The organism is Terribium retamae (genome assembly GCF_022347545.1).
In the GTDB taxonomy this organism is placed as follows: domain Bacteria; phylum Pseudomonadota; class Alphaproteobacteria; order Rhizobiales; family Rhizobiaceae; genus Mesorhizobium; species Mesorhizobium retamae.
The window spans coordinates 1-56,176 of the sequence record NZ_JAKREW010000012.1; the positions used below are offsets into that span (position 1 = coordinate 1).

General features: G+C 62.7%; 56 protein-coding genes (1 of these 56 cut by a window edge). 31 read left to right on the plus strand and 25 right to left on the minus strand.

The features are described from left to right. On the plus strand, positions 1-90 hold a 90-nt coding region (locus tag L4923_RS13965; RefSeq protein ID WP_239366253.1), incomplete at its 5' end, for a 2-oxo acid dehydrogenase subunit E2. Positions 91-290: 200 nt separating this feature from the next. After that, a complete protein-coding gene (locus L4923_RS13970) occupies positions 291-629 on the plus strand; it encodes a hypothetical protein (protein ID WP_239366016.1) in 339 nt (112 codons plus the stop codon). Between the two features lie 18 nt (positions 630-647). On the opposite strand, the gene L4923_RS13975 is transcribed toward L4923_RS13970, so the two are convergent. Together L4923_RS13975 and L4923_RS13980 are read right to left on the minus strand one after the other, a co-directional pair. Further along, positions 648-1,322 (minus strand): HAD family hydrolase, encoded by a 675-nt coding sequence (locus tag L4923_RS13975; protein ID WP_239366017.1) that lies wholly within the window; start codon positions 1,320-1,322, stop codon positions 648-650. A 70-nt stretch (positions 1,323-1,392) separates the two neighbouring features. Next, positions 1,393-2,034, minus strand: a complete 642-nt coding sequence (locus L4923_RS13980) for a hypothetical protein (RefSeq protein ID WP_239366018.1) — start codon at positions 2,032-2,034, stop codon at positions 1,393-1,395. 186 nt (positions 2,035-2,220) lie between these two features. Here L4923_RS13980 and L4923_RS13985 point away from each other — a divergent pair, with 186 nt between their 5' ends. The 5 genes from L4923_RS13985 (at position 2,221) to ptsP (ending at position 7,159) form a co-directional block, all read left to right on the plus strand. After that, the gene (locus L4923_RS13985) at positions 2,221-2,658 is read left to right on the plus strand and encodes a transcriptional regulator GutM (protein WP_239366019.1); all 438 of its coding nucleotides are present in this window, start codon (positions 2,221-2,223) and stop codon (positions 2,656-2,658) included. Positions 2,659-2,812: 154 nt separating this feature from the next. Next, positions 2,813-3,574, plus strand: a complete 762-nt coding sequence (srlA, locus tag L4923_RS13990) for a PTS glucitol/sorbitol transporter subunit IIC (RefSeq protein WP_239366021.1) — start codon at positions 2,813-2,815, stop codon at positions 3,572-3,574. A gap of 15 nt (positions 3,575-3,589) precedes the next feature. After that, on the plus strand, positions 3,590-4,597 hold the full coding sequence (gene srlE, locus L4923_RS13995; RefSeq protein ID WP_239366022.1) for a PTS glucitol/sorbitol transporter subunit IIB: 1,008 nt from the start codon (positions 3,590-3,592) through the stop codon (positions 4,595-4,597). A 25-nt stretch (positions 4,598-4,622) separates the two neighbouring features. Then, complete coding sequence (locus tag L4923_RS14000) at positions 4,623-5,003, plus strand: PTS glucitol/sorbitol transporter subunit IIA (protein ID WP_239366023.1); 381 nt, start codon at positions 4,623-4,625, stop codon at positions 5,001-5,003. A 179-nt stretch (positions 5,004-5,182) separates the two neighbouring features. After that, positions 5,183-7,159 carry a phosphoenolpyruvate--protein phosphotransferase gene (gene ptsP, locus L4923_RS14005; protein ID WP_239366024.1) on the plus strand — a complete coding sequence of 659 codons (1,977 nt, stop codon included), beginning with the start codon at positions 5,183-5,185 and terminating at the stop codon, positions 7,157-7,159. A gap of 148 nt (positions 7,160-7,307) precedes the next feature. On the opposite strand, the gene L4923_RS14010 is transcribed toward ptsP, so the two are convergent. Continuing rightward, on the minus strand, positions 7,308-8,105 hold the full coding sequence (locus tag L4923_RS14010) for a hypothetical protein (RefSeq protein WP_239366025.1): 798 nt from the start codon (positions 8,103-8,105) through the stop codon (positions 7,308-7,310). A 172-nt stretch (positions 8,106-8,277) separates the two neighbouring features. Between L4923_RS14010 and L4923_RS14015 the strand changes: the two genes are divergently transcribed. Continuing rightward, positions 8,278-9,276: a sugar-binding transcriptional regulator gene (locus L4923_RS14015; protein WP_239366256.1), complete on the plus strand. Its 999-nt coding sequence runs from the start codon at positions 8,278-8,280 to the stop codon at positions 9,274-9,276. 36 nt (positions 9,277-9,312) lie between these two features. On the opposite strand, the gene L4923_RS14020 is transcribed toward L4923_RS14015, so the two are convergent. After that, positions 9,313-10,308, minus strand: a complete 996-nt coding sequence (locus tag L4923_RS14020) for an AraC family transcriptional regulator (RefSeq protein WP_239366026.1) — start codon at positions 10,306-10,308, stop codon at positions 9,313-9,315. A gap of 102 nt (positions 10,309-10,410) precedes the next feature. On the opposite strand from L4923_RS14020, the gene L4923_RS14025 reads away from it, so the two are divergent. Then, positions 10,411-11,622: an MFS transporter gene (locus L4923_RS14025; protein ID WP_239366027.1), complete on the plus strand. Its 1,212-nt coding sequence runs from the start codon at positions 10,411-10,413 to the stop codon at positions 11,620-11,622. A gap of 81 nt (positions 11,623-11,703) precedes the next feature. Here the strand turns inward: L4923_RS14025 and L4923_RS31090 are convergent, their stop codons facing one another. The 4 genes from L4923_RS31090 to L4923_RS14045 all read right to left on the minus strand — a co-directional run bounded on the left by L4923_RS31090 (position 11,704) and on the right by L4923_RS14045 (position 14,853). Further along, on the minus strand, positions 11,704-12,636 hold the full coding sequence (locus L4923_RS31090; protein ID WP_239366028.1) for an energy transducer TonB family protein: 933 nt from the start codon (positions 12,634-12,636) through the stop codon (positions 11,704-11,706). Continuing rightward, positions 12,633-13,082, minus strand: coding sequence for a TonB system transport protein ExbD (gene exbD / locus L4923_RS14035; protein ID WP_239366030.1), 450 nt, complete (start codon positions 13,080-13,082; stop codon positions 12,633-12,635). The genes L4923_RS31090 and exbD overlap by 4 nt, the downstream gene beginning before the upstream one ends. A gap of 10 nt (positions 13,083-13,092) precedes the next feature. Continuing rightward, positions 13,093-14,121 carry a tonB-system energizer ExbB gene (gene exbB / locus L4923_RS14040; RefSeq protein WP_425530947.1) on the minus strand — a complete coding sequence of 343 codons (1,029 nt, stop codon included), beginning with the start codon at positions 14,119-14,121 and terminating at the stop codon, positions 13,093-13,095. Between the two features lie 240 nt (positions 14,122-14,361). Further along, positions 14,362-14,853 carry an Lrp/AsnC family transcriptional regulator gene (locus L4923_RS14045; RefSeq protein WP_425530944.1) on the minus strand — a complete coding sequence of 164 codons (492 nt, stop codon included), beginning with the start codon at positions 14,851-14,853 and terminating at the stop codon, positions 14,362-14,364. Positions 14,854-14,955: 102 nt separating this feature from the next. On the opposite strand from L4923_RS14045, the gene L4923_RS14050 reads away from it, so the two are divergent. Both L4923_RS14050 and L4923_RS14055 read left to right on the plus strand, forming a co-directional pair. After that, complete coding sequence (locus L4923_RS14050) at positions 14,956-16,167, plus strand: diaminopropionate ammonia-lyase (RefSeq protein WP_239366032.1); 1,212 nt, start codon at positions 14,956-14,958, stop codon at positions 16,165-16,167. Further along, entirely contained in the window at positions 16,164-17,321 is a 1,158-nt protein-coding gene (locus L4923_RS14055) for a M20 aminoacylase family protein (RefSeq protein WP_239366033.1), read from the plus strand. Before L4923_RS14050 ends, L4923_RS14055 begins: the two co-directional genes overlap by 4 nt. A 40-nt stretch (positions 17,322-17,361) precedes the next feature. Here L4923_RS14055 and L4923_RS14060 read toward each other — a convergent pair whose 3' ends face one another. Genes L4923_RS14060 through L4923_RS14090 form a run of 7 tightly spaced genes read right to left on the minus strand, consistent with a single transcriptional unit; the run spans position 17,362 to position 23,614 of the window. Continuing rightward, complete coding sequence (locus L4923_RS14060; protein ID WP_239366034.1) at positions 17,362-18,153, minus strand: sugar isomerase domain-containing protein; 792 nt, start codon at positions 18,151-18,153, stop codon at positions 17,362-17,364. A 20-nt stretch (positions 18,154-18,173) separates the two neighbouring features. Beyond that, positions 18,174-18,944: a GntR family transcriptional regulator gene (locus tag L4923_RS14065; protein ID WP_239366035.1), complete on the minus strand. Its 771-nt coding sequence runs from the start codon at positions 18,942-18,944 to the stop codon at positions 18,174-18,176. Continuing rightward, positions 18,941-19,813 (minus strand): ROK family protein, encoded by an 873-nt coding sequence (locus L4923_RS14070; RefSeq protein WP_239366036.1) that lies wholly within the window; start codon positions 19,811-19,813, stop codon positions 18,941-18,943. The genes L4923_RS14065 and L4923_RS14070 overlap by 4 nt, the downstream gene beginning before the upstream one ends. Beyond that, positions 19,810-20,550: a PIG-L deacetylase family protein gene (locus L4923_RS14075; protein WP_239366037.1), complete on the minus strand. Its 741-nt coding sequence runs from the start codon at positions 20,548-20,550 to the stop codon at positions 19,810-19,812. Before L4923_RS14075 ends, L4923_RS14070 begins: the two co-directional genes overlap by 4 nt. Beyond that, positions 20,547-21,371 carry a carbohydrate ABC transporter permease gene (locus tag L4923_RS14080; RefSeq protein ID WP_239366039.1) on the minus strand — a complete coding sequence of 275 codons (825 nt, stop codon included), beginning with the start codon at positions 21,369-21,371 and terminating at the stop codon, positions 20,547-20,549. Before L4923_RS14080 ends, L4923_RS14075 begins: the two co-directional genes overlap by 4 nt. Positions 21,372-21,382: 11 nt before the next feature. Further along, positions 21,383-22,303, minus strand: a complete 921-nt coding sequence (locus tag L4923_RS14085) for a carbohydrate ABC transporter permease (RefSeq protein WP_239366041.1) — start codon at positions 22,301-22,303, stop codon at positions 21,383-21,385. Between the two features lie 39 nt (positions 22,304-22,342). Beyond that, positions 22,343-23,614, minus strand: coding sequence for an extracellular solute-binding protein (locus tag L4923_RS14090; RefSeq protein ID WP_239366043.1), 1,272 nt, complete (start codon positions 23,612-23,614; stop codon positions 22,343-22,345). Between the two features lie 303 nt (positions 23,615-23,917). Here L4923_RS14090 and L4923_RS14095 point away from each other — a divergent pair, with 303 nt between their 5' ends. The 5 genes from L4923_RS14095 to L4923_RS14115 all read left to right on the plus strand — a co-directional run bounded on the left by L4923_RS14095 (position 23,918) and on the right by L4923_RS14115 (position 30,266). Beyond that, a complete protein-coding gene (locus tag L4923_RS14095; protein WP_239366045.1) occupies positions 23,918-25,201 on the plus strand; it encodes an ABC transporter substrate-binding protein in 1,284 nt (427 codons plus the stop codon). 43 nt (positions 25,202-25,244) lie between these two features. Continuing rightward, the gene (locus L4923_RS14100; RefSeq protein ID WP_239366048.1) at positions 25,245-26,135 is read left to right on the plus strand and encodes a carbohydrate ABC transporter permease; all 891 of its coding nucleotides are present in this window, start codon (positions 25,245-25,247) and stop codon (positions 26,133-26,135) included. Beyond that, entirely contained in the window at positions 26,132-27,001 is an 870-nt protein-coding gene (locus L4923_RS14105) for a carbohydrate ABC transporter permease (RefSeq protein WP_239366051.1), read from the plus strand. The genes L4923_RS14100 and L4923_RS14105 overlap by 4 nt, the downstream gene beginning before the upstream one ends. A gap of 196 nt (positions 27,002-27,197) precedes the next feature. Continuing rightward, positions 27,198-28,937, plus strand: a complete 1,740-nt coding sequence (locus L4923_RS14110) for an ABC transporter permease (protein ID WP_239366053.1) — start codon at positions 27,198-27,200, stop codon at positions 28,935-28,937. An 18-nt stretch (positions 28,938-28,955) separates the two neighbouring features. Then, positions 28,956-30,266 (plus strand): ABC transporter ATP-binding protein, encoded by a 1,311-nt coding sequence (locus tag L4923_RS14115; RefSeq protein ID WP_239366056.1) that lies wholly within the window; start codon positions 28,956-28,958, stop codon positions 30,264-30,266. A gap of 20 nt (positions 30,267-30,286) precedes the next feature. Here L4923_RS14115 and hemN read toward each other — a convergent pair whose 3' ends face one another. Beyond that, on the minus strand, positions 30,287-31,633 hold the full coding sequence (hemN, locus tag L4923_RS14120) for an oxygen-independent coproporphyrinogen III oxidase (protein WP_239366058.1): 1,347 nt from the start codon (positions 31,631-31,633) through the stop codon (positions 30,287-30,289). 164 nt (positions 31,634-31,797) lie between these two features. Here hemN and L4923_RS14125 point away from each other — a divergent pair, with 164 nt between their 5' ends. Then, positions 31,798-32,526, plus strand: coding sequence for a Crp/Fnr family transcriptional regulator (locus L4923_RS14125; protein ID WP_239366061.1), 729 nt, complete (start codon positions 31,798-31,800; stop codon positions 32,524-32,526). Positions 32,527-32,646: 120 nt separating this feature from the next. Here L4923_RS14125 and L4923_RS14130 read toward each other — a convergent pair whose 3' ends face one another. Continuing rightward, positions 32,647-33,045 carry a hemerythrin domain-containing protein gene (locus L4923_RS14130; RefSeq protein WP_239366064.1) on the minus strand — a complete coding sequence of 133 codons (399 nt, stop codon included), beginning with the start codon at positions 33,043-33,045 and terminating at the stop codon, positions 32,647-32,649. A 264-nt stretch (positions 33,046-33,309) separates the two neighbouring features. On the opposite strand from L4923_RS14130, the gene ccoN reads away from it, so the two are divergent. From ccoN to L4923_RS14200, 14 genes are all read left to right on the plus strand, one after another. Then, complete coding sequence (ccoN, locus tag L4923_RS14135; protein ID WP_239366067.1) at positions 33,310-34,920, plus strand: cytochrome-c oxidase, cbb3-type subunit I; 1,611 nt, start codon at positions 33,310-33,312, stop codon at positions 34,918-34,920. Positions 34,921-34,930: 10 nt separating this feature from the next. Further along, positions 34,931-35,662: a cytochrome-c oxidase, cbb3-type subunit II gene (ccoO, locus tag L4923_RS14140; RefSeq protein WP_239366070.1), complete on the plus strand. Its 732-nt coding sequence runs from the start codon at positions 34,931-34,933 to the stop codon at positions 35,660-35,662. Between the two features lie 12 nt (positions 35,663-35,674). Continuing rightward, the gene (locus L4923_RS14145) at positions 35,675-35,833 is read left to right on the plus strand and encodes a cbb3-type cytochrome c oxidase subunit 3 (protein WP_239366073.1); all 159 of its coding nucleotides are present in this window, start codon (positions 35,675-35,677) and stop codon (positions 35,831-35,833) included. Further along, positions 35,830-36,693 carry a cytochrome-c oxidase, cbb3-type subunit III gene (gene ccoP / locus L4923_RS14150; protein ID WP_239366076.1) on the plus strand — a complete coding sequence of 288 codons (864 nt, stop codon included), beginning with the start codon at positions 35,830-35,832 and terminating at the stop codon, positions 36,691-36,693. The genes L4923_RS14145 and ccoP overlap by 4 nt, the downstream gene beginning before the upstream one ends. A 143-nt stretch (positions 36,694-36,836) precedes the next feature. Next, positions 36,837-38,396, plus strand: coding sequence for a cytochrome c oxidase accessory protein CcoG (gene ccoG, locus L4923_RS14155; RefSeq protein ID WP_239366079.1), 1,560 nt, complete (start codon positions 36,837-36,839; stop codon positions 38,394-38,396). Next, a complete protein-coding gene (locus tag L4923_RS14160; protein ID WP_239366082.1) occupies positions 38,393-38,890 on the plus strand; it encodes a FixH family protein in 498 nt (165 codons plus the stop codon). Before ccoG ends, L4923_RS14160 begins: the two co-directional genes overlap by 4 nt. After that, positions 38,887-41,145: a cation-translocating P-type ATPase gene (locus L4923_RS14165; protein ID WP_239366085.1), complete on the plus strand. Its 2,259-nt coding sequence runs from the start codon at positions 38,887-38,889 to the stop codon at positions 41,143-41,145. The genes L4923_RS14160 and L4923_RS14165 overlap by 4 nt, the downstream gene beginning before the upstream one ends. Then, positions 41,145-41,300 carry a cbb3-type cytochrome oxidase assembly protein CcoS gene (gene ccoS, locus L4923_RS14170; protein ID WP_239366088.1) on the plus strand — a complete coding sequence of 52 codons (156 nt, stop codon included), beginning with the start codon at positions 41,145-41,147 and terminating at the stop codon, positions 41,298-41,300. Before L4923_RS14165 ends, ccoS begins: the two co-directional genes overlap by 1 nt. Before the next feature lie 194 nt (positions 41,301-41,494). Further along, positions 41,495-42,538 (plus strand): isopenicillin N synthase family dioxygenase, encoded by a 1,044-nt coding sequence (locus L4923_RS14175; protein WP_239366089.1) that lies wholly within the window; start codon positions 41,495-41,497, stop codon positions 42,536-42,538. A gap of 92 nt (positions 42,539-42,630) precedes the next feature. Further along, a complete protein-coding gene (locus L4923_RS14180; RefSeq protein ID WP_239366090.1) occupies positions 42,631-43,656 on the plus strand; it encodes an isopenicillin N synthase family dioxygenase in 1,026 nt (341 codons plus the stop codon). Positions 43,657-43,900: 244 nt separating this feature from the next. Next, on the plus strand, positions 43,901-44,935 hold the full coding sequence (locus L4923_RS14185; protein ID WP_239366091.1) for an amino acid ABC transporter substrate-binding protein: 1,035 nt from the start codon (positions 43,901-43,903) through the stop codon (positions 44,933-44,935). 21 nt (positions 44,936-44,956) lie between these two features. Then, positions 44,957-46,147, plus strand: a complete 1,191-nt coding sequence (locus tag L4923_RS14190; RefSeq protein WP_239366092.1) for an amino acid ABC transporter permease — start codon at positions 44,957-44,959, stop codon at positions 46,145-46,147. Further along, positions 46,144-47,223 carry an amino acid ABC transporter permease gene (locus L4923_RS14195; protein ID WP_239366093.1) on the plus strand — a complete coding sequence of 360 codons (1,080 nt, stop codon included), beginning with the start codon at positions 46,144-46,146 and terminating at the stop codon, positions 47,221-47,223. Before L4923_RS14190 ends, L4923_RS14195 begins: the two co-directional genes overlap by 4 nt. A gap of 193 nt (positions 47,224-47,416) precedes the next feature. Then, on the plus strand, positions 47,417-47,653 hold the full coding sequence (locus L4923_RS14200; protein ID WP_239366262.1) for an endonuclease domain-containing protein: 237 nt from the start codon (positions 47,417-47,419) through the stop codon (positions 47,651-47,653). 213 nt (positions 47,654-47,866) lie between these two features. Here the strand turns inward: L4923_RS14200 and L4923_RS14205 are convergent, their stop codons facing one another. The 8 genes from L4923_RS14205 to L4923_RS14240 form a co-directional block, all read right to left on the minus strand. Beyond that, complete coding sequence (locus tag L4923_RS14205) at positions 47,867-49,036, minus strand: trans-sulfuration enzyme family protein (protein WP_239366094.1); 1,170 nt, start codon at positions 49,034-49,036, stop codon at positions 47,867-47,869. After that, a complete protein-coding gene (locus L4923_RS14210; protein WP_425530948.1) occupies positions 49,033-50,421 on the minus strand; it encodes a pyridoxal-phosphate dependent enzyme in 1,389 nt (462 codons plus the stop codon). Before L4923_RS14210 ends, L4923_RS14205 begins: the two co-directional genes overlap by 4 nt. Before the next feature lie 301 nt (positions 50,422-50,722). After that, positions 50,723-51,478: an MBL fold metallo-hydrolase gene (locus L4923_RS14215; RefSeq protein WP_239366097.1), complete on the minus strand. Its 756-nt coding sequence runs from the start codon at positions 51,476-51,478 to the stop codon at positions 50,723-50,725. 332 nt (positions 51,479-51,810) lie between these two features. Beyond that, positions 51,811-52,602: an ATP-binding cassette domain-containing protein gene (locus L4923_RS14220; protein ID WP_239366099.1), complete on the minus strand. Its 792-nt coding sequence runs from the start codon at positions 52,600-52,602 to the stop codon at positions 51,811-51,813. Next, the gene (locus tag L4923_RS14225) at positions 52,595-53,485 is read right to left on the minus strand and encodes an ABC transporter ATP-binding protein (RefSeq protein ID WP_239366101.1); all 891 of its coding nucleotides are present in this window, start codon (positions 53,483-53,485) and stop codon (positions 52,595-52,597) included. Before L4923_RS14225 ends, L4923_RS14220 begins: the two co-directional genes overlap by 8 nt. Beyond that, a complete protein-coding gene (locus L4923_RS14230; protein ID WP_239366103.1) occupies positions 53,482-54,333 on the minus strand; it encodes an ABC transporter permease in 852 nt (283 codons plus the stop codon). Before L4923_RS14230 ends, L4923_RS14225 begins: the two co-directional genes overlap by 4 nt. Beyond that, the gene (locus L4923_RS14235; RefSeq protein ID WP_239366265.1) at positions 54,326-55,333 is read right to left on the minus strand and encodes an ABC transporter permease; all 1,008 of its coding nucleotides are present in this window, start codon (positions 55,331-55,333) and stop codon (positions 54,326-54,328) included. Before L4923_RS14235 ends, L4923_RS14230 begins: the two co-directional genes overlap by 8 nt. 50 nt (positions 55,334-55,383) lie before the next feature. Further along, positions 55,384-56,176 carry the 3' portion of an ABC transporter substrate-binding protein gene (locus L4923_RS14240; RefSeq protein WP_239366105.1) on the minus strand. The gene runs 743 nt beyond the window's last position, so 793 of the gene's 1,536 nt are visible here — the last part of the coding sequence; the start codon falls outside the window, past its right edge — the gene reads right to left on this strand; the stop codon is at positions 55,384-55,386.

Sequence of the window (56,176 nt, forward strand, 5' to 3'; positions counted from 1 at the left end):
GACCATCGTGCCGTCGACGGTGCGCTCGGAGCCGAACTGCTCGGCGCCTTCAAGCGCATCATCGAAAACCCGATGACTCTCTTGGTATAGTTCCTCCCGACGGGGGGTACCGTCTCTCTTCCAGCATGATCCCGAAAAGTCGCAGCCTTTCGGACAAAGATCATGCGTCAAAGAGGGGAGAGGCGGCGAAAGGCATGGGCTGGTGTCCATAGACGTCGACCTGGACGGTTCTGCATGGCGAACCGACGGGAATCGCGCTAGCTGGCACGAAGCCGCTGCCAGGATATGCCGTGACCAATTCACCCGAAATCTCGCTCGTTCCTCCGCAGATCGTCGCCGACAATGCAGCGAAAGGCCTGCGCCTGCGCGAAAAATTCGGGCGCGGCGGCACCGAGATCGGCGTCGGTCGTGCGCGTGAGCTGGTCGAGCGCCGGGCGCTGCAGCCTTCGACCATCCGACGCATGGTGAGCTTCTTCGCCCGTCATGAGGTGGACAAGCGCGCCAGGAACTTCGGCAATGAGGAAAATCCCTCCGCCGGCTATGTCGCGTGGCTGCTGTGGGGCGGCGATGAAGGCCGGGCCTGGGCCATCGACCTGAAGGCGATTATCGGCAACGCGCCTGATATCTAGCCGGCCCGATCACCGGCCCTAGAGCCGGAAACCAAGTCCGTTCAGCCTGTCGGAGACCTCCGTCCAGGTCGCGCAGGTGGCATGCGCGCCCTGCGCTTTCAGCCGCTCGCCGTGGCCTGCATAGGTATGGCCGCCCCCTGTGTAGCCGATCGCCGTCATGCCGGCGGCAACCGCTCCCTCGACGCCGAAGGGCGAGTCCTCGATGACGACGCAATTCGCCGGGTCCGCCCCCATCTTCTCGGCTGCATGGAGGAAGATATCCGGTGCCGGTTTGCCGCGCTTCACCATCGAGGATGAGAAGATCGCCTCACCGAAATGCGGCGCCAGGCCGGTAACAGCGAGACTGTGGTGGATGCGCTCCAATGACGAGGAAGAGGCAACGCAGCGACCTGCTTTCAAGGTGTCGAGGAACGGCGCGATGCCATTGGTGGGGTTCAGCTTCTCGCTGAACAGGTCGCGTGTGACCATCCACAGGTCGCCTTCCTGCTCAGGCTGCAGGTGGTGACCAGTCAGCTCCTTGATGCGGATGATGATGTCAGCCTGCTTCATCCCGACGCACTGGGCAATGATATCGGCGCCGACGCCGCTCATGCCATGCTTGTCGTAGACGCGCTCGTAAGCTTCTGCGGCCAGCGGCTCACTGTCCACCAGAACGCCGTCGCAATCGAAGATGATCAACTGTTGTGCCGCCACGCCTCGCCTCGAAGTGTTCGATAATCTGGCACATCGCTATCGGCAAAGAGACGAATGTTCAAGGAGGCGCTCAGGCCTGATGCCCAACTTTCCGTTTGTCTTTCCCTTCGAGCGCAGCCTGCATCGCCTGCCTGGACTGCGCGCTGTCGGGCACGATCCAGTTCGGCTCGGCGCCGAGGAAGCGGTCGAGGAAGGCAACAGCATAGGCTGGCATCTCGGTGACGTTTTCGCGGTAGGACCACCAGGTGCGCAGATCGTCTGCACACTGGTCGATGGTCGGCGCATGGCCGAATTCCTGTTCGTAAACGGCAGCGATCGCCGACACGCAGTAATTGGTATACAGGAAACCTTCCGGCCAGAATTGCACGATCTCGGCCATACCGGCATCGGCGGGGGGCAGGTCGGGACGCGGGCCGGCTCCGACCGCCTTGGCCGGATCCTGGCGGATCAATTCGCGCAGGACTAGGCCGGCTGCGAAGATGATGAAATCGGCGCGATTCACGTCGGCAAAGCGCTTCTGCGCTTCCATAATCTCGATCCAGTCCAGGAAGGCTCTGGTCAGCTGCGTTTCGTCGATCTCGAAACGCAGGCCATAGGTCGCTTCCACAGAGCGTGCGCTTGCGCGAAACGTCGTCCTGAACCAGCGCAGGCGCCGCAGCTGATGGCCGAGATCCGGCATCAGGGCAAGTTCGTCTTTGAATCGCAAGTCCATCGCACGTCCTTTGAAACCGATTCTATCACATGCGTCGTCGCCGCCAAATGCGGTGGATCAATCGTTTTCGGTCTTTATGGAAAAATCATACATATTGACATTCGAGAAAACAAATGTTCTCTAACTTTCGTCTTGGTACTGTCATGAAGCGATGGCGGGGCCAAGGGCTTGGGAGGAGATATCCTGATGGCAATCTGGCAGTGGGCACTGCTCGCGCTTGCGCTCGTCTGGGGACTGCAGTCCCTCGGCGTCTGGTTGCAGATGCGGCACTATTCCGACGTCTTCAAAGGCATCACGAACAAATATGCCGACGGTTTCGTCGGCGCCGGCAATTATCGTGGGCGCTTTGCCAAGGGCATCATCGTCCTGGTGGTGGTAACGCCTGATCTTATCGTGCGCCGCCTGCTCGTGATGAGTGGCCGGTCGGTGTTCGCCAAGTTCAGGCGGCTTGAAGAATTCGAGGGCACCGCCCTCGATCGTATCCGGTCCAATCCTGCGATCATGGGAGAGGGGGAACCCGGTGTGGCCGAGGCCGTGAAGCGGGCGATCGAACAGATCGACCGGGCACGGCTGGAGCCGGGAAAGAAGCCGGGCCTGACCGGCTTGAAGACAGTCAGCGCATAGCGCAATTCCAGCAAAAGTGTGCAGCGGTTTTGCGTCCGGAATTGCGTAGAAACAAAGGATTGGAGCGTTTCCGCGTTTCCGTGGAAAACGGAAACGCTCTGGAACGAATGCCACTGCCGTTGGGGACAGACGGCGGACGGACCAAGGAGGAGATATGTCTGTAATTTCATTGTTGGCGCAGCACGCCGACATGGCCGTACAGCACCTGCACGTGGCAGGTGCGGTCGTCCAGGATGCTGCCTTGCACGGCAAGCTTGCCGTCTCTCATGCCGGCGACAACCTAGTCGTTCTGGCGCAGGCCGACGGTGGCCCGATCACCGTCGAGCAGTTCAAGGAAAAGCTGAACGAAGTCGCCAAGGAAGAACAGCTCGGCTGGCTGACCGCCATCGGCAAATATTTCATAGGCATCTTCCAGAAGGGCGGTGAGGTGTTCGCCGGCTTCGTCACCGGCATCATCCCGACGCTGGTGGTTCTGATGACGGCGTTCTACGCCATCACCGAGCTGGTCGGCGAAGAGCGCGTCCACGGTCTTGCCCGCGGCGCGGGTCGCATCGCGCTCACCCGCTACACGGTGCTGCCGCTGCTCGCCGTCTTCTTCCTCACCAACCCGATGGCCTACACCTTCGGCTCCTTCCTCGAAGAAAAGCACAAGCCGGCCTTCTATGACGCGGCGGTGTCTTACGTGCATCCGCCGCTCGGCCTGTTCCCGCACATCAACCCCGGCGAATATTTCGTTTGGGGCGGCGTGCTGGTTGCGCTGCTCGAGCTTGAGAAGAAGGGCGTCGTCGTTGCCGGATACCACATCAAGGTGGCCATCTGGTACGCAATCGTCGGTCTCGTCGTGATCCTGTTCAAGGGCATTCTGACCGAACGCATCACCGCCATCATGGCACGCCGCCAGGGCGTCGAGCTGTAAGGGGCGGGCAACATCATGGCAAAGACCTACAAGGCCGTAAAAATCTCCAAGGGCTCCGGCGGCTGGGGCGGCCCGCTCGTCATCGAGCCGACTGCACAGCGCAACAAAGTCGTCTCCGTCACCGGCGGCGGCATCCACCCGATCGCACAGCAGATCGCCGAGATGACCGGAGCCGAGGCCGTCGATGGCTTCAAGTCACCACCCATCGAGAGCGAGATGGCCGTCGTCGTCGTCGACTGCGGTGGCACCGCACGCTGCGGCGTCTATCCCCGCAAGCGCATCCCGACCGTCAACATCACGCCGGTCGGCCAGTCCGGGCCGCTAGCCCAGTTCATCCTGGAAGATATCTATGTTTCGGGTGTCAAGCCGGCCAATATCGTCATGGCCGACGGCTCCGAGACGGTAACCACTGCAGGGGGAGCAGCGGCAATGAGTTCAAGCAACAGCAATGCGACGTCGACGGCTGCCCAGCCGCTGCCGAGCGAGGGCGGCATGATCGGATTGATCTCTTCGATCGGCCGCGTCATGGGCCGCGTCGTCGGCATCTTCTTCAATGCCGGCCGGCGCACTATCGACCAGGTCATCCGCAACGTCCTGCCCTTCATGGCCTTCGTGACCATGCTGATCGGCCTGATCCTCTATACCGGGATCGGCGACGTGCTGGCGCAGCCCATGGGTCCGCTGGCCAACAACATTGTCGGACTGCTGATCATTTCGGCGATCTGCGGCCTGCCGTTCCTCTCGCCCATCCTCGGGCCCGGAGCGGTCATCGCCCAGGTCATCGGCGTCGCCATCATCGGCCCACAGATTGCCAACGGGACGATCTCGCCGGCCATGGCGCTGCCGGCGCTGTTTGCCTACAACACCCAGGTTGGCTGCGACTTCGTCCCGGTCGGCCTGGCGCTTGGCGAAGCCAAGCCCAAGACGATCGAGATCGGTGTGCCGGCGGTGCTCATCAGCCGCCAGATCATGGGTCCCGTGTCCGTGCTCCTCGCATGGATAGTCAGTCTGCTGGTCCTGTAACGATAACAAGGAGATTCGCCGCATCATGACGGTTCTGTTGGAAACGCGGGTAACCGCAGTTGGACCCGAAGTGGCGGATCTCGCCGAGGGTGGTGTGGTCATCCTCTTCGCGGATGGCTCGCCGCCGGAGCTCGCCGAGGTCTCGGTGATGCACAAGGCCGTACAGGGCCCCAGCGAAGGCGCGCCGCAGGTCGGCGCGTCGATCGCCATCGGCGCGGTGTCGGCAACGATCACTGCAATCGGTTCCACTGCGTGGAGCAAGGTGCGCGAGATCGGCCATGTCGTCATCTCGTTCAACGGCGCGACGGAAGCGGAACGGCCAGGTGAGATCTGCGCCAGCGAAGTTGATGCCGGCCAGCTCGTCCTGGCTCTCAGGCAAGACGCCCTGATCACCATCGCTGCCTGAAATGCCGGCGCCATGACCACGCGCAGGGTCACGGTGCTTTTCGTTTTGATCGCGCCCGTCCGGGTTGGAGCAGTTCCGGAAATGTGTAGCGGTTTTCCGCTCGGAATTGCGTCAACATAAGGAGATGGAGCGTTTCGGTGAAACGCTCCACGACCGGAAAATCTGATAGGATTGCCTGTATGGAACGCTCGACCATCGTCAGAGTGCATGAAGGTTTGCACGCCCGACCCGCGACCCGCTTCGTACGTCTTGCCAAGAGCTTCGAGTCCGAAGTCGAGATCGTGAAGGCGGGCAAGGCTGTGAGTGCCAAGAGCTCGGTGAAGCTCATGCTTCTGGGGGTGAAGGAGAACCAGGAAGTGACCGTGCGCGCCAATGGCGCCGACGCCGCCGAAGCCGTCGAGGCGCTGATCGGCTATCTGGAAAATCCACGTGCCGGTCTCGAGGAAGATGAAGCTGTCAGCGAACAAAGAGACCAGAATGGCGAAACCGCCAGGCCGCCCGCCGCGGCTCCGGCGCAGGAGACAACATACCCAGACGGCCTGCGAGGCATTGCCGCCAGCGAAGGCGTTGCCGTCGGTCCGGCCTTCGCGCATTTTCCGCCGGAAATCCGCCCGCAGGCGCGGACGCTGACGCCAGAGGAAGCGGAGGCCGAGATCGTGCGTTTCGGCCACGCCGTGACCGCGGTACAGGCACGCATGGACAAGGCACTTGCCAGCGAAGACCTTGCCGGCGGCGATCGCGGCATCGTTGCGGCTCTGCGCGATCTCGCCGCCGACGATACGCTGATCGGCGAGGCCGAGGCGATGATCCGCACTGGCACCGATGCCGTTGCCGCCGTCATCGCCGCCGCCGCCAAGCTCGCAGCCGAGTTCGGTTCCGTCGAGGATCCTTACCTCAACGCCCGAGCGGACGATGTTCAGGCGGTAGGCCGCCAGATCTGTCTCGCCCTGCTGGGGCAGGACGACGCTAGCCTGGAGGACATCCCTCAGGGCGCCATTTTGATCGCTGAGGACATCGGCGCCTGGGACCTGTCGCGCGCGCCGCTGAAGCGGATCGGCGGTATCGTCTGCGGCCATGGCGGTGCGACCTCGCACATCGCCATCATTGCCCGGTCGCACGGCATCCCCGCAGTTCTGGGGTTCGGTGCTCGGGTCATGGAACTGCGCGATGCCAAGGAAGTTGCTCTCGACGGCACCGGTGGCCTAGTCATTGCAGACCCCTCCCTGGATGTGAAAGCCGACTATATCCGCCGTATTGAGGACGCTGCCAAAGAGCGCCATGCGCTCGACGTCTTCAAGGATGTGACGCCTAAGCGTGCCGACGGCACCGTTATCGAAGTGGCGGCCAATATAGGTTCACTCGAAGAGATCGAAGCCGCGCAGGCGGCCGGAGCCATGGGTGTCGGCCTGTTCCGCACCGAGCTCCTTTTCATGCGTCATATGCATCTGCCGTCCGAGGACATGCAGGCCGAGACCTATGGGGCTCTGGCGAAGGCTTTTGCGCCTTATCCGGTCATCGTGCGCACGCTCGATATCGGCGGCGACAAGCCGGTGGCCGGTATCGAGTTCCCGGAAGAGGAAAACCCGTTCCTCGGCTGGCGCGGCATCCGCATGTGCCTCGACCGTCCGGACATCTTCAAGCCGCAGCTCAAGGCGCTGTTGCGCGCTGCCGTGCACGGCAACGTCAAGGTGATGTTGCCGATGGTGTCCGACTTGAGCGAGGTGCGTCGCGCCAAGGCATTGATCGATGAATGTGCCGGTGAATTGACGCGCGATGGCGTGCCTTTCGGGCACTTCCAGCTCGGCGTGATGATCGAGACGCCGGCCGCAGTGCTGATTGCCCCGATGCTGGCGAAGGAGGTGTCCTTCTTCTCGATCGGCACCAATGACCTTACCCAATATGTCATGGCCGCCGATCGGCTCAATCCGACGGTCAGTGCATTGAACGACGTCGCCAATCCGGCCGTCATGGCGGCGATTGAAATGACGGCGAAAGCCGGTGTGGAGGCTGGTATCATGGTCGGGATGTGCGGCGAGGCCGCTGCCCGGCCGGATCTCATTCCGGAATTCCTGCGCATGGGATTGACCGAACTGTCGATGAGCCCGGCCTCGATCTCGCGTGCCAAAAAGCGCATCGTTGAGCTGGGTAAAGCCTAAGCGCTGCGTTGAAGCTACTTTTCTCTCCCCGTTTAGGGGAGAGATGTCCGGCAGGACAGAGAGGGTAGAGTCGGCTTTTGCTTTGTTGGCGCCGCTCATCCGTCACTTCGTGACACCTTCTGCCCGCAAACGGGGAGAAGGAAGGGGCCTACAGCAGATGTGCCAGCAGCGTGGCAAACACCGTCGTCAGTTCGTCCAGCGGATCGTTGCCATTGCAGGCTGTCAGGATGCGGTCGAGCCTGGCGTTGGTGGCAAGCACGGCGATCTCGAGCAGGTCGGGTTCGGGTTTCGCGCTGGTGTCGACGCTGGCAAGCCCAACCGCAAGCGCGACAGGTGCCAGGCAGGAGATCGCGAATGTGCGGCCCGGGCCGACGGCCGCCGTCGGTGCCTCGTCCTGCCGCAGCGGGTCATGATTGAGGAATTCCACCAGCAGCGCCCCGCTCAACGCCGCAACCAGTGCGACGCGTCCGGCCCAGTCGCTTTCGCGGACCAGTCGCTTGAGGAGCTCGGCATGCTGCCGCTCGACTGCTGCATGCACAGCGGTGAAACTAGCCTCGCGCACCCGAACGCTGTTGGCTTTCCTTTCGGCAAGCACGACCTTGGCCAATGCATACATGTCGCGCCGGAACGCCCGTTCGCCGGTCAGCGCCGCATCACCGGACGCGAAATAGACGCCGATCGGCTTCGGCGTCAGCCCGTTCATACGGCCGCTGCGTTCGCGCGGCACCAGCGTTTCGGCCATCGACATCATGTCGTCAAAGGCGCTCGCGGCATGGCCAAGCAGCCCCTCGATCTCGCGGATCGGAAAGGACGGGCGGGCCGCCTCTTCGCCTTGCCGCGCCTGTTGGGCGGGGCTGTCGTGGCGGTGCCGGCGGATGATGTGGCGCACGTCGCGCAGCCGGTCCTTCAGGTTGACGCGGACCTCTTCGGAGATTTCACGCAGCATCGTCTGCTCTCTGCTTCTGATCAACCGGTATAGGCGGCATGGTCGTCTCAGCCAATTGTTTATATCGTGCAGGACCGGTCAAAAGGCGATAGTGGCCATATGACGAATCGGGGACGGTTCGATCGTAGTGCTTACGGGGAGGGATGCAGTGGCAAGAAAGCCGCAGCGGCAGATGGGGGTCGCTGAAAGCGGAACGGGCGAGAACGGAACGGTCGCGGCCGAAAGCAAGGCCGATCGCCTGCGCATCCGTGCCGCCTGGATGTATTTCATCGAGCAGATGACCCAGAACGAGATCGCCGACGTTCTCGGCGTTGGCCGTGTCACTGTCGTGCGGATGCTGGCCGAGGCGCGCGCCCGCAACGAAGTCAAGATCGCCATCGAAAGCGAACTGTCCGAGATCGTGCGGCTGGAGCGGGCTCTGGAAAAAACATTCGGTCTGGAGCAGGCGCTGGTCGCACCACTTTCCAGTGCGGATTCCGACCCGATCCCAGCTATTGCCGCCAAGACGGGCGCTTATCTATCGGAAGCCATGCGCTCCGGCATGCGCGTCGGTGTCGGCTGGGGCCGCACGCTGTTTTCGACCCTGCCGTTCATCGGCGCCAAGTCGTTGAGCGATTTCAAGGTCATCTCCCTGCTTGGCGGCGTCGGCGTGGCGCGCCGCTATAATCCCGCCGAATTCGCCTGGCGTTTCGCCCAGGTCTTCCAGGGCGATGGCTATCTCATTCCGGCACCAGCGGTGGTCGACAGCGTCGAAACCAAGGTGGCGCTCGTCGAGCGCTGCGGGCTGGAAGAAATCTTCGAGATGGCTGACGCGCTGGATGCCGTGCTTTTGTCGATCGGCGGAATTGCCTCGGCCACCACCTTCTACCGCGGAGGGTTCCTGAAGGAGGCCGATCGTGAGGAACTGGTCGCGCGCGGCGCGGTCGGCGATCTTCTATTCCATTTCTTCAACCGCAACGGCGATCTTGTCGACCACCCGGTGAACGATCGTGTGATGTCGGTCGAAGTCGATCGCCTGCGCCGGGCGCCGCTGCGCATTCTTACATCGGGCGGCCAGGAGAAGATCGATGCACTGCTCGGCGCCATGCATCTCGTCAAGCCGACAGTGCTGATCACCGACGAGGAAAGCGCACGGCGCATGCTGGAGGCGCAGGGCGGCGCAGCGGGCTGACGAAGGAAGGCGCCGGTCGCTGTGCTCTATTGCCCGTCAAAGGTTGGGCACTTCGATGGTGTCCTCCCCGCGAAAATGACTCGGCGGCGCGCCGATCACACGCTTGAAGGCGCGGCTGAAGGCGGCTTCCGATTCATAGCCCAATCGGTTGGCGACGACCGCGATCTTCAGCCGGTCCTGTGTCAGCCACTGTCTGGCCTGGTGCATGCGCACCTGGGTAACGTATTTGGCCGGTGTCTCCCCGACGATCGAGGCGAAACGCTCGGCAAAGCCCGAGCGGGAAGCGCCCATTGTCCGGGCCAGCGTCTCGACGCTCCAGTCGCGGTTCGGCTCGAGATGGATTGCCGCCAGCACCTTGCCAAGCTCACGGTCACGCACCGCCGCGATCCAGCCTTTTGAATCACCGCAGCCGCGCTCGACCCATGAGCGGATGATCGAGGCGGCCAGAACGTCCGCCAGCCGGGCGACGATGCCGGCGGAGCCGACGCGTTCCATCTTGATTTCGCGCGCCATCGCTTCCAGCAGATGCGGGATGCTCGGCTCGTATTCTTCCAGACCATGCGTGCGCATCACATCCGGCATCATGCCAAGCAGGGGGTGCAGGCTGTCGAGGTTGAAATACATGGTGCCGCAGAACAGCAGCGTGCCCGGCACGCAGCTTTCCGTCGCGGGCTCCGTCCTCATGCAATAGACGTTCTTGCAGATTTCGGTGACCTCATAACCCTTGAACTGCGTGGTCGGCACCTCGGGCGAGCTGGCCAGCGCGTGCGGCGCACCGCGTGGCACCAGCACTGCGTCGCCGGCTTTCATCTCAAACCAGTCGCCATTGGGCATGCGCATCCAGCATGGCTTCTGGCCGACGAAGTAGAACCGGGCGGCGTCCTGCGCCGGGAATTCAAGGCCCCATGGCTCCTTCATTTCGCAGCGGCCATACTGCACGCCGTCAAGGCGCAGGCCGCGCAGGATGTCGGTCAGCGGATCTCCGGTCGGGGATACTGACAATGACGAACTTTTGGACGAACGATCAAGCATAATGGTGTTTCTAACATGGAAACTCCAAACGGTCACCTCCATTTGTTGCACTGCAACCATTTCGGAGCATTTGTTGCACTGCAACCATTTCGGAGACTGATTATGACCGACCCCGCGACGGCGGCGCTGGATGCCCCCGTACTGTCTTCCACCGAGGAGCGTGCAGATCCGGCCTGGGGAGCCGTCGTCTCGCTGGCGCTCGGCGTCTTCGGTCTCGTGACCGCTGAATTCCTCCCGGCCAGCCTGCTCACCCCGATGGCGCAGGACCTTGGCATCAGCGAAGGCGCCGCCGGCCAGGCCGTGACAGCCACCGCCATAGTCGGCGCCGTCGCCGCCCCCACCATGGCGATCATCACCCGCCGTCTCGACCGCAAGATCCTGATGTGGATCCTCACTTTCCTGCTCATCATTTCCAGCCTGACCGCAGCCTTCGCTTCTTCGCTTGCCATGTTGCTCGCGGCACGCGTGGTGCTCGGCGTGGCGCTCGGAGGCTTCTGGGCCATGTCTGGCGCCATGACCATGCGCCTGGTGCCGGCGCGACTGTTGCCGCGGGCCATGTCGATCATTCTCGGTGGCGTTTCGGTGGCCACGGTCTGTGCCGCACCCGTCGGGGCCTATGTCGGCGACATCTGGGGCTGGCGCACGGCTTTCCTGGTCGCGGCTGTCGTCGGTGCCGTGACGTTGCTGGCGCAGGTAGCCACGCTTCCCAGTCTGCCGCCCTCCGGCATCGCCAGCCTGCGTACGCTGGTTGACGTTGCCAAACGTCCGGCGCTCCAGATCGGCCTGCTCTTCATCCTTCTGATCGCCTCAGGCCATTTCGCAGGCTTCACCTATGTTCGCGCATTCCTCGAGAAGGTGCCGGTGATGAACGTCGAGAGCATCTCGCTGGTTCTGCTGGCCTTCGGCATTGGTGGCTTCATCGGCAATCTCGTCGGTGGCTTCATCGTGGAGCGCAGTTTGAAGCTTGCCGCTGGCCTCTCGCCACTGCTGATCGCGATCTCCACTCTGGTCCTGCTTGTCTTCGGTGCTTCGCCGGTGACCTCGGCAGTCGCCGTCACCGCCTGGGGTTTCGCCTTTGGCGCCATCCCGGTTTCAGTGCAGACCTGGATGCTGCGCGCTGCGCCCGATCAGGCTGAAAGCGCCGGCGGCCTTATGGTCACCGCCTTCCAGGTGGCGATTGCCACAGGCGCTGTTGTCGGCGGTCTTCTGGTTGACAATGCAGGCGTGTCCAGCGCTTTCGCCTACGCCGGTATCGCGACCTTGCTGGCTGCAGTGACGGCATTCGTGATTGGACCCAAGACAGCAAAGGCTTGAGGGCCTGCCCTCAACGACGGATTAGATGGAGTGAAAACGGCGCCGGCATCAGCCCGCGCCGTTTTGTGTGCCAGTAGTGCGTCAGCGCGACCGCAGCTCAATTGGAATGAGCAGACTGCGTCCCGAGGCCGGAACCGAATCCGGAGGGGCGGGAACCGGTGATGCACGTCGCACCAGCGACAAAGCCGCATCGTCGATCACCTTCTCGCCGGATGCGCGCGCAAGGGAAGCGGACACCACAGCGCCGCTGGAATTGACCGTGAAGGAGACGTATGCGACGCCGCTCCGGCGCACATTCGGTATCGTCCGCATATAGCGCCTGATGTGGGCGACGACCTGCGAATTCCATTTTTGCGGTGATACCGAATTGCCCGTGCCGCTGCCCCCGCCATTGACCTTGCTGTTGGCGCCAGCCTTGGCTGCCCTCTGCTGGGCGATCGGATTGGCGGGTGCCTTCTTCTCGACCTTCTTCGGCTTTTCGGCCTTTGCCTCTTTGACCGGTTCGGGCTTTTTCTTCTCCACCGGTTTCTTCTCGCGCGCCGGCTTGACCACCGGCTTCGGCTTCTCAGTTTCCGGGCGGGGTTCGGGAATAGCCATTGCGACTTCGGGCAATGGTGCTTCAACGAGGTCTGGAACGACTTCCTCGGCGACTTCAGGCCTTGGCGCTTCTACTTCCGGCTCGGGGTCCGCCATCTCTTCTACAGGTTTCTGGACCTCTTCCTCGACAGGATCGATCTGTTCCGTGACTTCCTGTGGTGTCTCCGAGGCCATGCTGTCGATCGGGTCAGCCGTATCGAGCGCTACCGGTTGGGCATTGATGACCATCGGCGGCAGGTCGAGCATGATGGCGGGGGGCGCCGAAGGGGGTGGTGAGATTTCAGACCCTCCGCTGCCCAGATACCAGCCACCGCCGGCATGGATCGACGCGACGATGAGTGCCGCACCCGACCACAATGCCAACTCGCGACGGCTCATGCCGCCGAACAGGCCGCCATGTGCCGCGGCCGCTGTCACTGCGCTGCTCCCGCAGCAGGCGTCGGCACCGTTTCCAGCCCGACGAGCGCCACCTTCAGATAGCCTACGCCGCGCATCAGGTTCATCACCTCCATCAACTCGCCATAGGCGACGCCGCGGTCGGCGCGCAGGAAGATGCGCTTCTGCTTGTCGCCTCCGGCGATCGTATCCAGTTGTCGCTGGAAGGCTGCTCGATCCACCGTCTGCTGGCCGATCGCCAGGCTGAGGTCATCCTTGAGCGTAACGTAAAGCGGCTCTTCCGGCCGTGGTGCGGGCGTCGCCGTGGAAGCCGGCAGGTCAACATTGATGTCGACCGTTGCCAACGGTGCTGCGACCATGAAGATGATCAGCAGGACGAGCATGACGTCGATGAACGGCGTCACGTTGATCTCGTGGTTTTCCTGGAGATCGTCGTCGTCGAACGATTGCTTGATGCCACCGGCCACCGCGCTTCTCCTACAGGGCTACCGACGGGGATTTATGGCCGTTTGCGGGTCTGGCCGCAGGTGCCGACACATGTGGACGCGCCGGGGTGTGGGCCGGAGAGACACGATCGAGGTCGCGGCTGACCAGACGCTGCACACCAGCGGCGGCATCGGCCAGTCCCTGGCGATAACCGGTGATGGAGCGGGCGAAAACGTTGTAGATCACGACCGCCGGAATGGCCGCGATCAGGCCGACCGCGGTTGCCAGCAATGCCTCGGCGATGCCGGGAGCGACGACGGCGAGGTTGGTGGTCTGTGCTTCGGAAATGCCGATGAAGGAGTTCATGATGCCCCAAACCGTGCCGAACAGACCGACGAAGGGGGCAGTAGAACCGATCGTGGCGAGCACGCCGGTGCCGCGGCTGAGCCGCCGGCCTGCCTGCGCCTGGATGCGCATCAAACGCGATTCCACACGTTCCTTGACGCCGGCGGCGTCATAGCCGCCATCGTCCTGGCGCGACATCTCCAGCTCCTCGGCCGCAGCACGGACAAGGACGCCACCGATGCCGGCGCCGTTGCCGAGCGCTTGGGTGGCGTCATCCAACCGACGTGCGCCCGTGATGCCGCGCAATGCCTTGGCGAGGCGCGCCTTGGAGCCAGCAATTTCCAGTGATTTGGCGAGCCACACGGTCCAGGTCACCAGCGAGGCGAAGGCGAGGCCGATCATCACGCCTTTCACCACCCAGTCCGCGCTCATGAACATGCCCCAGGGGGACAGATTGTGCGGCAGCGTTGCCTTGGCGATCGATGGTGCTTCGGCAGCGTTCGGTGCGCCAGGCGCCGGGGCGACTTCGGTAGGCGCTGGCTGCGCCGACGTGGCTGGCGCGGGCTGGGCCGCGGGAGAAGGCGTCGTGCCCTGCGCTGAATTCGTGTTTGGCGCGGCCGGTGCGGTGCTTTCGCCGGCAGGCGCCACAGTTGGTGCACTGTTTTCGACGGGCGCCGTCTGTTGGGCCAGGGCCGGGGCGACGTTCATCCCAATCAGGCCGGCAACGGCAACCATGCGGACGGCTCGGCCGAACAGGTTCTTCCGGCATGTCCGGTTCGCAGCATTGAGGCGCATATCGTCTTGCAAGGTCTCGTCTCCACTTTACGGAGCCGAGACGATCCGGCGGTTGATGATGATCCACTCAGGTCTCGGCTCATACGAGCGAGAGCGACCTAACATTGTTGAGTGTGATTATCAAGAATTTGCGACTCCACTTTTAATATCTTTTACCCAGGCAATTGGCACGATCCGGACTTATGCCGCGCCGGATGGTGTCAGCGGCACGGTGAGCCCGACCTTGACGCGGTCCATGGCGACGAAGGTGCGGAATTTCTTGACGTTGTTGTTGGAGAAGAATAGGCGGCGCGTCAGCGCCTCATAGTCGGCCATCGTCGGCACGATGACGATCAGGATAAAATCCGCTTCGCCGGTCACATAATAGCATTGCTGCACTTCCGGCGCGGCGGAGAATTCCCGCTTGGCCACGTCGAGCAGTTCGGCGGTCTCGCTGACCACCTCCACCTCAACGAAGATGGTGATGGCCTGTCCGATCCTGGCGGGATCGACGATGGCGACATTGGCCGCGATCACCCCCGCCTCTTCGAGGCGCCGGATACGCCGCTGCACTGCCGGAGCCGAGAGGTTCACCGCTTCGCCGACCAGCCGTTGCGGCGTCGCGTTGTCCTTCTGCAGGATGGCGAGGATCGCCAGGTCGAAACTGTCGAGTTCGATTGCCGGTTTCGCCACCGTCATCCCTCATGAAACAAACTTGCGCGCATAGCGGCGGAATACAGCGCAATTTGCGCTTCCGATGCAATACATCTTCACGATCTCAGTGAAGAGGCGCGGATGTTCCTGCTCAACACCCATCCCGACCACAATACTGCCCTGGCTCCGGTCGATGCAGAACTCATGGGCACCGCCGGCGCACGGGAGGTGGAGCGCTTCCTGAAATTTCGGGAGGATGCCGTGGCCACACCGCTGGTGGCATTGCCGGCACTGGCGGGCGTGCTGGGTGTCGGCACGATCCATGTGAAGGATGAGGGGCAGCGTCTCGACCTCGGCAGCTTCAAGGCGCTTGGCGGCGCCTATGCGGTGATCCGCCTTGTGCTTGAAGAAGCGGCCCGCCATTTTGAGCGTGATGTCGGCTTTGCCGATCTCGATCGCCCGAGCGTACGCGCCGTTGCCGCCAACATGACGTTCGCCTGCGCCACCGACGGCAACCATGGCCGCTCGGTCGCGCAGGGTTCGCAGCGTGTCGGCGCGAGGTCCGTCATCTTTGTGCACGGCGGAGTCAGCGACGAAAGGGTCGCTGCGATTGCCCGCTTCGGTGCCGAAATAGTCCGCGTCGACGGCACCTATGACGAGACCGTGGCCGAAGCAGCGCATGTCGCCGAACAGAATGGCTGGTCGATCGTCTCGGATACGTCGTGGCTGGGCTATGAACGCATCCCGGGCCTGGTTATGCAGGGTTATACGGCGATCGCACACGAGGCTTTGGATCAGCTCGACAGGCCGCCGACCCACGTGTTCGTGCAGGCCGGTGTCGGCGGTATTGCCGCCGCTCTGGCGGGGCATTTTGCCGAAACGCTTGGAGGGGATCGCCCGACCTTCGTGGTGGTCGAGCCCGCCCGCGCGGCCTGCATTCTGGCCACCGCCCGTATAGGCCGCGTGACCAAGGTCGATCATGGAGAGCCGACCGTGATGGCGATGCTGGAATGCTATGAGCCGTCCCTGGTCGCCTGGCGTGTGCTGTCGCGTGTCGCCGATGCCTTCATGACGGTCGAGGAAGAGGATGCCGTTGCCGCCATGAACCGGCTGGCGCGCCCGGCAGGCGGTGATCCCGCGATCGTCTCCGGCGAAAGCGGCTGTGTCGGCCTTGCCGGACTGGCGCGGGCACTGGCCGAACCGGATCTGAGGGCGGCCCTGCGTCTCGATCCATCGTCCCGCATTCTTCTGGTGAACACCGAAGGCGCGACGGATCTGGGCCGCTACGAACAACTGGTTGGCGCGAGCCCGGCCGTGGTCGCCGGCCGCAACAGGGAGGTGACGCCCGCATGATCGACATGGCTCTGCTGGAACGTGAAATGACGGCGTGGCGTCATGACCTGCACGCTCATCCGGAGTTCGGTTTCGAGGAAAAACGCACTGCCGCCTTCGTCGCCGCGAAGCTGCGCGAATTTGGTCTCGACGTCGCCGAAGGGGTGGGCGGCACCGGCGTCGTCGGCACGTTGAAGCGTGGCTCGAGCAACCGTGCGATCGCATTGCGGGCCGACATGGATGCATTGCGTATCACCGAGCAGGGGACCGCGAATTATCGTTCGCTGAACGAAGGTGTCATGCATGCCTGCGGCCATGACGGCCACACCACCATGCTGCTCGGCGCGGCACGGCAGCTGGCCGAAGAGGGTGGTTTCGACGGCACCGTGCGCTTCATTTTCCAGCCGGCGGAAGAGTGGGGCAAAGGCGCACTCGCCATGCTGGACGACGGGCTGATGGCGCGTTTTCCCTTCGAGGAGATCTATGGTCTGCACAACATGCCGGGCCTTCCCGTTGGCCATTTCGAAACCCGCGTCGGCTCGTTCATGTCGGCTGAGGATAATTTCGAGATCGTGCTGAAAGGAGTCGGCGGTCACGCTGCGCGGCCGCATTGGGGCAATGAGGTGCTGGTCGCCGCCTGCGCGCTCGTCACCAACCTGCAGACCATCGTGTCGCGCCGGCTCAGCCCGACGGATATCGGCGTCGTTTCGGTGACCGAGCTGATCACGGATGGCACGCGCAATGCGCTGCCCGGCCTTGCCAGAATTCTAGGCGATGCCCGCAGCTTCCGGCCGGAGGTAAGTGCCGAGATCGAGCGGCAGATGCGCATCGTCGCCCAGGGCACGGCGCTCGCTCACAACGTCAGTGCCGAGGTCACCTATACGCGTGAATTCGTGCCGCTGATGAATGATGCTGTGCTGGTCGAGGAAGCGTTTGCTGCCGCCGCAACGGTCTTCAAGCCGGAGGCGATCGCCGTGGCGAAGGAGCCGATGACCGGCTCAGAAGACTTCGCCCGTTTCCTGGACCATGTCCCGGGCTGTTTCGTCTTCGTCGGCAATGGCGAGAACTCCGCTCCTTTGCACAACCCGACCTTCGATTTCAACGATGCAGGCCTGCTCCACGGCATGGGTTTCCATGTTGCCATCACCCGGCGCCGTTTGCCGGAGCGGCAATAGTCCAAAAGAAAAGGCCGGCGATGCCGGCCTTTTCTTTCGATCACTCGCCGCGCATGGTGGCCTGGAAGCTCGGCAGATGTTTCTTCTGCGCCTCCAGCATGCGTTCGCGATAGACACCGTAGATCACATCCGTGTCGTGCAGCGTGACGCCCGCGATCGTCGGCGAGGCGAAGACCGGCAGTTCGACGCCGCGCTTCGATAGCTGGTCAGCCGTGCGCGCGATCAGCTCGTGCGCCATGATCATGGCCAGCACCGTCGACGAGCCGGAAACCGGGCGGCTCCAGCCTTCCACCGGCACGATCGCATCCTCGATCGGCGAACAGGTGTCGATCACCAGATCGGCGGCATCGGCCAGCCGCATCCCGGAGGAGTGCGTGGCCGGCTTGTCGAGATTGTTCTTCGAGGTGATTGCCACCACGAAGATGCCGCGCTTCTTGGCATAGATCGCAGTGTCGATGCCCGATGCATTGCGGCCGCTATGGCCGAAGATGATGATCGAGTCACCTTCGTTGAGAGGTTGGTGGTCGAGGAATTTCTCTGCATATTTTTCCGTGCGTTCCAGCCACAGCAGCTCACGCACGCCACCGGCCCCGAGCACATTGTTCCACATCACGCGCGGGTCGGTCAGCGGGTTGAAGCCGACATAGGAACCGTAGCGCGGAAACACTTCTTGGCAGGGCAGCACGGAGTGACCGGAACCGTAGAGATGGACGAGCCCGCCATTTTGCAGCGAATCCGCAAATTTGCTCGCCGCCTGCTCGAAAGCTTCGGCATTTTCCTTCGACGCCTTCTCGATGAGGGCGGCGAGGCGGGGAATGTAGAAATCGGACACTTGGATACTCCTGCTTGGTGTCAGCTTCGGGTGTTGGGAGGAACGCGGCCGGCGCGCAACGTCGAACGGATCTCGTACCGATCGCCACGCATGACCGAGATGGTGAATTCGAAGGGGCCGCGCTCATCGATGCTCACGCGTTCCACGATGAAGGCGGGCGTGCCGACGGCCAGGCCGAGCAGATCGGCATCAGCGGCTGGCACCGTGCCGACACGGTAGCTTTCGCGTGCTTCCATCGCCACGATGCCGTAGCGGCGTTCCAGTGCTTCATAGAGAGAACCTTGCAGCAAGCCGGAATCGAGAAAGCCCGGCACGCGCGCGCCGGCAAGCTGCGCCGTCTGGATGCCGATCGGCTCATTGTTGCCGAGCCGCAGTCGCCGGATGCGCACGACCGGATCGCCTTCTTCGATCTCGAGTGCCGCCGCCGCTGCCGCATCTGCCTTGGTCAGGCTGCAATCCAGCAGCCGCGAGCCCGCGACGACGCCGATATTGCCCATCTCCTGGGTGAAGCTCGTCAATTCGCGTGTACCGGCAACCAGCGTGGTCGAGCGCACGAACGTGCCGCGTCCATGTTCGCGGCGCAGCAACCCGGTTTCTTCCAGGTTGCGAAGGGCGTGGCGCAGTGTGATGCGGCTCACCCCGAACAGCGCGCACAAGCGGTCTTCGGCAGGTATCTGGTCGCCGGTCGCCCATTCGCCGCTCTTGATGATGGCGCGGATCGCTTCCTCGACCTGAAACCACAGCGGTTCGGGGCGACGGCGATCGGGTTGCGGAAAGCTGACTTCGGTCATCGTATATGTCTCCATCCGGCTCCTGCGGCGCCCGCAAGCGCTGCACCGACAAGTCCGGCGCGCGATCCGAAGATGCCGGGCCTGATGTCTATGTCGCGAAGGTGTGGCGGCAACTGGCGCCGAAGCGCCGCGAGCAATGGCGGCTTGATCACATCCAGCGCGTCCGCGATGCCACCGGAAATCAGGATCGCCTGCGGGTTGAGCAGCGCAACCGCGCCGGCCAATGCCGTGCCAAGTTTGCGCATCGGTGCCTCAAGTGCTGCCACCGCCTCGCCATCGCCTGAACGCGCCGCCGCCACCAGCGCGGTGCCGTTTGCCAACCCCAATCCTCGGGCGATGGCATCCAGAGCGCGGCCGGAAGCGGCACGCTCCAGCCAGCCGCTGCGGTCTTCGCCTTTATCGTCGGCATCGGCGCAGGCCCAGCCGAAGGAACAGGCGCCGCCTTGTGCCCCCGCAATGATACGCCCGCCAGCGAGCACGGCCGAACCGATGCCCGTGCCGATAGCGAGCAGCAGCGCATCGGTCAGCGATTTCGCGCCGCCTTCGACGGCTTCCGCCAGCATGGCGATCTGCGCGTCATTGCCGACTGCGACCGACAGCCCGGGGAACAGTGTCTGCAGATCCTGCCCATCGAGATAGGGCAGGTTCGGTATCCAGCGGCAGGTCGAACCTTCGACAAGGCCCGGCACAGCAACGCCGATTGCCGCGACATCCCCCGCTTCATCGACGAGCGCTGCGAGGCGGGTCTGGAGATGTTCCAGTGTCGAGGGAACTGCCTCATGCGTCAGCGCCTGCAGTGCCGTGCCGCCGCCGTGCACGGCCGCGCGCAGATTGGTGCCGCCGAGGTCTATGGCCAGCGTGCGCGTCATGGTTTGCGATTCCCGGCAGCTGGTGGTGCGAACAGCCCGGCGCCTGCATTCCAGGAATGCGAGGCGGCAGCGAAGGCTTGCGCATAGCGCGTACCGCGCAGGCAGCCGCGCAACCGGTAGAGCGCACTGTAGTAATCGACGTAAGGAAAGCTGCTCAGGCCCCGCGCCAGTTCGTATTCGTGCACCGCCGCACTCCAGGCTTCGAAGCCGTCGGTGACGTCGATAAGATGCTCGGGCTTGAAGCCGTCATCGTCTTCCCAGTTTTCACCGAATAGCAGCAGTTGCGGTGTGTGGGCATCGTGGCTGCGTTTCAATGTCGGCAGGGCGGCGAAGAAGAAGCCGGTGCGCGTCAGCTCGGCTGCGGCGCGATGGTCCTTGTGCCAGCTGCCGTGCCAATGCGTGATGACGACCTCCGGTTTCAGCTCCCGGATGACATCGCAAACTTTGAGCGCGGTCTCGTCGTCATTGGGCAGGAAGGCATCCCTAAGCCCAAGATTGCGCACATCGATACCCAGTCGTTGGGCGGCTTTTGCGGCCTCTTTCTCCTTCTGTGCACAATAGTGGTCGGGGATCAGGCAGGGATGTCCCTGCTCTCCCATGGTGAGGTGCAGGAAGGTGACGGTGGCCCCTCGGTTGGCAGCCACTGCGGCCAGCGGCCCGGCGATGACCTCGGCGTCGAAGGCATGCGCCCCAACAACCAGGATCGAGCGTGCGGCATAGACCTTGTCTTCGATCATTTCATGCCTCCGCCGGCGCCTACGCCTTCGCGAATCTGACGCGCCAGCGAACAATACATGATGAGGATGGGGGCCATGGAGATGGCGAGCGAAGCAAACACCAGGCCCCAGTCGGTGCGGAATTGCCCGACGAACACGCTGATCGCCAGCGGTACGGTCTTGTAGCGATCGTCGAAGATGAAGATCAGCGGAAAGAAGAAGTCGTTCCACACTGCTATGGCGGTGAAGATGGCGACGATCGATACCGCCGGTTTCACCATCGGCAGGATGATCTGGAACAGGATTCGCGTTTCGCCCGCCCCGTCCATGCGCGCCGCCTCGTCGAGCTCCGACGGCAGCACGCGCATGAAATTGGCGAAGATGAAAACGGCGAAAGGAATGCGGATCGCCGAATAGACCAAGATCAGTCCTGTCAGGGAATCGAGGAGGTCCAGATTGCGCATCAGTGTGAACAGCTCGACCGAGGCCAGCCTGATTGGCAGCATGATGCCCGACAGGAACAGCCCCAGCATGATGCCGTTCCAGCCAAGCTTGTAGCGGCTGAGCGGATAGGCGGCGAGCGCCGAGACCACGATGGTGAGCACGACCGCGCCGCCGGTGACGATCAGGCTGTTGATGAAGTTCTGGCCGAGATCTGCACGCGTCCATGCATTGGTGAAGTTGTCGAGGGACCAGCTCTGCGGCAGGCCGAGCCGGTTCTCATAGATCTCTGCCGTCGTCTTGAAGCACGAGACGACGAGGATGTAGAGCGGCAGCAGCACAGCCGCAGACCACAGCGCCAGCACGGTCCAGCCGGGCAGTCTGGCAAGGCGCGTCTGCATGGTGGCCGCCCTCATAGCTGCACCGTGCGTCGGTCGAAGAAGCGCAGCATGAGCAGCGTGCCGATGCTGAGGACCAGGAACAGCATGGTGCCGAGCGCCAGCGCCAGGCCGATATCGGTGATGCCGACCGCACCTTCGGCACCAAATGCCAGGCGATAGAAATAAGTCACCAGTGTATCGGTCGAATAACTTGGATTGCCCTGCACACCCTGCATCACATAGACGATGTCGAATTGGTTGAAGGTGTTGATGAAGGAGAGTGTCGTCAGCGTGCCGATGGCTGGCATCAGCAGCGGCAGCGCGACTGAAACCAGCATACGCCCGCTGCCGGCACCGTCCAGCTTGGCTGCTTCGAAGATTTGGCCCGAGATCTGCCGCAGCCCTGCGGTGTAGATCAGCACCGGCAGGCCCATCCAGTTCCAGGCGTCCACCGCGACCAGCATCAGAAGCGCCGTCTGGCTGTTACCGAGAACGGTCAGGCTGCCTTCATGCAGGCCCAGGCCGTTCAGCGCCCATTCCACGACGCCTCCCGGCGCCAGCAGCAGGCGCCACAGCGCGCCGACGATCACTGGCGACAGCACTGCGGGAAAAAAGAACAGGGACTGGAAGAAGGCAGCTCCGCCATTGCCCTTGCCCTGGTCGCGCAGGAACAACAGCCAGGCAAACAAAAGGCCGACGCAGTTCTGGAATACCATGATGCCGAAGAACCAGATCACGTTGTGCCATAGCGCCCCAGTCAGTCGCGCACTGCTCGGAAACACGAACAGCCGCGCGAAATTCGAGAGGCCGGCGAAATCCAGCATGCGCAACCCCTTCCAGGTGAAGAAGCTGCCCCACAGCGACATCGCCAGCGGGTAAAGCACGAACAGCCCGTAAATCGCCAGCGCCGGCAGTACGAACAGCACAGCCATGCGCTGCTGCGTCCGCTTCATGCTGCTCTTGCGCCGGTGCTGCGTCACGGAGAAGATCGCCTACTGCTTGGGCTGGAACCATGTGGCGACAGCTGCCTGCATGTCAGCCGCAAGCTTTTGCGGCGTAATCTTGCCTTCGATCATGTCGATGATCTCAGCCTGCAGGATCGAGGAGGCCGTCGGCGATTGCCAACGGAAGCCGACGAGGGTGAGGTAGGGCGTCGAGTTCTTGGCCATATCCATCATCTGCGAGAGCACCGGGTCTTTTACCGAAACATCGGTGCGCGCCGGTGGCCAACCGAGTTCGTCGGCGAACAGCTGGGCGAACTTCTGCGATGCCATGAAGTTCAGCACCTTGGTGGCCGCTTCCTTGTTCTCGCTTTCGGAGACCAGCCCGTAGGAGCCGTCCGAAAAGGCCGAGGTATAGAGCTTGGCGCCAGCCTCATCTGCCGGGAAGGAAAAGATCGAGAACTGTAGCTTCGGGTTCTGCGCCTTGAACGAGCCGTTCTCGAACGAACCGCCCAGGAACATCGCAGCCTTGCCGTTGATGAACTGCTGCGTCGAGGTGGTGTAGTCGACGCCCGCAAACCCGTCCGGGAAATAGGGCTTCAACTCGGCATAGCGTTTCAGTGCCGCAACATAGCGCGGATCTTCGAACGTCGCCTTGCCGCTCATCATCTCGTCGTAGAAGCCGGAGCCGTAGACGGTCGGTCCGACCACGCCGACGCCGATCTCCAGCGCCCAGGCCGAGCCATTGGCCCCGCCGGCCGCGATCGGCGTGATGCCGGCAGCCTTAAGTTTCTCGCAGGCGGCAATGAAATCCTTATAGGTCTTGGGGATCTCTAAGCCCTGGGCTGCAAAGATCTCCTTGTTGTAGAACACACCCATCATCGGCACGGAGTAGGGCACGCCATAGATCTTGCCGTCGGTGCGTCCGCGCGCGGCTCCGAGCGCAGTTTCGGGCATGTTCTTCAGTTCCGCCACGCTGTCGTCCAGCGCGCCGAGGTAGCCTGCCTCGATGAACGGCTGCACTTCGCCATAGGCCTTGAGTTGCGCGATGTCGGGTCCGCGTCCTCCCCGCAACGCCGTGCTCAGCCGGTTCTGGTAGTCGGCATCAGGCGTGAACTGGATTTTGACCTTGATGCCCGGCGTCTCTTTCTCGAAGACATCGAAGATCCGGCGCATTGCCGCCTCGTCTTCGGTACGCCAGCTCCACAGCGTTACCGTCTCGTCCGCAAAGGCAGAGGTTGGTGCAGCGAAGCCCGCTCCGATCGCGGCGAGGCCGCCAATCAGGCCAAGCAAAGTGCGCCGGCGAATTGAAAGCATGTTCATTGCGAGTTCTCCCATTTTGCGGTGTTAGGCTTGCTGCTTTTTCCTCCCGCGGTTGAAACTCATTATAACGACATAATTGAAATCGCAAGACGGACCGCCTCACATCCTGATTGATGGTACGGAGTGATTTCGGGGGATTTCTTGCATAAAGTATTTGATTTTGCTGGATAAAAGTTTAATTTATGCTGACCGCTGTGCCGCCGGAGGATTTTTCCTGGGTTGTCCGAGCTAAGTTAACGCTTGCGTCACGACACATTGTTGTCATAACGTCATGCCGCCTTGACAGACAATGGGAGGGATTGAATGGCCTGGACTTCGAAACTGGCGTTGGCGGCGGGCCTGGCGTTTCTCCCTGGCTCGGCATGGGCCGACGCCGTGAACATCTCCTATCTGACCCATTGGTCGCCTGAGACCGTCGCCTTGCTGGAGAATGCGGCGAAGGAATACTCCAAGACCCACCCCGATGTGACGGTGACCGTGCGCGCGGTGCCGTTCGGCGATCTTCTAACCACATTGCGCTCGCAAAGCGGTTCAGATGGTGCGACCATCGGAGGGATTTACGATCTGTGGCTGCCGGAACTGGCGCGCGACAAGCTTGTTGCGCCGGCGCCGGAAGCGGTTGCCGCCGAGGTGAAAGGCGCCTGGCCGGCTGGTGTCGTCAGTGCGGCCTCGGTGGGTGGTGCACTCTACGGCATCCCGAACGAGATCGATGTCTATGCGCTGAACTACAACAAGGAGCTCTTCAAGCAAGCTGGCATAGACGCTGCACCCAAGACCTGGGAGGAATTTCGCGAGACGGCGAAGAAGCTGACGAAGAAGGATGCCGGCCAGCAAGGCTTCGGCATGATCAATTCCTGGGCGGCAGGCGTGGTGCATCCCTTCGCCTCGCTGCTCGTCTCCAATGGCGGTGAACTTGTGGCGAACGGCAAGCCGGCACTCGACAGCAAGCAGGCCGGCGAGACGTTCGAATTCTACGATGGCCTGATCAAGGATGGGTCGAGTGATCCGTCCATGGCCACTGCCGACGCCAACACCACTGGCCCATTCCTCGACAATTTCGTCTCGGGCAAGACTGGCATGATCATCATGGCCAACTGGTGGGAAAGTGCGCTGAAGACCGGCATGGGCGACAAGTTCGCCAACATCGCCACCGCGCCGATCCCGGTCGGTCCGAGCGGCGACAAACCGCACTCGATTTCCTATTCCTGGATGACCGTGGTCAACGCCAAGGCCGGCGAGGCCGAGCAGAAGGCGGCCTGGGATTTCCTGGCCTGGCTGAACGGTGCGAAATCAGGCCAGAACGGCGCCTCGGCCATGTCCGACATCCTGATGTCGATGGGCATCCTGCCGTCGCGCAGTTCCGACATCGAGGCGCACAAGGAAAAGCTCGGCACCGAATTTCTGGCAGGCTATGTCAGCGTTCTTTCCGATGCGAAGCCGTTCCCGGTTGTCCCCGGCGGGCAGGAGTTCTCGGAGTCGCTGCAGCAGACGCTGGAAGCGCTGCAGTACGGTCAGGTTTCTGCGAAGGAGGCACAGGCGAAGGCGCAGGCCGATGCAATTTCCATTCTGGAACGCGCAGCCAAGTAGTGGCAGCCTGTTCTGACGCGTATAGGGTTTCGGAAGGCAATCGATGACCAATGGCTATCGCGCTTCGGCGGGCATCATGCTTGCGCCCGCCGTGACGCTGATCGGCGTCTTCATCCTGCTGCCGATGCTTCTGACGGTCTGGCTGTCGTTCAACGACTGGTCGACACAGACGCCATTCTCGGAAGCCCGCTTCGTCGGACTGGCCAATTTCCAGGACATCTTCGGGTCGACATCGGTCGGCCGCGATTTCAAGGGCGCTTTGGTCAATACGGCGATCTACACCGCCCTGTCGGTCGCCATCATCCTGCCTCTGTCGGTCCTGTTCGGCCTGCTCGTCTACCAGCGTGATGTTGGTGGCGGCACGCTGCTCAGGACCGTTCTATTTTCTACCTACATGGTGCCGATGATCGCGGTGGCGCTGGTCTGGTCGAAGCTCTATTCGCCGAGCGAAGGCCCGTTCAACCAGATGCTCGGCCTGATCGGCATCGATCCGCAGCCCTGGCTGTCTTCGCCGCGCTCGGCGCTGATCTCGATCGTGCTTTTGAACGTGTGGCAACAGGTCGGCTATTTCACCGTGCTCGCCATTGCCGGCCTGACCCAGATCCCCGGCAGCCTTTATGAGGCGGCGACGCTCGACGGCGCCAACCGCACTGAGCAATTTCGTTTCATCACGCTGCCGCTGCTGCGCCGCACGCTGCTGTTCAGCGCAGTCATTGCCATCATCAATGCGGTGCAGGTGTTCGAACCGGTGGCCCTGATCACGCAGGGCGGGCCGGTCGGCTCCACCAATGTGCTCACCTACCATATCCGGCGCGTCGGCATCGAGCGTGCCCAGGGTGGTCTGGGATCGGCCATGGCGGTGATGTTGATGCTCTCGCTCGTCGTCGTGGTGTGCGCACTGTTCGCCTTCATGAGTCGGAAGGATGACGAATGAGCGCGCCGGCCGGATCATCGACCGTCTTGTCGCGCCGTCGTCCGACAGGAGGCAAAGCTCTGCTTGCCACGCTGATGCTGCTGGTGGCGGTCGCATCCGCCTTCCCCTTGGTTTGGATGGTGCTCTCCAGCTTGAAGACGACTGCAGAAAGCATGCAGGTACCGCCGGTCTGGTTCCCGCGCACGCCGACGCTCGACGCCTATGAGAAGGTAGCTGGCGTGGTCAATGTCGGCCGCTCGATGTGGAACTCCCTGGTCATTGCCAGCATCACCACGGCCGGCATCCTGGTCACCTCGATGATGGCCGGCTACGCCTTCGCCAAATACAGTTTTCCCGGCCGCACATTGCTGTTCTCTGCATTGCTCGCCACCATGTTCCTGCCGCCGATTGTCACGCTCATCCCGCTTTACCGCATGGTGGGCTCGATCGGCCTCAATGCCAGCCTAGCCGGTATCATCGTGCCCAACCTCGCCAATGCGTTTGGCATCTTCCTGATGCGGCAGTTCATCGCCGGCGTGCCTGACGATTTGATCGACGCCGCGCGGATGGATGGCGCTTCGGAACTACTTATCCTGTTCAAGATCGTGGCACCGACCGTCGCGCCGGCCATTGCGGCGCTGGCCCTGTTTGCCTTCGTCTATCACTGGAACAGCTATCTGTGGCCGCTCACCGTGCTGCAGGGCAACGCGGACAGCTATCCAATCGTCATCAGCCTCAGCCGGTTGCTGAGCTACAATCGCGGCGCGATGAACACGGGTCTGGTCATGGCCGGCGCCACGCTCGCCGTGTTGCCGCCATTGATCCTGTTCGCCTTCCTGCAGCGTTTCTTCGTCGACTCGATCGTGAGTTCGGCGGTCAAGGGCTGACCCTGCCACCAATCGCCTGCTCGACGCGACTTTTCGAGCGTTCACGCTCTTGTGTTTGCTTTCGTGTCTTGGCCTCGGTTCTCGGTCACAATGCCGACACACGCCTGAAAATAGGACTTTGCGCGAAAGCTTCGCCGGTGAGACGGAGCCGTCGCTCACAATCATCCATTTCCCCTTTCATGCTCGGGGGCGCGTCATGCCGGTCCAGAAATACGTTCCGCTGGCCATCCGGCGTTCGGTGCTGCCGAGCGCATGGGATATCATGGCGCTTTTGCTGGTGGTGGGAGCCATCGTGCTCATTGCCTATGGCGCGGAAGTCACCACCGAGCCGTTGTCGGCGCTCGACGCGACCCCGCTCTCGCTCGATCCTGCCAATCTGCCGGTCTACGCACTGCGCACCACTCTGCGCATGCTTCTGGCGATCGTGCTGTCCACGGTCTTCGCTTTCATCTATGCCGCCGCCGCCGCGAAAAGCCGGCGTGCCGAGATGGTGCTGGTGCCGATGCTGGACATCCTGCAGTCGGTGCCGATCCTTGGCTTCCTCACCTTCACCGTCACCTTCTTCCTGAATCTGTTCCCTGGCTCGGTGCTTGGCGCGGAACTGGCTTCGGTGTTCGCCATCTTCACCAGCCAGGCCTGGAACATGACCTTTTCCATGTATCAGTCGATGCGCAGCGTGCCGGCCGATCTGGAGGAAGCGACACGCAGCTTCCATCTCACCGGCTGGCAGCGCTTCTGGCGCCTCGACGTACCCTTCGCCATGCCTGGCCTAGTCTGGAACGCCATGATGTCGATGTCGGGTGGCTGGTTCTTCGTGGTCGCGTCCGAGGCGATCACCGTCGGCAACACCACCGTGACCCTGCCGGGCGTCGGCTCCTATGTGGCGCTGGCCATCCAGCAGCAGGATATCGCCGCGATCGTCTATGCCGTCATCGCCATGCTGGTGGTCATCGTCCTCTACGACCAGTTGCTGTTTCGTCCGCTGGTGGCCTGGGCCGACAAGTTCCGTTTCGAGACGACAGCTTTAGCGGGCGCGCCGCAATCCTGGATGCTGGACCTACTACGCCGCGCGCGGCTGGTGCGCATTCTCGTCACGCCGCTTGCCTGGCTGACGCGCACGGTTTGGATCCTGCGTCTGCCGGCATGGCCGGCGTTCGGAGCCAGGGAGGGTGGAAACAGCGCTGCCCGCTCGCGCCTGGCCGACGGGCTTTGGATCGGCCTCATCACCCTGGGCGCCGCCTATGGCGCTTATGTCAGCATTGCCTATCTCAAGACCAATATCGGTTGGATCGATGTCGCCACCGTTCTCACCGACGCATTCATCACACTGGCGCGCGTCATCGTGCTGATGACGCTGGCGACGCTGCTGTGGGTGCCGGTCGGTGTCTGGATAGGCCTGCGCCCGAAGCTTGCGGAGAAGGTGCAGCCGCTGGTCCAGTTTCTGGCTGCTTTTCCGGCCAACATCGCCTTTCCGGTGTTCGTGGTGCTGATCGTGCATTACGACCTCAACCCGAACATCTGGCTGAGCCCGCTGATGATCCTGGGCACGCAATGGTACATTCTGTTCAATGTCATCGCCGGTGCCTCGGCTTTTCCGAGCGACCTCAAGGAGGCGGCACGCAGCTTCCACATCGAGGGCTGGCGCTGGTGGTTCAAGGTGATCCTGCCCGGGATCTTCCCCTATTACGTTACGGGTGCGATCACCGCGTCGGGCGGCTCGTGGAACGCCTCAATCGTCGCCGAAGTGGCAAGTTGGGGTAATGAGCAGCTGACGGCGCGCGGCCTCGGTGCTTACATTTCCAAGGCGACTTCCGCTGGCGATTTTCCGCGCGTCGTGCTCGGCATCGTCGTCATGTGTCTCTTTGTTACGTTCTTCAACCGTCTGGTCTGGCGCCCGCTCTATGCTTTCGGCGAGCGCCGGCTGCGCCTTTCGTGAGCCATGGAGAGCTTCGTCATGCTGGATCACGTCGCCAACAAGCCACTCATTTATATTCGCCAGGTTTCCCGTTCCTTTCCGAAGGGCAGCGGCAAGGATGTGACGGTGCTGGAAAATGTCGACCTGACCATTCGCGAGGGCGAACTGGTCGGCCTGCTCGGCCGCTCGGGATCGGGCAAGTCGACTTTGTTGCGCATCATCGCGGGCCTTGTCGCGCCGTCATCGGGAGTAGCCGAGTGCAGGGGGGCTGAAATCCAGGGGCCGCCTTCTGGTATCGCCATGGTGTTCCAGTCCTTCGCGCTGTTTCCATGGCTTACCGTCCTGCAGAACGTCGAACTTGGCCTTGAGGCCCAAGGCATCGATCGCGCCGAGCGCCGCGCGCGCGCGCTGGCGGCCATTGACCTGATCGGCCTGGACGGTTTCGAGAATGCCTTTCCGAAGGAGTTGTCGGGGGGGATGCGCCAGCGTGTCGGCTTCGCACGGGCGCTGGTGGTGCATCCCGATCTGCTGTTGATGGATGAGCCCTTCTCGGCACTCGACGTGCTGACGGCGGAGACGCTGCGCACCGACATGATCGATCTGTGGGTGGAAGGGCGGCTTCCGATCAAATCGGTGCTGATCGTTACCCACAATATCGAGGAAGCGGTGCTGATGTGCGACCGCATCCTCGTTTTCTCTTCCAATCCCGGGCGCGTCGCGCGCGAATTGAAGGTCGACTTGCCGCATCCGCGCAACCGTCTCGATCCGGTCTTCCGGCAATTGGTCGATTCGATCTACGCGATCATGACGCAGCGCGCCGAGTCGCGTACACCTTCCAAGGAAGGCATTCCCGGCGCCGGCATGGGCATGGTGCTGACCCATGTCTCGACCAACGTGCTCGCCGGTCTGATCGAGGCGCTGGCCGCGGCTCCCTATGACGGGCGCGCCGATCTGCCGGTCCTCGCCGGCGCCCTGCAGATGGAGGCCGACGAGATATTCCATCTCGGCGAAGCGCTGCAGCTGCTGCGTCTCGCCCAGTTGAGCGAAGGCGACATAGAATTGACGGAAGCGGGAAAGCGCTTTGCCCATATGGAGACGGACGAACGCAAACGGCTGTTCGCCGAGCACATCTCTGCCTATGTGCCGCTTGTCGGCCTGATCCGCCGTGTGCTCGACGAACGCCCATCCCATGTTGCGCCCGCCGCCCGCTTCCGCAACGAACTGGAAGACTACATGTCGGAAGACTATGCCGACGAAACGCTGAAGACCGTCATCTCCTGGGCGCGCTACGCCGAGCTTTTCGCCTATGATGAGCACAGCGAACTGTTCAGTCTGGAAAACCCGCAGTAATCGCTGTCCAGTGCTCGCCGTCACACCGCTGCTGAGTGGCGAGCGCGGCCTTTCGCAAGATAGCTGTCGAAATGCGCAGCGATCGAGCGCACGAAAGGCTTGGCCTGCTCGGTCACGCGGAAGTCGCCGCCATAGGCAACGAATCCACTCGTGGGATCGCTTGCAAGGATGTGCGCGTCATGCAGGACAGGTCTCGCGCTTTCGCCGAACAGCGCCAGAAGGTCGGCACGCGAGAATTCGTAGTCGCACATCAGGCGTTCGATGGCCCAGCCACGGGCGCGGTCCTGTGGTGTGAGCTCTGTGCCGCGCACCGTCGCCAGTTCGCCCTTCTCGACCAGTTTCTGATATTCGCCGGTCGCCGGCATGTTCTGGACATAGCCTTGCGGCAGCCGGCCGATCGAGGAAGCGCCGAGGCCGATCAATGCGTCGGCACCGTCGACCGTATAGCCCTGGAAGTTGCGCCTGAGCGACCCGTCCGCAAGAGCCCGTGCCATGCTGTCGTCCGGCCATGCGAAATGATCCAGCCCGATTGCCACGTAGCCGGCGCCGGCAATCATCTCCGCCGCCAGTTGCGATTGGGCAAGGCGTTCGCAGGCATCGGGCAGGGCGGCCTCATTGATCATCGCCTGATGTTTTTTGAACCAGGGCACATGTGCATAGCCGAACAGGGCAATCCGGTCGGGACGCAATGAGAGAACCTGTTCGACGGTGCGGGCGACCGTCGCGACCGTCTGATAGGGCAAGCCATAAAGCACGTCGAGATTGACCGAAGAGACCTCACGCGCCCTGACGCTGTCGACGACCCAGCGAGTCCGTTCGAAACTCTGCTCGCGGTTGATCGCCTGCTGCACGGTTTCGTCGAAGTCCTGCACGCCGAGGCTGGCCCTGGTCATGCCTATCGCGGCCAAGGCATCGAAACGTCCGTCGTCCATGTCGTTGGGGTCGATTTCGACGCTGATTTCGACGTCGGGGTGAAACTGGAATGCCGTGCGCAACGCCGTGTCCACCAGGATCATGTCCTGCGGACTGAGCAATGTTGGCGAACCACCGCCGAAATGAAGTGCGCTGACTTCGCACTGGCCATCGAGCAGGGCTCCCACCGTCCTGATCTCGCGGCGCAGGGCATCGACGTAGCGCCGCACCGGTCCATAAGAGAGCGTGTGTTTCGTATGGCAGGCACAGAACCAGCACAGCCGGTCGCAATAGGGGACGTGGGCGTAGAGAGACAGCGTGCTGCCGGCAGGCAATGCCGTAAGCCAGTCGCGATAGGTCTGCGTCGTGATGCCCTGGTGGAAATGCGGTGCCGTTGGATAGCTGGTGTATCGCGGCACCGGGGCCGAATAACGATTGAGGAAAATGTCCTGCATGGCAGCCTTCGAAATCACTGATTTCTCTCGGCGGCTATCATGGGCTGAATGCTGGATTTGGCTCTTGATCCAGGTCAATTCACGCCGGAGACAAACTGACGCGGGATTTTCTGGGCGGGACAAGCTAGAAGGAACGGGCAAAGCAACGCGGGGGCGCGATTGGCATGAACCTGCGACAGGACGTCCATACCGCGGGGATTCCGGTTCTCTGCCAGGCATGCGAGGCACGCCATCGAGGTATCTGCGGCGCCCTCGACTCCGATCAGTTGGTCGCGCTCGCCAAGACCTCTTCAAAGCAGACGATCGCGTCGGGCGCCGAGCTGGTCGGCGATACGGAGACGGTGGAGCATTATTCCAACGTGCTCGCCGGAGTGGTGAAACTCACCAAGACCTTGTCTGACGGCCGCCAGCAGATCGTCGGCCTGCAATTCGCTCCCGATTTCCTGGGCCGACCGTTCAAGAGCGAAAGCGCAGTCAATGCCGAAGCCGCGACCGATGTGTCGTTATGCAGCTTTCCGAAAGCCGCCATCGAGCGGATGATGAAGCAAAGCCCCGAGCTCGAACACCGGCTGCTGCGCCAGACGTTGAAGGAGCTTGACGAGGCGCGTGACTGGATGTTGACGCTTGGCCGCAAGACGGCTTCGGAGAAGGTCGCGAGCTTCCTGCTCCTGATAGCCAATCACATCGACCCGACCCTGGGCGAAGGCGAGGAAAAGGTGACATTCGACCTGCCGCTGACGCGCGCCGACATTGCCGACTTCCTCGGCCTCACCATCGAGACGGTTTCACGACAGTTCACCAAGCTGCGCGCCGAAGGCATCATCAGCATCGAGAACAATCGTCATGTCACCGTAACGCGGCGCGAAAGGCTGGAAGCGCGCGCCGGACACTAAAGTGCGGTTGGCCGTTGTCTAGAGCGTTTCCGTTCTTCACGGAAACGAGGAATCGCTCTAAGTTTTTGTATTCGTTGCATTTTTGTGACGCCAAGTGATTCCGCTTGGCTACAAAATGCTCTAGCCGAGAATAGCCGGCAGCACATGCTCCCGCTCGAAGGCGATATGGCGCCTCAGCGTTTCAAACAATCCCCGCAGCATGAAACCCATCGCTTCTGCATTGGCGATCGGTTCGCCATGGCCGACGGCCAACAGGATCTCGGTCACTTCGTCCGCAAAGCTTTCGTCCTCGACGTGCTCGACACGCAGGCGATGGATGGTTTGGTAGGCATCGGGCGCGGCAACTGCAAAGGCTGGAAAGATGATGTCGTCTTCATAGGCATGAGCTTGCCGTAGCAGCGGCACAAGCAGACTGGCTATCCGCAGGCACTCGGCCCGGCATACGCCGCGGGGCAGGGCGTCGGCTACCGATTCGAGCGCTGCACAGAGCGCGAGCTTGTTTTCATGAACGCGCTGCATGACCCGTGCCGGGCGTCCGGCCTCTTCGGGTCTGGCTCCTTCCATCCGTGGTGTCGGCGGCTCCTGAGCCACCTTCGTCCTCAACTGTCTCTCACCCCGCACAGGCTGCCCTCCGCTCCCTTGTCCAGCCGTCAAGACTGACAAGGAGTGCCGTGCGCGGCTTTGACCTGGATCAAGGCGGACGCCTCCCCTTTGTCGGAAACGGAGACAGGAAGACCGCATGGCGATGCGGTTTCGATGCTGGACAAGCCGAGGGATCGCTCGATGAGATATGGAACCGAAATTGCCTGGATGACCCTGGCGACGTTCCTGGCGTTGCTCGGCGCCGGCTTTGCTGCCGACGCTCCGTTCCGTGCGCATATGTGGGTGCTGTTCGCCGTACTGGCCATCGGCACCATCGTGCTCCTGCGCAATGTCAGTTTCGAACCGGAACAGCCGGTGGATCAGTCCGCCTACATGGATGGACCGATTCGCTACGGTGCCATCGCAACCGTGTTCTGGGCGGTAGTCGGGCTGCTGGTCGGCGTCGTCATCGCATTGCAATTGGCCTTCCCGGATCTCAACCTTGAGCCCTGGTTCAATTTCGGCCGCATGCGGCCACTGCATACCTCGGCGGTCATCTTCGCCTTTGGCGGCAATGCGCTGATCGCGACCTCATTCTACGTCGTGCAACGCACCTGCCGTGCGCGTCTCTTCGGCGGCAATCTCGCCTGGTACGTGTTCTGGGGCTACCAGCTCTTCATCGTCATGGCCGCCACCGGTTATCTGCTCGGCATCACCCAGAGCCGCGAATACGCCGAGCCGGAATGGTATATCGACTTGTTCCTTACCGTCGTCTGGGTCGCTTATCTCGCCGTCTTCCTCGGCACGATCCTGAAGCGCAAGGAACCGCACATCTATGTCGCCAACTGGTTCTATTTGTCCTTCATCGTGACCATCGCGATGCTGCATGTGGTCAACAACCTGGCGGTGCCCACTTCGTTCGTCGGCTCGAAAAGCTACTCGCTGTTCTCCGGCGTGCAGGATGCACTCACCCAGTGGTGGTACGGCCACAACGCTGTCGGCTTCTTTCTCACGGCCGGCTTCCTCGGCATGATGTATTATTTCATCCCCAAGCAGGTGAACCGGCCGGTCTATTCCTACCGGCTGTCGATCATCCACTTCTGGTCCCTGATCTTCATGTACATCTGGGCCGGACCGCATCACCTGCACTACACCGCGCTGCCCGACTGGGCGCAGACATTGGGCATGGTGTTTTCGATCATGCTGTGGATGCCGTCTTGGGGTGGCATGATCAACGGCCTGATGACGCTCTCCGGCGCCTGGGACAAGCTGCGCACGGACCCGATCGTCCGCATGATGGTGACGGCGGTTGCCTTCTACGGCATGGCCACCTTCGAGGGGCCCATGATGTCGATCAAGGCGGTCAACTCGCTGTCCCACTATACCGACTGGACCATCGGCCATGTACATTCCGGCGCGCTCGGCTGGAACGGCCTGATCTCCTTCGGGGCGGTCTACTTCATGGTGCCGCGCCTGTGGAACCGCGAACGCCTGTATTCGGTGCGTATGGTCAACTGGCACTTCTGGCTGGCGACGCTCGGCATCGTCATCTACGCCGCCTCCATGTGGGTGTCGGGCATCATGCAGGGCCTGATGTGGCGCGAATACGATGAGCAGGGCTTCCTGGTCTATTCCTTCGCCGAGTCTGTCGCCGCCATGCATCCCTACTATGTGATGCGCGCCCTCGGCGGTGCGCTCTACCTCTCCGGCGTGGTGATCATGGCCTGGAACATCTTGATGACCATCCGCGGCTATCAGCGCGAGGAAGTGCCGACCACGGGCACCACACCCGCCCTGCAGCCGGCCGAATAGGAGTTCTCACATGGCTTTGATGGACAAACACGCGCTCATCGAGCGCAACGCAACGCTGCTGCTCGTCGGCTCGTTCCTGGTCGTCACCGTCGGTGGCATCGTCGAGATCGCGCCGCTGTTCTATCTCGAGAACACCATCGAGAAGGTGGAAGGCATGCGACCCTACTCGCCGCTGGAGCTGGCAGGGCGCAACATCTACATCCGGGAGGGCTGCTATCTCTGCCATAGCCAGATGATCCGCCCCTTCCGTGACGAGGTCGAGCGCTATGGCCACTACAGCCTGGCGGCCGAGTCCATGTACGACCACCCCTTCCAATGGGGGTCGAAGCGCACCGGACCGGACCTTGCCCGCGTCGGTGACCGCTACTCGAATGAATGGCATGTCCAGCATCTGAGTGATCCGCGCTCGGTGGTGCCGGAATCGATCATGCCGCGCTACGCCTTCTTGAAGGATGTGCCGCTGTCGCCGAAGGGCTTCTCAACGCAGCTCGTCGCCAATGTCGATGTTGGTGTCCCCTATACGAAGGAGATGATCGACAACGCTGAAGCCGATCTTGTCGCTCAGGCCAATCCCAATGCCGACACCTCCGCGCTCGCCAAGCGCTATCCGAAGGCTAAGGTCGGCGACTTCGACGGCAATCCGCAGCAGGTGACAGAGATGGATGCGCTGGTCGCCTATCTGCAGATGCTAGGCACGCTGGTCGATTTCTCGACCTATGACGAAGCCGCCGGTTACCGCTGACGGAGGCGCGAGATGGAAACCTACACCGCCATGCGCCACTTCGCCGATAGCTGGGGCCTGCTCGGCATGACCGTCTTCTTTATCGGCGTGGTGCTCTTCACCCTTCGCCCCGGCAGCAAGCAGCACGCCGATGCGGCAGCCAGGATCCCGTTCGAGGACGACAAGCCATGACCGAAAAACACATCGACGAGGTTTCAGGCGTATCGACCACCGGCCATGAGTGGGACGGCATCCGCGAACTCGACAATCCGATGCCGCGCTGGTGGCTGTGGACGTTTTACGCCACGGTCGTCTGGGCCGTCGCCTACACGGTAGCCTACCCGGCCTGGCCGCTTCTGACGTCGGCCACCAAGGGCGTGCTCGCCTATTCGAGCCGGGGGGAAGTCAAGCGGGAACTGGCAGCAGCCAGGGCTGCCCAGGAAAAATACATCGCCGCGATCAAGGCGAAATCGGTGAAGGAGATCGAGGCCGATGGCAGCCTGCGCGATTTCGCAACCGCTGCCGGGGCGGCGACCTTCCGTGTGAACTGCGTGCAGTGCCATGCTTCGGGCGCGCAAGGATCGCCCGGTTTTCCCAACCTCAACGACGACGAATGGCTATGGGGCGGCTCGGCCGACCAGATCCATAAGACGATCACCCACGGTATCCGCTTCGCTGATGATCCCGACACCCATACCTCGGAAATGCCGGCCTTCGCCGAAATGCTCAGTGCCGGTCAGATCGGCGATGTCAGCGCCTATGTGGCAAGCCTGTCGGGGCCGGTCAGCGACCCCGCGAAAGTGGAGCCAGGCTCCAAGGTCTTCGCCGAAAGTTGCGCCGCCTGCCATGGCGCCAATGCCAAGGGCAATCGCGAACTCGGCGCGCCCGACCTGACCGATGCGATCTGGCTCTACGGTTCCGGCGAGCGGGCGATCGCCCAGCAGGTGAGGGCACCGAAAAACGGCGTCATGCCGGCCTGGGGCGCACGCCTCGGCGACGTCAAGGTCAAGGAACTGGCAGTCTATGTGCATTCGCTGGGGGGAGGGGAATAGGGTCCGCCTAAATCTGTTCCCCTGGGGCTCAGCGACGGGACCCGTCGAAAGGCGGGTCCCGACAGCGCATCGAATGCTTGATCTCGGTCAAGGCAAGGCCGCGCTGGCAGGCGCATGCAGGACGAGAAGCGCGGGAATGCATGATGCTTGATGTCGAAGAGGTCGAAAGGTTGGAAGCGGAGGCGGTCAATTCGGCCAAGGTCCGCCAGCCCCTGTATGCGGCGCGCAAGAAGATCTTTCCCAAGCGAGCTTCCGGCCAGTTCCGCCGTTTCAAGTGGATCGTCATGGCGGTCACGCTGGGCATCTACTATCTGACGCCATGGCTGCGTTGGGATCGTGGTCTCTATGCTCCCGATCAGGCGGTGCTGGTCGATCTCGCCAACCGACGTTTTTATTTCTTCTTCATCGAGATCTGGCCGCAGGAGTTCTTCTTCGTCGCCGGCCTACTGGTGATGGCGGGCATCGGCCTGTTCCTGATCACGTCGACGGTTGGGCGCGCCTGGTGCGGTTACGCCTGTCCGCAGACCGTCTGGGTGGACCTCTTCCTGGTGGTTGAACGCGCCATCGAGGGCGACCGCAACGCCCGCATCAAGCTCGAGGATGCTCCCTGGTCCGCAGGCAAGATCGCCAAGCGTATGGCCAAGCATGCCATCTGGCTACTCATAGCGATCGCGACCGGTGGTGCTTGGATCTTTTATTTCGCCGATGCGCCGACACTGCTTGGCGAAGTGGTGACCGGCCAGGCGGCTGCCATTGCCTATATGACCATCGCCGTGCTGACCGCAACGACCTACACTTTCGGCGGGCTGATGCGTGAACAGGTCTGCACCTATATGTGCCCTTGGCCGCGCATCCAGGCAGCAATGCTCGACGAGAATTCGCTGACCGTCACCTACAACGACTGGCGCGGCGAACCGCGCTCGCGTCACGCCAAGAAGGCGGCCGCCGCTGGCGAGAGCGTCGGCGACTGCGTCGATTGCAACGCCTGTGTCGCCGTCTGCCCGATGGGCATCGATATCCGCGACGGCCAGCAGCTCGAATGCATCACTTGCGCCTTGTGCATCGACGCCTGCGACGGCGTCATGGACAAGATCGGCAAGGAACGGGGCCTGATCGCCTATGCGACGCTGAACGACTACAATGCCAACATGGCGCTCGCCACCGGCAACGGTGCGCATGCCATCCAACCGGCGTTGATCAGACAGCCGGGCGGGCGCCTCTCCGACCGGGTCGCCCAATTCCATCTCGGCAAGATCTTCAGGCCGCGTACCTTCGTCTACACCGCCGTGTGGGCGCTGATCGGCTTTGCCATGCTCTATGCCTTGCTGACGCGGGAACGGCTGCAACTCAACGTCCTGCATGACCGTAACCCGCAATTCGTGGTGCTGTCGGACGGCGCCATCCGCAACGGCTACACCGTCAAGCTGCTCAACATGATCCCCGAACCGCGCACCGTCCAGATCACGTTGGAGGGGTTGCAAGGGGGCGCCATGAACGCGGTCGGCACTGAGCAGGCGGAAGGTGAAACGCTCGCCGTGGAGGTCGAGCCGGACCGCCTGAAGTCGCTCAAAGTCTATGTGCGGCAGCCGCGCGATCTGATGCGGCCCGGCAGTACGGGGTTCCGCTTCGTCGCCAGGGATGCGGCGGGCGACGAGACCGCCAGCTATGACGCGACCTTTATCGCTCCGGAGGCATCGAAATGACCGTGCGCCGTCGCTCCACCGGTGAATTCACCGGCCGCCACATGCTGATCATCACACTCACTTTCTTCGGCGTCATCATTGCGGTCAACATGACGATGGCCACGCTGGCGCGGTCGAGTTGGACAGGGCTGGTGGTGCAGAACAGCTATGTCGCCAGCCAGCAATTCAACAGGAAGGCGGAAGAGGGACGCGCCCAGGCGGCACTGCATTGGCAAGGCAGGTTGACGGTTGCCGATGGCGTCGTCCGTTACACGCTGCTTGATGCTGCTGGAAAACCGGTTCTGCCCACCAGCGTGAAGGTAGCGTTCCGTCATCCGGCCTCCGATGCCGAAGACCGCACCATCGAGCTCATGCCGGAACCGGGCGGAGCCTTCAGCGCACGACAAGCCGTGCGCGATGGCGCGTGGATCGTCGAGGTCGACGCAGATATCGGACGGACTTCGCCCTACCGGCAGGTGCAACGCGTCTTCGTCCGCAACGGAGCGATCCAATGAGCTGCTGCGCACCAGGGGCCGAATCCGCGCTCGAACTGGACCGCTCAGGCGGTCCGTCCATCGATGAGATCAGGCTGGCCAGCCGTTCGCTCGGCGGCGGCCTGGTACAGGTCGACTTCGCCGTCCCCGAGGTGCATTGCGCCGCCTGCATCCGTACAATCGAGACGGCCCTGCAGAAACTGCCGGGCGTCGCTGGCGCGCGTGTGAACCTCTCGACCAAGCGGGTCTCCGTGCGGCTGCGCGAAGGCGAGTTTCCGCCGCTGGTGGCAACGCTCTCCAGGCTCGGTTACGAAGCGCATCTGTTCGACCGCGAAAACGACAGTGGCAAGGATCCCGTACTGTCCGAACTGATCCGGGCCGTAGCGGTAGCTGGCTTTGCCGCCACCAACATCATGTTATTGTCGGTCTCGGTCTGGTCCGGCGCAACGGATGCCACGCGCGACCTGTTCCACTGGGTTTCGGCGCTGATTGCCATCCCCGCGCTTGCCTTCGCAGGGCGCATCTATTTCCGCTCGGCCTGGAACGCATTGAGCCGCGGCCGCATGAACATGGATGTGCCTATCGCCGTCGGCATCACGCTGGCCTATGCCCTTAGCCTCTACGAAACGATCAACCATGGTCCGCATGCCTATTTCGATGCGTCCGTCTCGTTGTTGTTCTTCCTGCTGATCGGCCGCACGCTCGACCATGTCATGCGCGAGAAGGCACGTACCGCCGTGAGTGGGCTGAGGCGCCTGGCCGCGCGCGGCGCCACCATTGTCGCCTGCGACGGTACGTTGAGCTATGTACCGGTCGAGGAGATCGCCAAGGGCGACGTGATCCTCGTTGCCGCCGGTGAACGCGTGCCAGTTGACGCGTTGGTGATAAAAGGCGCCTCTGAAGTCGACCGTTCTTTGGTCAGTGGCGAAAGCGAGCTGGAACCGGTCGGCAAAGGCACGGCGCTTCAGGCGGGCACGTTGAATCTCACCGGAGCGCTGACCCTGGAAGCGGTTGCTGCCGCGAAGGATTCCTTCCTCGCCGAGATGGTGCGTCTGATGGAAGCCGCCGAGGGCGGCCGGGCCCTCTACCGTCGCATCGCCGACCGAACATCGGCACTTTACGCGCCCGTCGTGCATCTGACCGCGCTGATCACTTTCCTGGGCTGGCTGTTCGCTTCCGGCGACTGGCATAGGGCGATGGTGATCGCCATTGCCGTCCTCATCATCACCTGTCCCTGCGCGCTCGGCCTGGCCGTGCCGATCGTGCAGGTGGTGGCCGCGCGCCGCCTGTTCGAACAGGGTGTCATGGTCAAGGACGGTTCGGCCATGGAGCGGCTGGCGGGCATCGACACCGTTATTTTCGACAAGACCGGCACCTTGACGCTCGGCACGCTCCGGCTGGTGAACGGCGACCGCATAATACCTGCTGATATGGCCGTGGCCGCGCAACTGGCCATGCATTCGAGACATCCCGTCGCACGAGCTATCGCGGAAGCCAATCGTGACGTGTCGATGAAGTCCCAGATCCTGGATGCGGTCAACGAAGTCCCCGGTTTCGGACTGGAGGCATCGATGAACGGTTCCGTCTGGCGGCTTGGCCGCGCGCAATGGGCACTCGACGATGGGGCTGAGGCGATGGGCACGGTTCTGTCGTGTGACGGCGTTCTGCGCGCCAGCTTTGTCTGCGAGGATCGGCTGCGTGCCGGTGCCGCAGAGACAGTCGCCGAACTGGCAGGGCAGGGCCTGGTGGTGGAGATGCTGACCGGTGACCATGACGCGAATGCAAAAGTAACTGCCGGACAAGCTGGCATCGACGCCTATCGCTCCGGAATGCTGCCGGGCGAAAAGGTGGCGCGCATCGCGGCGTTTGCCGACAGGGGCCGCAAGGTCCTGATGGTCGGCGACGGATTGAACGATGCGCCCGCCCTGGCTGCCGCCCATGTCTCGATGGCGCCAGCGACCGCGGCCGACATTGGCCGCAACGCCGCGGACTTCGTTTTCCTACGTGAAAGCCTCACGGTGATCCCTTTCGCGCTGGATATTTCCCGCAAGGCAGGCCGGCTCATCCGGCAGAATCTCGCCTTCGCCATCGCCTACAACTTCGTCGCGGTGCCCATCGCAATCTTCGGCTACGTGACACCGCTTGTTGCGGCCATAGCCATGTCGCTCTCTTCGATCGTCGTCATCGCCAATGCCATGCGGCTGACCGGCGACCGCTCCGTTGCCGGGAAGGAGCCGCGTGTTGCTCCGGCCAGGCTGATCGGAAGGCCGGCATAATGAGCAACCTCATCGTCCTCATCCCGGTAGCACTTTTCCTCGGTGGAGCCGGACTCCTTGCCTTCCTTTGGGCCTTGCGTAGCGGCCAGTATGAGGATCTCGACGGCAGTGCCGAACGCATCCTGATCGACGAAGAGCGTGTCGACCAAAGGTAGTGTGTTTCGTGCTTCGATCGCCACTCAGGCGTGGCCAGGTTTGTTTGCGGATTTGGCGGGTTTAGGAAAAAATCGCGCCAATTGAACATCTTGGCGCGCGGGATTTTTCGTCTTGCAGTGTCAAAGGGTCGGTCGTTTCTTTGATTTTGCCTGTGCCGTTGCCACGCTTAGGGACCTGCCAAGAGGGCCTGAAAGTGAGCAAGAACACCCCGATCCAATCGATTCCGATTCTGGATTTCTCCCTGTTTGAAACCGATCCGACCGCGTTCCTCAGCCAGTTGAAGCGCGCCTCCCGCGATGTCGGCTTCTTCTACCTCTCCGGCCATGGAATCCCGCAGAGTCTGATTGATGACGTGCTGGCGTCGTCACGCCGCTTCTTTGCACTGCCGGAAGCCGACAAACTCGAGATCGAAATGGTCAACTCGCCGCATTTCCGCGGCTACAACCGTGTCGGCCAGGAACTGACGAAGGGGCAGCGCGACTGGCGCGAGCAGATCGATATCGGCTCCGAAGCACCGGCGATCCCGTTCGGTAAGGATCAGCCGGCTTGGACCCGGCTGCAGGGACCCAACCTCTGGCCGCGCGCATTGCCGGAGCTGAAGCCGATTCTGCTCGAATGGCAGTCGGAGTTGACCAAACTGGCGGAGCGCCTGCTCAAGGCATTCGCCGTGGCTTTGGAGCAGGATCGCAACGTGTTCGAGACGATCTATGCCGGTCAACCCAATCACCTGATCAAGATCATCCGCTACCCCGGCCGGGATGCCACCGGAAGCGAACAGGGTGTCGGTGCGCACAAGGACAGTGGCTTCCTCACTCTGCTGCTGCAGGAAAAGCAGAAGGGTCTGGAGGTCGAGGCGGAGGATGGCCGTTGGATCGAAGCCGAACCGCGTGAGGGCACTTTTGTCGTCAACATCGGCGAGTTGCTCGAATTGGTCACCGACGGTTATCTGAAAGCGACCGTGCATCGCGTCGTCACGCCGCCCGCCGGCACCGACCGGCTTTCGGTTGCTTTCTTCCTGGGCGCGCCGTTCGATGCCGAAGTACCGCTGCTCGACTTGCCCTCGCATCTCAAGGCGCAGGCCGGCGGCATCACGCGCGATCCGCAGAACCCGCTCTTCCGCAATTCTGGCCAGAACACGTTGAAGAGCCGGCTGCGCTCCCATCCAGACGTCGCCGCGCGCCATCACGCGGATCTTGTCGCCGCGCAGACGCGCGCCGAGGTCGTGTCGGCGGCATGAGGTCGACCCTTTTTAGGGGGACGGACAGGGACCAAAGCGGCCGATGGAGATTTGGGGTGGGGCTAAACGGACAGACCGGAGGAATCCCAGACATGACCAGAATTGTACCTGTGCTCGATCTCAGCCGCCTGGAACAGGGCGCGTCTGAGCGGCGTACTTTCCTGGCTGACCTCAGATCGGCGGCCCGCGATGTAGGGTTCTTCTATCTGGCCGGCCACGGCATTGCGGTCAGCGAGATCGAAGGCGTGCTCGCTTCGGCGAAGCGTTTCTTTGAATTGCCGGAGGACGAGAAGCTCAAGATCGCCATGGTCAACTCGCCGCAGTTCCGTGGCTACACCCGCACTGGGGGCGAGCTGACGCGCGGCAAGGCGGACTGGCGCGAACAGCTTGACATCGGTGTCGAACGCGAACCGATCGCGCAAAAGCCGGGTGTCGCCGCCTGGACGCGCCTACAGGGGCCGAACCAATGGCCACGGCTTTACCCGGACCTGAGGCCGGTGCTGCTATCCTGGCAGGCGCAGGTGACCGAGGTGGCGATCCGCCTGCTCAAGGCTTTCGCGCTGTCGCTGGAACAGCCGGAGGACGCCTTCGACGCCATCTATGCCGGCGAACCCAATCACCGCATGAAGATCGTGCGCTATCCCGGCCGCGACCACACCGGCAGCGAGCAGGGCGTCGGCGCGCACAAGGATGGTGGGTTCCTGACGCTTCTGCTGCAGGATCACAATGAGGGCCTGCAGGTCGAATATGACGAACGCTGGGTGCCGGTCGATCCAATCCCCGGCACGCTGGTCGTCAACATCGGCGAGTTGCTGGAGCTGGCTTCCAACGGTTATCTGCGGGCTACCGTGCACCGCGTCGTCACGCCGCCTGTCGGTGTCGAAAGGCTGTCGGTGCCGTTCTTCTTCAGCGCCCGTCTGGACGCCTCCATCCCGCTGCTTGACCTGCCGTCCAACCTGGCGGCGGAAGCGCGTGGCCCGGCTAGCGATCCTGAGAATCCGCTGTTCCGCGATGTCGGCACCAATGTCCTGAAGAGCCGGCTGCGTTCGCATCCGGACGTCGCCAAGCGGCACTATTCGGACTTGCTTGAAAGCGGCTTCGCTTCGGTCGCCGCCTGAGGCGCACTCCATCTCCTCTCACCTCGGCCGGGTCATGCCGGCCGTTTTTTTATGGATTGCACAGTCGCCGCTTCCACCTCCAAAGCGCTCCTTTTTCGGCAAAGCGCTTCCCGGAACGGCGCAATTTTGGATTGCTGTTCCTTAGTCTACAAATTTTATGGAGTTACCGTTTGGCAGGTCGGCGAAAGGGGGCTGAACGCAATCGTTTCGAGTCGGCTTGTTACGGAACCAGGAGTTTATCCAGATGACATTTTTATCGCAACCCGGCGGCCTGTGGCGCCGGGCGGTGGCGGCATCGCTGGTCGTGGCCGCGACCGCGTTTTCAACCGTGGCGGATGCGGGACCGACACTGGACAAGATCAAGCAGCGTGGCGCGATCAAGGTCGGCGTCGGTACGACGCCGGGCTTTTTCGCACCGGGCGACGATGGCCAGTGGAAAGGCTTCTTCGTCGACTACGGCAAGGCGTTGTCCATCACCGTGTTCGGCACGCCGGACAAGGTCGAGTTCACCAATTCCTCGCCGCAGCAGCGTCTGCCGGCACTTCAGGCGGGCGAATTCGATATCCTTTTGTCGGGTGTGACTGTGACCATCGCGCGTGCCCTGCAGCTTGGTTTCCACTTCGGCCCGACGGTGTTCTATGACGGGCAGGGCATCCTGGTCCGCAAGGACCTCGGCGTGACCAAGGCAACAGAACTCGACGGCGCCACCATCGGCGTGCAGAGCGGCACCACGGGCGAACTGAACATCGCCGACTTCTTCCGCAAGACCGGTAAGAAGTTCACGCCGGTGACGATCGAGGAAACCGGCGAATTCATCAACGCGCTGGAATCCGGTCGCGTCGATGCCATCACGCAGGACAGTTCCGATCTCGTCGGCAAGCGCACCCAGCTGAAGAAACCGGACGACTACGTCATCCTGCCGGAGCGCCTGTCCAAGGAGCCGCTGGCTCCGGCCATCGCCGGTGGCGACGACCGCTGGCAGGAGCTGGTCAACTGGACCGTCAACGTCACCATCCAGGCCGAGGAATGGGGCATCACCTCGAAGAATGTCGACGAGTTCCTCAAGTCGGAGGATCCAGCGATCCAGCGCTTCCTCGGCGTCGATCCTTCGCTGGCGCAGGCTACCAATCTCGACCCGAAATGGGCCTACAACATCATCAAGACGGTGGGCAACTATGGCGAGATCTTTGACCGCAACCTGAAACCACTCGGCTGGGAGCGCGGCTACAACAATCTGTGGTCGAACGGCGGCCTGCTTTATTCGCCGCCTTTCCGCTGATCTGACCGAGCTGCCTGAACCATGGCGACGACCGAAATCGCGCCGGGCCGCGATCGGCCAGGCCTGCTGAGCCGGCTGGCCGGCTGGTGGGGGCCGCGGCCCTTCATCCAGCTTGCCGCCTTCGTAGCGGTCGTCGCTTTGTTCTGGCTGCTGGGCGCCAATGTCGCCGACACCATGCGGCGCATCGGCGTCACGCCGGGTTTCGGCTTTCTCGAACGGTCGGCCAATTTCGAGATCGGCGAAAGCGTCATCGCGTTCAAGGCGGGAGATCTCTATATCTGGGCGATCCTTGCCGGTCTCGTCAACACCGTCAAAGTGGCTGTGCTCGGCTGCGTTCTGGCGACCATTCTGGGCGTGGCACTGGGTGTCGCAGGCCTGTCCGGCAATCTGCTGCTGGCGACGCTCGTGCGCTGGTATGTCGAGCTGATCCGCAACACGCCTCTGCTGTTGCAATTGTTCTTCTGGATCGCGCTCGCCAAATCCTTTCCGCCGCCAAGGCAGGCGCTGTCGGCCTTCGATGCGTTGTTTCTGTCCAATCGCGGCGTCTTCGTGCCGGGGATCATCGTTGATGGTTTCTCTAGCCGGACAGTGTTGTTGCTGGTCGCCATCGCCCTGTCACACGGCCTCTATCTCTACACCGCGTATCGTCGCCGGCGCCTGAGGTTCGGCAACGGTTTGGCCGCGACGCTCGTTCTGCTGGCAGCCGTCGGCGCGGCATTCCCGACGACGGATGCGACGCTGTCTCTCGACATGCCGGTGCTGGGCGGCTTCAACATTCGCGGCGGCTACAGCCTGACGCCGGAATTCGCGGCGCTCCTTGCCGGCTTGACGGTTAAATTCTCGGCTGCGATCGCCGAGATCGTGCGTGCCGGCATCCAGTCGGTCTCGCGCGGCCAATGGGAAGCGGCGCGGGCGCTTGGCCTGCATCCCGGGCAGATCATGCGCCTGGTGGTGCTGCCGCAGGCGTTGCGCGTCATCACGCCTCTGATCACGTCGAGCTATCTCGACCTGACCAAGGATTCCAGCCTGGCGGTCGCCATCGGCTATCCGGACCTCGTGTCCATCATCAACACCACCGCCAACACCACCGGCCAGTCCTTCGAGGCGCTGGCCATCCTGATAGGCATCTATCTTGTGCTGAACCTGTCGGTGTCGGCGCTGATGAATGTCTATAACCGCAGGGTCGCCCTGCGCGGAGACGTTTCGCGATGAGCCTTGTCGATATCGCCTCGCTGCCGTTGATGCGTCGCTCTTTCGATTGGAAGCCGCTGTGGAATGGCTTGTTCGGCACCAGGCTGAATACGGCGCTGACCGTGCTCACCCTTGCCTTCCTCGTCTGGCTGGTGCCGCCGCTTGTGCGCTGGCTCGTGCTCGACGCCACCTGGACCGGTACGGCGCAGGATTGCGCGGCGGCATCCGGCGCCTGCTGGGCCTTCGTGGTGGCCAAGCTCCGCTTCATCCTGTTCGCGTTCTACCCGCAGGAGCTGCAATGGCGGCCGACCGCGGCGCTCTTGCTGCTGCTCGGCCTGCTCGTCGTCACCGCCCAGCCGCGCTTCTGGCGGCGCGAGCTGTTGATCGCCTGGCTGCTGGTCGTCGGTCTCTGCTGGGCGCTGCTCACCGGCACGCTGACCGGATCGCCGGTGCCGTCCAACCAGTGGGGCGGGCTGCCGGTCACCTTGCTGGTCTGGTCGGTCTGTTTCGGTCTCTCGATTCCGCTGGCGGTTCTGCTGGCGCTGGCGCGGCGTTCGAAGATGGGCGGCCTGCGCACGCTGGCGGTGCTGTTCATCGAGCTGATGCGCGGCACGCCGATGGTGGCGATCCTCTATGTCGCGATGCTGATCCTGCCGATGGCCATTCCCGGTGGCCAGTTCGTCGACAAGACGGTCCGGGCCATCATCATGATCACGCTGTTCTGGTCGGCCTATGTCGCCGAGGTGGTACGCGGCGGATTGCAGACCATCCCGCATGGCCAGGAAGAAGCCGCCAAGGCGCTCGGCCTCGGCTATTGGCGCACCATGCAGTTGATCGTGCTGCCGCAGGCCTTGCGCCAGGTCATCCCCGGCATGGTCAATCTGGCCATCGGCTTCCTGCTCGCCACCTCGCTGCTGGCGGTAATCGGGATCTTCGACCTGCTCAACGCGGCGCGTGCCTCGACCACCGACCCGAAATGGCTTGGCTTCTACGACGAGGCCTACTTGGTAGCAGGCATTATCTATTTCCTGTTCTGCTTCGGCGGCTCACGTTACAGCCGCTGGCTGGAGACGCGGCTGAAAGTGCCACATCATTGACCCGAAGCGTCTAGCTTGAGCTCTTTCTGGTCGTGGCTCTTGCAGATAAGCTATCCTTATGCCGCACACGCCCATTTCGCCCGGAAAACGCAGTTTTGCGAAGACATTACGGCAAGATATGACCGAGGCTGAGGGACGGCTTTAGGAAGAGCTTCGTGGTCGGCGGTTGAGCGGACTTAAATTCCGTAGGCAGGTGCCGGTCGGATCATATGTCGCTGATTTTCTGTGCGCCAATGCCATGCTGATCGTCGAAGTCGATGGCAGCCAACATGCTGATTCCGTGCACGATGGACAGCGTGCCTTGGCTCTCAACGCGCTTGGTTTTCGAGTTCTGCGATTTTGGAATGACGAAGTGCTGCGGGAAATGAATGCAGTGTGTGACACTATCATTGCCTATGCAGCCGATAAGAGCCTGGAACCGTGGCGATGATCTGCCTTCTCCCCTTGTGGGAGAAGGTGGATCGGCGCGCAGCGCCGAGACGGATGAGGGGTGCTGGAAGAAACGAGGCGCTGCAGGAGCGAGCACCTGTTTCAGCAAGACACGAACCTGAAAAGCAGCACTCCGTCCAGCACCCCTCATCCGACCTCGCCTGCGGCTCGGCCACCTTCTCCCACAAGGGGAGAAGGGGGATGGGCGTTCCGCTTAAACCGCCAGAGCCTGCGCCAGGTCGGCGATCAGGTCGTCGGCGTCCTCGATGCCGGCTGACAGCCGCACCAGCGAATCCGAGATGCCGATGGCTGCCCGCTTTTCCGCCGGGATGGACCCGTGAGTCATCAGGGCCGGATGTTCTATCAGGCTTTCGACGCCACCCAGGCTTTCGGCCAGCGCAAACAGGCGCGTGTGTTCAAGGAAGCGTTTGGTGCCGACGAGGTCGCGGTCGAGCTCTACCGTGATCATGCCGCCAAAGGCATTCATCTGCGCCTTGGCGACAGCATGCTGGGGGTGGCTTTCAAGGCCGGGATAGATGACACGGCGGACATCCGGCCGCGCTTCCAGCCAGCGCGCGATCTTCAGGCCGTTGGCGGAGTGCCGTTCCATACGCAGCGCCAGCGTCTTCAGACCGCGTAGCGCCAGGAAACTGTCGAACGGCCCGGAAATAGCACCGACCGCGTTCTGGAGGAATTTCAACTGGTCGCGTAGTCCGGCATTGTCGCCTACGATCACGACGCCGCCGACCATATCGGAGTGGCCGTTGAGATATTTGGTCACCGAATGCACGACAAGGTCGATGCCGAGTTCCAGCGGTCGCTGGATGTAGGGGCTGCAGAACGTGTTGTCGGCGACGGCGATGAGCCTCTTGCGACGGGCGAGCGCGGCAACGGCGGCGAGATCGACCACCCGCAGCAGCGGATTGGTTGGCGTCTCCACCCACAGAAGCTTGGTTTCCGGGCGAATCGCTGCCTCGACGGCAGCGAGATCAGTGAAGTCGGCGAAGCTCACTTGCAGCCCGGCCGAGCGCTTGCGCACGCGTTCGAGCAGGCGGAACGTGCCGCCATAGATGTCGTCGGTGGCGACGATGTGCGAACCGGCGTCGAGCAGTTCAAAGATGTTGGCGATAGCAGCAAGGCCCGATGCATAGGCGAACGCAGCCGAACCGCTTTCAAGATCCGCCACCGCCCGCTCGAAGGCGAAGCGGGTCGGGTTCTGGCTGCGGGCATATTCGAAGCCCTTGTGCACGCCCGGCGACTGCTGCGCATAGGTCGAGGTGGCGTAGATCGGTACCATCACGGCGCCGGTCGTCGGGTCGTGACTCTGCCCGCCATGGATGGTGCGGGTCGAGAAAGCGAGCCTGTTCTTGCCCTGGATGGTCATCGGTTGCGCCTCAGATGGTTGATCAGATCGATACGGGTGATGAGACCGACGAATTCGTCGCCGTCGAAGACGATGGCGACTTCGTTGCGGTCGAAGACGGGCAGCAACGCGTCCAGCGTCTGATTGGCCTGCAGCGTATGCAGATCGGCTGTCATGGCCGTGCGCACCGGCTGGTCGAAGCGCTGCCAGCGGCCATCATAAGGACCGTCGACTTTACCCAGGATGTCGCCCTCGTCGATGATGCCGACCAGCTTGCCGTCTTCCAGCACAGGCAATTGCGAGACGTCGCCGCGCCGCATGCGGCCATATGCGGTCAGCAGCGTGTCATCTGGCCCGACGAACACCGTGCCGCCTTCGCGGTGTGAACGGGCGACGAGATCGGAGAGGTCGCCATGCTGCTCGCGCTCTGCAAGGCCCTGTTCGGCCAGCCAGAAATCGTCGAAGACCTTGGAGAGATATTTGTTGCCGCTGTCGCAGACGAAGGTGACGACGCGTTTCGGCACCTTCTGTTCGCGGCAGTAGCGCAGCGCCGCCGACAACAGCGTGCCGGAGGATGAGCCTGCCAGGATGCCTTCCTTCGAAAGCAGGTCGCGCACCGCCAGCATCGAGTGCCGGTCAGAGACCGAATAGGCCTTCTTGACCAGCGAAAGATCGCAGTTCGGCGGCACGAAATCCTCCCCGATACCTTCTACGGTCCAACTGCCTGCCTCGACCATCTCGCCGGTCTTGACCAGCGGTGCCAGCACCGAGCCGACCGGGTCGGCCAGCACCATCTCGGTCTTGGGCGACACGCCGGCGAAGAAACGGCCAAGGCCGGACAGGGTGCCGCCGGAGCCGACGCCGACCACCACTGCATCGACGTCGCCATCGAGTTGCTGCCAGATTTCAGGGCCGGTGGTGGTTTCGTGCGCCAGCGGGTTGGCCGGGTTGGAGAATTGATTGGCGTAGAAGGCGCCCGGGATTTCGGCGGCCAGCTTCTCGGCAATGTCTTGGTAATATTCCGGGTGACCCTTGCCGACATCGGAGCGGGTCAGCCGCACTTCGGCGCCGAGCGCCCGCAGGTGCTGCACCTTCTCGCGCGACATCTTGTCGGGGACGATGAGTATGATGCGGTAGCCGCGCGGAATGCCGACCTGGGCAAGGCCGAGCCCGGTGTTGCCGGCCGTCGCCTCGACGATGACGCCGCCACGCTGCAACCGTCCGTCCCGCTCGGCCTGGTCGATCATCGAGCGGGCGATGCGATCCTTGATCGAACCACCCGGATTCTGGCTTTCCAGTTTGATGAACAGCCGGCACTTGCCGGTATCGAACTTTTTCAACTCCACGACCGGCGTCTCGCCGATCAGGTCAAGCACCGATGCGACGGGCGGCTGCAGCCGCTTCATTGCACCACCGAATTCTGCCTCAGCCTTCGCGCTCATCGCAACGCTCCCTAGCGGGTTGCCGGATCGCTGCCGGCATGCGTCCTGATCGCAGAAGCGACCGCTTCTTGTCGAAGGAAAGAATTTCCTTTGATCGGCGATCAGTAGAATGTCGTTTCAGTTCTCCGGAATTTCAGCTTCCTGGCGATGCATCCATTCTCTGCATGAGAATGGTTTTCGCCATCTATATGCGAACAATATGGCGCTGGAGGCACGATTGGCCAGTCTCTTAATGCCTGCTGGCGTGAAGGGAATTCGGCTTTCTTCAACCCTTGTCGATGTGCACCGTCTCACCATCCGCCGGGATAAGCAGGCGCTCTGCGGCGATGCCAGCGGCTTCGGCTGTCTGGCGCAGTGTAGCCCGATCGATCGTGGCATGGTCGAGCGCTTCCATGTGCACGGCAATCACTTTGGCCTGTGGCGCAGAACGCGCCACCTCTACGGTCTGCTTGTCGTCCATCACGATTAGCTCCCCATCCCAGCGTGCGCCGCAGGAATGGGTGACAATGATGCCGGGTTTTGTTGCTGCGATCGTCTCGGCGACCGGCGGATAGAGCACCGTATCGCCAGCCCAGTAGAGTGTCGGCTCGCCTGCCGCCTCCAGCGAGAAGCCGATAACCTGTCCCATCTTCTCCACCACCGGCCCCAGCCCATGGCTGCCGTCGCGCCGGATCAGCTTGATCCCGTTCCAGGTGAGTTCGGAGGCAAGCGTGGTGACGTCCTCAAAACCGAAGCCGCGGATTTTCCCTTCGTCGCCGGGCTGGCAGATCAGCGGCAGGTCCTTTGCGATAACCGTCTGCGCCACCGTGTCGAAATGGTCGGCATGGAGGTGCGAGACGATCACCAGGTCGACGCCATCCAGGATTTCCTCGACGCTGACCGGCAGGTCGACCATCGGGTTCGGCGAACGTCCGGTGAAAGAAGGACGGCTGTGCTTGTCGCCAAGGTCCGGGTCGACAAGCAGTGTCTTGCCGGCGACTTCGATCTTCAACGCGGCGTTTCGGAACAGGCGGATTTTCATGATGTCCTCGGCAGGGTGCGATGGTGACGCATGTGTATCCCGCTCTGAACCTGGGAGAAAGGCTCGTGCGCCACGCATTGCTGTGCCACCCGCCGCAGCGCTGCCCCTCATCGCCCTGCCGGGCACTTCTCCCCGTGAACGGGTAGAAGGATGCTGGCCGCTGCGCCGGCGCCCGTTCTGCAACGCCGATAATTGGCGAAATCTGAGGCGGGAGCGTCCCTCTCCCCGTTAACGGGGAGAGGATGCAGGCAGGCAGGTGAGGGGCGGCACGAACGGTCGATATTTACGATGTTCAAACCGCCAGCACCTGTTCTGGCGACGTCCCGCCTATCCTACCAGCGCACCGAAGGATCGGGTGTCGGAATGGCGTCGAGCAGTTCGCGCGTATAGGCGTGCTGTGGCCGTTCGAACAGGTCTTCGGTCGCGGCGTCCTCGACGATCTCGCCCGCGCGCAACACGATGACACGGCTGCACAGTCGGCGGATCACCGACAGGTCGTGGCTGATGAAAGCGAGCGTCAGCCCGAGTTCCGCGACCAGCGTCTCGAGCAACATCAGCACCTGCGCCTGCGAGGATACGTCCAGGCCGGAGACGATCTCGTCGGCGAGGATGAATTCCGGCCGCATGGCGATGGCGCGAGCGATGCCGACGCGCTGACGCTGGCCGCCGGAGAGTTCGTGCGGATAACGCCGGGCGAAATCGGCGGGCAACCCGACATGCTCCAGTGCCTGCCCGATCCGGGGATCGTTGGTCCTGGCATTCAGCGGTGCCGCCACCGTGCGCCCGACGGTCAGCCGCGGGTTGAGCGATGACAGCGGATCCTGGAAGATCATCTGGATGCGTGGCCTAAGCGGCTGCATGGCGGCATCGGAAAGATGCGCGATGTCTTGTCCGTCGAACAGCATGCGGCCGCCGCTCGGTTCGGCCAGCCGCACCAGCGTGCGTCCGAGCGTCGTCTTGCCGGAACCCGAACCCCCGACGATGCCGAGTACTGCGCCACGCGGGATGGTGAAGCTGATGCCTTTCAGGATCTCCAGCCGCGGTGCTGAGCCAAACAGTGGCTTTCGCGTCATGTCGGCGACGTCGACGCGCAGGTCCGCAACCTCGAAAATATTGTCAGCCACGGACGCCTCCGTTCGGACGCCAGGTGGTATCATCGACGGCGACTTCGGCGGCGACGGCGTCGGTCACCTCGCGCGGCACCGGCTTGAGCGACGAGGATGGATCGGTATGGCGTGGCGTCGCTGCAAGCAGCGCCGAACTGTAGGCGTGTTGCGGGGCCGCGAAGAAGCGTTCCACGGTGGTGTCCTCCACGACCTTGCCTGCATAAAGCACCGAAAGCGTGTCGCAGACCTTGGACACGACGCCGAGGTCATGTGTGACGAACAGCAGCGCGGTGCCGTGGCGTGCCTGCAACTCGGAAATCAGTTTCAGGATCTGCTTCTGCACGGTGACGTCGAGCGCCGTCGTCGGTTCGTCGGCAACGATCAGTTTCGGTTCCGCGGCGAAGGCCGAAGCGATCAGGATGCGCTGGCGCATGCCGCCGGACAGCTCATGCGGATAAAGCCGCATGATGCGCTCCGGCTCAGGGATACTCACCTCCGCCAGCACTTCTAATGCGCGCGCGGCCGCGCGCGCCTTTGTCCAGCCGAGGATATCGACAAGGCGGTCGGTGATCTGCGGCCCGATGCGTCGCGACGGATTGAGCGCGGTCAGCGGGTCCTGTGGGATCAGTGCCGCCTTCGCGCCGATCAGCCGCCGGCGCTCGCCGGGCGACACTTTCTGCAGGTCCTGGCCATCGAGCAGGATCTCGCCTTCGATGATCTCGACGGCCTTAGGCAGCACGCCGAGCACGGCCTTGCCGATCATGCTCTTGCCGGCGCCGCTTTCGCCGACCAGACCGCGCACCGAGCCAGCCGGCAGGCTGATGTCGACCGAACGCAGCAGGCGCTGGCCGGTGCCGGCAAGCCGTGCAGAAAGCCCGCGTATCTCGAGGAAGCTGCTCATCGCAGCACCGGATCGAAACGTTCGCGCAGGCCATCGCCGAATTGCGCGAAGGCCAGCACGGTGAAGAAGAGCGCGATCAGCGGGAACACCAGAACCCACCAGGCCTGATGAATGCTGGTGCGGCCTTCCGCGATCATGCCGCCCCAGGTCGGCTGATCGGTCGAGATCGACAGGTTCACGAAGGACAGGATCGCCTCGACGATCACGGCGATGCCCATTTCCAGCGTCAGCAGCGCGATGATGGTGGGCAATACATTGGGCAGGATCTCGGCGACCAGCGTGCGCAGGCGGGTGAAGCCCGCCACCTTGGCGCTGTGCACATAGTCCATCTTCGACTGGTTAAGTGTTTCGGCACGCACGACACGGCAGAAGCGCGTCCAGTCGATGATGACGATGGCCAGGATGACCGAGGTCAGGCCGGTGCCGAGCACCGCGATCAGCAGGATCGCGAACAGCACCGGCGGGAAGGCCATCCAGATATCGACCAGCCGGCTGATCAGCCGGTCGGCCCAGCCGCGATAGAAGCCAGCGACGAGGCCGAGCGTCGAGCCGAGCAGGCAGGTGGCGGTGCCGGCAATCAGGGCGACGATCAGCGCGATGCGCGCGCCATGGATGATGCGCGACAGCACATCGCGGCCAAGGCTGTCGGTCCCCAGCCAGTAGCCCGGCTCTGCGCCGGCCATCCAAGCCGGCGGCAGGCGGCCGAGCATCAGGTCCTGTGCCAGCGGGTCATGCGGGCTGATCCATGGCGCCAGCAGCGCGGCCAGCACGAACAGGGCCAGCCAGAGGGCCGACAGCCAGAGCCTTGCACCGGCGCGCCGGCGTATCGAACCGCGTCCGTCAAGCATGGCGCAGTTTCGGGTTGAGGAAGGCATAGGTCATGTCGACGGCCAGATTGACGAAGGTGAACAGGATGGCGAACAGGATGACGATGCCCTGGATCAGCGGCAGGTCGCGGTTGATGACGGCGTCGATCGCCATGTTGCCGAGCCCCTCATAGGAGAGCAGCCGCTCGATGATGACGGTGCCGCCGATCAGGAAGGTGAACTGCACGCCGACCAGGGTCAGCGTCGGCAGGATCGAGTTGGGCAAGGCCTCCGACAGGATCACCTTGGTTTCCGAATAGCCCTTGGTGCGGGCAAGCACGGAATAGTCGAGGTTCACCGTCTCCTTGAGCGACTGCTTGAGCAGTTGCGAGATGATCGCCGCCAGCGGCAGGGCAAGGGCCAGTGCCGGCATGAACATGTGGGAAAGCAGGTCTGCCAGGATGTCGAAGCGCAGACGCAGGACGCTTTCGAACAGATAGAACTGGCTGGTGAAAGGCAGCTCCAGCCGCGGCGAGACGCGGCCTGAGATCTGGAAGACGGGCCAGAGCACGCCGAAAAGCAGGATCAGCGCCAGACCCCATAGGAAATCCGGGACCGACAGGCCGACGCCGTTGGCGACATCGATGCCGGCTTCCGTCTTGCGGCCTCGGAAGCGGGTGCCGAGGATGGCCAGCGTCACGCCGATCGCCACAGCCATGACCAGCGCGATGATCGACAGTTCCAGCGTTGCCGGCAGCCGATCGAGCACCAGCGACAGCACCGGCTGGCGCGTCGAGATCGAGGTGCCGAAATCGCCGTGCAGTACATTGCCGAACCAGATGACGAACTGCTCGAAGATGGATTTGTCGAGCCCGTAGAGCGTCTTCAGCCGTTCGATATCGGCCTCGGTCGCGCCGGGCGGCAGCATCATGGCAATGGGATTGCCGGGCACCACGCGGATGACGACAAAAACGATCACCGCCACGCCGAACAGGGTGATCAGCGTGGTGATGAGCCGGGAGACGGTCTGACGAAGAAGCATCATGAGGAAAAAGCCTCCGGCCCGGCGCAAACCGGGCCGGAGATTTCAGCCTATGCGCGCTTGATCAGGTGCGGCAGCAGCGCACCCGACTTGTGCGGTGTCACCTTCAGGCCTTCGCGGTGCACGATCGGCTGCGCATATTGCAGTAGCGGGATCACCAGCCCTTCATCGGCGATGTAGCGGTCGACATCCTTCCAGCCCTGGATGCGCTTGGCCTCGTCCTTCTCGCCCCACAGCGGGATGATGCGGTCGACGAGATCCTTGCCGTCCCAGACCGAGTGCGGGCTCGGGCCGAACATGGCGAAGCCGGTCGAGGTGGTCGGGTCGCCGACGGCGTTGCCCCAATTGTAAAAGGCGGCCGGCGCCAGCTTGTCGGCGGCGCGCAGTTCGTAGTGCTGCGCGATCTCGTAGACCTCGATCTCGGCTTCGATGCCGACCTTGCGCCACATGCCGACGATCGCCTGGATCATCTCGTAGTCCTTCGGCTTGAAGCCGCGCGTGGTCTGGATCTTGAACTTCACCGGCTTTTCCGGCGAGTAGCCGGAAGCGGCGAGCAGCTTCTTGGCTTCCTCGACATTTGGCTCGACCTTGATCGAGGCATCGTAGGCCGCGTATTCCGGCGTCTCCAGCGTCGACAGCGGCACGCCGTAGCCGCGCAACAGGCGATCGATCAGCAACTGCTTATCGATGGCCTTGATGGCGCCGAGGCGCACATTCTTGTCCAGCATCGGGTCGACGTCGTTGATGAAGATCATCGCGATATCGGAGACGGTTTCGCAGCTGCCCTTGAGCTTGCCGCCGATCAGCCGGTCATATTCCTCATACGGGATTTCCAGCGTCACG

What these genes read in the sequence shown, in the direction of transcription:
- L4923_RS13980 (WP_239366018.1), bottom strand. Translation starts at nt 2,034, where the DNA reads ATGGACTTGCGATTCAAAGACGAACTTGCCCTGATGCCGGATCTCGGC.
- L4923_RS13985 (WP_239366019.1), top strand. Translation starts at nt 2,221, where the DNA reads ATGGCAATCTGGCAGTGGGCACTGCTCGCGCTTGCGCTCGTCTGGGGA.
- srlA (WP_239366021.1), top strand. Translation starts at nt 2,813, where the DNA reads ATGTCTGTAATTTCATTGTTGGCGCAGCACGCCGACATGGCCGTACAG.
- srlE (WP_239366022.1), top strand. Translation starts at nt 3,590, where the DNA reads ATGGCAAAGACCTACAAGGCCGTAAAAATCTCCAAGGGCTCCGGCGGC.
- L4923_RS14000 (WP_239366023.1), top strand. Translation starts at nt 4,623, where the DNA reads ATGACGGTTCTGTTGGAAACGCGGGTAACCGCAGTTGGACCCGAAGTG.
- ptsP (WP_239366024.1), top strand. Translation starts at nt 5,183, where the DNA reads ATGGAACGCTCGACCATCGTCAGAGTGCATGAAGGTTTGCACGCCCGA.
- L4923_RS14010 (WP_239366025.1), bottom strand. Translation starts at nt 8,105, where the DNA reads ATGCTGCGTGAAATCTCCGAAGAGGTCCGCGTCAACCTGAAGGACCGG.
- L4923_RS14015 (WP_239366256.1), top strand. Translation starts at nt 8,278, where the DNA reads ATGGGGGTCGCTGAAAGCGGAACGGGCGAGAACGGAACGGTCGCGGCC.
- L4923_RS14020 (WP_239366026.1), bottom strand. Translation starts at nt 10,308, where the DNA reads ATGCTTGATCGTTCGTCCAAAAGTTCGTCATTGTCAGTATCCCCGACC.
- L4923_RS14025 (WP_239366027.1), top strand. Translation starts at nt 10,411, where the DNA reads ATGACCGACCCCGCGACGGCGGCGCTGGATGCCCCCGTACTGTCTTCC.
- exbB (WP_425530947.1), bottom strand. Translation starts at nt 14,121, where the DNA reads ATGGTTGCCGTTGCCGGCCTGATTGGGATGAACGTCGCCCCGGCCCTG.
- L4923_RS14050 (WP_239366032.1), top strand. Translation starts at nt 14,956, where the DNA reads ATGTTCCTGCTCAACACCCATCCCGACCACAATACTGCCCTGGCTCCG.
- L4923_RS14055 (WP_239366033.1), top strand. Translation starts at nt 16,164, where the DNA reads ATGATCGACATGGCTCTGCTGGAACGTGAAATGACGGCGTGGCGTCAT.
- L4923_RS14065 (WP_239366035.1), bottom strand. Translation starts at nt 18,944, where the DNA reads ATGACCGAAGTCAGCTTTCCGCAACCCGATCGCCGTCGCCCCGAACCG.
- L4923_RS14070 (WP_239366036.1), bottom strand. Translation starts at nt 19,813, where the DNA reads ATGACGCGCACGCTGGCCATAGACCTCGGCGGCACCAATCTGCGCGCG.
- L4923_RS14075 (WP_239366037.1), bottom strand. Translation starts at nt 20,550, where the DNA reads ATGATCGAAGACAAGGTCTATGCCGCACGCTCGATCCTGGTTGTTGGG.
- L4923_RS14080 (WP_239366039.1), bottom strand. Translation starts at nt 21,371, where the DNA reads ATGCAGACGCGCCTTGCCAGACTGCCCGGCTGGACCGTGCTGGCGCTG.
- L4923_RS14085 (WP_239366041.1), bottom strand. Translation starts at nt 22,303, where the DNA reads ATGAAGCGGACGCAGCAGCGCATGGCTGTGCTGTTCGTACTGCCGGCG.
- L4923_RS14090 (WP_239366043.1), bottom strand. Translation starts at nt 23,614, where the DNA reads ATGAACATGCTTTCAATTCGCCGGCGCACTTTGCTTGGCCTGATTGGC.
- L4923_RS14095 (WP_239366045.1), top strand. Translation starts at nt 23,918, where the DNA reads ATGGCCTGGACTTCGAAACTGGCGTTGGCGGCGGGCCTGGCGTTTCTC.
- L4923_RS14100 (WP_239366048.1), top strand. Translation starts at nt 25,245, where the DNA reads ATGACCAATGGCTATCGCGCTTCGGCGGGCATCATGCTTGCGCCCGCC.
- L4923_RS14105 (WP_239366051.1), top strand. Translation starts at nt 26,132, where the DNA reads ATGAGCGCGCCGGCCGGATCATCGACCGTCTTGTCGCGCCGTCGTCCG.
- L4923_RS14110 (WP_239366053.1), top strand. Translation starts at nt 27,198, where the DNA reads ATGCCGGTCCAGAAATACGTTCCGCTGGCCATCCGGCGTTCGGTGCTG.
- L4923_RS14115 (WP_239366056.1), top strand. Translation starts at nt 28,956, where the DNA reads ATGCTGGATCACGTCGCCAACAAGCCACTCATTTATATTCGCCAGGTT.
- hemN (WP_239366058.1), bottom strand. Translation starts at nt 31,633, where the DNA reads ATGCAGGACATTTTCCTCAATCGTTATTCGGCCCCGGTGCCGCGATAC.
- L4923_RS14125 (WP_239366061.1), top strand. Translation starts at nt 31,798, where the DNA reads ATGAACCTGCGACAGGACGTCCATACCGCGGGGATTCCGGTTCTCTGC.
- L4923_RS14130 (WP_239366064.1), bottom strand. Translation starts at nt 33,045, where the DNA reads ATGCAGCGCGTTCATGAAAACAAGCTCGCGCTCTGTGCAGCGCTCGAA.
- ccoN (WP_239366067.1), top strand. Translation starts at nt 33,310, where the DNA reads ATGAGATATGGAACCGAAATTGCCTGGATGACCCTGGCGACGTTCCTG.
- ccoO (WP_239366070.1), top strand. Translation starts at nt 34,931, where the DNA reads ATGGCTTTGATGGACAAACACGCGCTCATCGAGCGCAACGCAACGCTG.
- L4923_RS14145 (WP_239366073.1), top strand. Translation starts at nt 35,675, where the DNA reads ATGGAAACCTACACCGCCATGCGCCACTTCGCCGATAGCTGGGGCCTG.
- ccoP (WP_239366076.1), top strand. Translation starts at nt 35,830, where the DNA reads ATGACCGAAAAACACATCGACGAGGTTTCAGGCGTATCGACCACCGGC.
- ccoG (WP_239366079.1), top strand. Translation starts at nt 36,837, where the DNA reads ATGCTTGATGTCGAAGAGGTCGAAAGGTTGGAAGCGGAGGCGGTCAAT.
- L4923_RS14160 (WP_239366082.1), top strand. Translation starts at nt 38,393, where the DNA reads ATGACCGTGCGCCGTCGCTCCACCGGTGAATTCACCGGCCGCCACATG.
- L4923_RS14165 (WP_239366085.1), top strand. Translation starts at nt 38,887, where the DNA reads ATGAGCTGCTGCGCACCAGGGGCCGAATCCGCGCTCGAACTGGACCGC.
- ccoS (WP_239366088.1), top strand. Translation starts at nt 41,145, where the DNA reads ATGAGCAACCTCATCGTCCTCATCCCGGTAGCACTTTTCCTCGGTGGA.
- L4923_RS14180 (WP_239366090.1), top strand. Translation starts at nt 42,631, where the DNA reads ATGACCAGAATTGTACCTGTGCTCGATCTCAGCCGCCTGGAACAGGGC.
- L4923_RS14185 (WP_239366091.1), top strand. Translation starts at nt 43,901, where the DNA reads ATGACATTTTTATCGCAACCCGGCGGCCTGTGGCGCCGGGCGGTGGCG.
- L4923_RS14190 (WP_239366092.1), top strand. Translation starts at nt 44,957, where the DNA reads ATGGCGACGACCGAAATCGCGCCGGGCCGCGATCGGCCAGGCCTGCTG.
- L4923_RS14195 (WP_239366093.1), top strand. Translation starts at nt 46,144, where the DNA reads ATGAGCCTTGTCGATATCGCCTCGCTGCCGTTGATGCGTCGCTCTTTC.
- L4923_RS14205 (WP_239366094.1), bottom strand. Translation starts at nt 49,036, where the DNA reads ATGACCATCCAGGGCAAGAACAGGCTCGCTTTCTCGACCCGCACCATC.
- L4923_RS14210 (WP_425530948.1), bottom strand. Translation starts at nt 50,421, where the DNA reads ATGAAGCGGCTGCAGCCGCCCGTCGCATCGGTGCTTGACCTGATCGGC.
- L4923_RS14215 (WP_239366097.1), bottom strand. Translation starts at nt 51,478, where the DNA reads ATGAAAATCCGCCTGTTCCGAAACGCCGCGTTGAAGATCGAAGTCGCC.
- L4923_RS14225 (WP_239366101.1), bottom strand. Translation starts at nt 53,485, where the DNA reads ATGAGCAGCTTCCTCGAGATACGCGGGCTTTCTGCACGGCTTGCCGGC.
- L4923_RS14230 (WP_239366103.1), bottom strand. Translation starts at nt 54,333, where the DNA reads ATGCTTGACGGACGCGGTTCGATACGCCGGCGCGCCGGTGCAAGGCTC.
- L4923_RS14235 (WP_239366265.1), bottom strand. Translation starts at nt 55,333, where the DNA reads ATGCTTCTTCGTCAGACCGTCTCCCGGCTCATCACCACGCTGATCACC.